The sequence below is a fragment of the Sporosarcina aquimarina genome (genome assembly GCF_019748715.1).
In the GTDB taxonomy this organism is placed as follows: domain Bacteria; phylum Bacillota; class Bacilli; order Bacillales_A; family Planococcaceae; genus Sporosarcina; species Sporosarcina newyorkensis.
Genome location: NZ_JACLBZ010000022.1, coordinates 1 through 57,671 on the forward strand (window position 1 = coordinate 1; position 57,671 = coordinate 57,671).

Below are 57,671 nucleotides of genomic sequence, written 5' to 3' on the forward strand. Positions count from 1 at the left end.
GGTAAGAAAGCGTCCCTGCCCGCAGCGGAAATTCCATAGGCAGCTCCAAGTCTACAATACCTTTGCAGTAGAAAAAACCGAACTATTTTACAAAACTTTGATTGAATGTTTTGTATTCGTTCGGTTTTTTTATCGTTATGAAACCTTCTGTCCTAGCCTCATTCTGTAGTATATCTAATTTTCAACTATCTATTACTTACGGAATTTTTCAATCAATGCCTTATTCACATGTGGCGGAACGAGAGAAGAGATATCACCGCCGTACTGAGCAACCTCTTTAACAATACTAGAACTCAAGAAAGAATACTGGCTCTTCGTCATAACGAAAAACGTCTCAATACTCTCATCAAGCACTCTATTCATAGACGTAATCTGCATTTCATATTCAAAATCTGAGATCGCCCGCAAGCCACGGACGATAACAGATGCATTGATTTTATGCGCGTAATCAATGAGTAGTCCTGAAGATGAATCGATGGTTATATTGTCGTACTGAGAAGTTACTTCATGGATTAGTGCAATCCGTTCTTCCACTGTAAAAAGCGGTTTCTTAGAAGAATTATTCATGACCGCCACATGCACTTGCGGGAATGTCCTGGCTGCTCTTTGTATAATATCTAAATGTCCATTCGTCACCGGATCAAAACTTCCCGGTACGATTGCGATTTTTGACATGCGATTATCCTCTTTTCTCATAAATTGTGATAGCTGTATTTCCATATATTTTAGAGCTTATTTGGGTATACGCTTCATACTGTTCAGGCAATGTCACTTCTTTCTCATGTTCACAAACCACCGTTGCATCTTCCGCTACCAGGCCCTGATCGATGAGTTCTTTTATACCATCATAATAATCCACTGCTGCGTAAGGCGGATCGACAAATAACAAATCAATCCGCACGTTCTTTTGCTTCAGGACCGCAGCAGCTTGTCTTGCATCTTTTCGTTCAATATGTACTTGCTGTTCCAATCGGCATTTTTCAGCATTGGCTTTAATGACTGCACAGGCTTTCGAATTTTTTTCAAAAACAATCGCTTGATCCATTCCCCGAGATAACGCCTCGATTGAAATAGAGCCACTGCCGCCGAAGAGTTCGACGACAGTCCCTCCATCGAAGTATGGTCCAATTTTATTGAATACTGATTCTTTTACTTTGTCGGATGTCGGACGCGTGGAAGTACCCGGCAAAGATTTTAGCGGCGTACCTCTTCTGGAACCAGAAATGACCCTCACTCTTTTTCCATCTCCTTTATTAGCTGTTCAATCTGTTCAATGGCGATTGACTCATCGGACTTCTCAATTAACACTAAAAATATCCGTCTTAACCAAACTTCATCGAAATATAACTTTCCGTTGATATACTTGTACGGTTCTTCTTGGTAGTCGTATTTCCGGTCATTCATGACGTAAAAAGGTTCGATCCTGGAAAAGCGGTAATTACGTTTTGGACTTTCAATATAGATGGATTGATCATTTGAAGTGATTTGATAACCCATCCGTGTTAATAATTCGTCTGCCGGATAAAAGCTTTTCTCATCTTGAACAACCGCTTTTAGATCTTTTATTTCTTCTCCATCCAACAACACATTTCGCGAGTCCAACAACAAAAATGGATAACTATATTGCTGTTCATGCATCGTTTTTTGGAAATACTGCGAATCAAAGTTCATTACATTCTGCAATTCCTCGTCTAACTGCGCAGCCGACAATTCTTGTCCAATTCGCCCACGTACTTTTTGACGGAACGCGCTGTATTTCTTTTCGTCCAATGATTCCTTCAGACGATTAAAAGCACCTTGTTCAGCTTTCGTCCCAATTGCCTGATCGCCAAGAATGGATGCCAGCATACTATTCATCGATGGCTCATTCGCCGGTATCATAAAACGCGACTGGACACTCATTCGAGCTACTTGCTTTACTACCTGGTCCATATTCATCGGTTTCTCTACTACAAAGCGCTGCGCATATAGAGTTTTATTGAGAGGCGACAATACCACGCTCACGTGATCACCGCCGATCTCCTCCAATATGCTCTCCATCTCTTTGATTTGCTTCTCTTTGATTCCTTCGCCGTATACAGACAACTTATTACCGGAATACGCAATCGGTACATCTTGCGGTTGCCAATACAACTCATTAACAAAGCCGACTCCACGATATAATCGATAGGAAATCCGCTCTTTATCCGCTTTGCCGACTCGTTCCAGACCATTCACCCACATGCCACCGATATTTTGTTCATCCGTCATATGAAAGACCGTTGTCAATGGTTTGGCATCTTGAAGCAACACAAAAGGTCGTTTGAATAACTTCCGATCTTTTAACGACTCTTTTTTCGGTATTTTATACGCAATGGACTGCTGATCTCCTTCTCCTTCATCGAAAGCGATACCCGCTTCATTCAATCGAGAGCAGGAAACAGATCCCTCAGTCAAACATTCTTGCTCTACACTCCCCTCAGGCCAAATTATTTCATATCGGCCTGTTGCTAAGTCATAAAAGTGATGACGGATGTATAATCCATCTGCCCGATTAATGACTTCTATTTCTTGGCGGTACGTATCCGGATGATCTTTCGCCCCATTTGCTGCAGCCGACTGACTATAATGCAAATAAAGAAGACCTGCATTTACTCCTAGTAAAAGAAGCAAAATTCTCAAGATGATTTTCAAAGTACAACACCTCATCACATGGTATGATGGATAAGATCCATTCACAAGACTATAACTACAACGGCAGTTGCATGAACCAATTGCATGAAAGGAAGAATTTTAAAATGATTCAACAACGTTTTATCGAATTGGGAGAAGGCTATAGTGACATTTACGAATTACTTGAGTTAATGTCTACGAATTCCCACAGGATCTATAAATCCTATATTTTTTCATCCGGAGACGGTCCGGCTGAACGTCTTTCATTTGCCGTATCATTTTCACCGGCACGTGCCGACAGCCATTATATGCCGATTTATATTTGCCGTGAAGGCATCACATATTCCGCAGATAAACCATCCAAACGGTATAATTTGTTTGTTGAGCATGCAGAAGCGATGAATGCATCACCTATTAGAGTAGAAGTTAAGCATTCATCTCAATTTGCTGAAAAAGATTTGTTTTACCAGTACATTATCGGCATTTTACGTTTGAATCATTTGTTGCCGCCACTTCAGTGAAAACATTATAGGCCAGTTTTATAATCATATTCTTTGGCTTTATCAGGTTTGGCATTTTCATATACGGTGCTTACGAACGGCCGCTGGGAAGGCAAAACCTTTTTCACAGCGGGCAAACGTTCCAATTTGCCCATCGTAGCTTCCACGTCGTCTTGATCACAGTATAGGACGACGTATTTCATTTTTTTAGAAATATAGTGAACATGCCCAAATTTACGCAATGATTTTGCTTGTTTTAAATGATGGAGATAGACAATTATTCCTTGCCGATCAATCATAATTCTCCCCCTCTTTCTTACTCCATACAATACCATAGGTGAGAAAAGTCCTGCAACCTTGCATGATTAATGTTTATATTATGTTGCATACCATGAGAGCGGACATCTTCATCGGCTAAATATCCATCAATCAATGATTGCGCACATTCCAATGAATGAGTTACACTAGGTAAGGTATATATTCAGTAAAAGCTGGGTGAGAAAAAAATACAGTGGAGAATGACTGACTACTGAGGAGGTTTTTGAGTGGGGAGGAAAACAAAAGTTGCTTTAACTGTAGGAGCCGCGAGTGTTGCTGCTTGGGCGGCTTCAAAAGTTGTTGTGAAACAAGAGCCGCGGGCAGAGAAGAAAGCGCTTCAATTTTCTGAAATAGCAGTATTAGCAAATGTCGATATTGCCGAAGACCCTTCCGTCCATTTGCTCACAGCATACACAAATGCAGCCGATTTGGGCGTACACGGATTTGCAGTGAATATCCGGCTTACAAAAGATGAAGAAATTATTTTAGCACCGAGCCATGATCTACAGCTTACCGGTGTTATTGCAGACTATACGTTAGCAGAATTACAGAATGAGAAACTTCCTGTTATTGATGATTCCGAATCGCTTGCAGATCAAGAGGCCTCATCCATTGTATCTCTGCGCGAACTGCTGGAAACGTTCCCGCAGCTTTTGCATGTCATTTCAATGAGTGATTCGCCTGATACATATGAAGGCAGCTTAATCCCTTCGAAGTTGTGGCGATTGCTGAAAGAGATGGATGCTGCGGATCGGGTCGTAGTGACAAGTTCATATGATGAACAAATCGATCGCTTTAATTTATATGCACAAAACTCTGTTGCGTTGGGTGCCGGCAACGAGGAAATTAAAAAAGCTTACGTGGCGTATTCGAGTAAATTTGGTCATTTATACAAACCAAACGCGGACTTATTTTGCCTGCCGGAGAAAATCGGAGTATTCCCTCTTGCATCGGATGGGTTCGTGCAATTTTTGCAGCAATTGAATATCACAGTGCTATATGAGTTAACCGACACAGTTGATATTCAAAAACTATCTAAACTGGAAATCGCCGGATTTATCACAACAGAACCTAAACAGGTCTTGAGCTATTTCAATGAAAACTAAAACCGTTGCATGGTTTTTGCAAGGGTTAAGCTTTTTAACAAAAGATTTGGCAAGTGGGTACGGCACCGTTGATCTACGTTCCAGGCGGACGCTTTCCGGGGGCGTGGCTTGAGCCTCCTCGTTCGCTTCGCTTCCTGCGGGGTCTCAAGGCGCACGCTGATCCCCCAGGAGTCGCCTTCCACTACGATCAACTAGCGTATCTTTCTAACGTTAATGAGTTGACCGTCTATTCTAAGAATGTTGTAAATACAAGAAGTAACGTCCAAGTGAAAGCACTGGTATTTTTCTTTTCTGTTTAGGTAGGCTCTAACTCGCACTTCACACTATCTACAGAGAGTTCACTATGTGTCACAATTCACTTTTAGAGATTGGTGCAGAGATGGGCGACTCCTGCGGGATTAGCGTGACAGGTGAGACCCTGGACTGAGCGAAGCGAGGAAAGCGGCTCACCGCACGCCCCGCGGAAAGCGTCCCATCTGGAGCGCAAATCTCCGGAACGCAAGCCTACTTCCTCTTGCTTTATTTTTCTCCGGCATTAATTCGACTTTATTACTCTAATGTTCGCCAACAAACTAAACCCTGCATTTTAAATGCAGGGTTTTCTCGTAGAAAGAAATTGTAGAAGTATTTACGCTGAGCAGGAGCAGCTGCCGCCTGAGCTGCATCCCCCGCCACAGGAGCTGTTTGTGAATGCTCCGTCTCCAGCAGGAACTTTCACAGCTTCTGACACGGAGTTTCCGATCAGAATACCGACTTCATCCAAAAGCGATTGGACATCGTTTTCTGCCAAACGTAGAGCCGCCACTTCTTCGCGCAAATCCAAGGCTCTTTTTTGAAGACGTATTTCCTTCATGATCACTTTATAATCAGGATGATATCGTCCAAAACGTTGAACCTCTTCATATTGTTCTTTCATTTTATTAAAATCAATGATCTTTTTCCGCAGATCAGAATTTGAATACACACGGGCGTACGCGTCTTGATAGGTTTTCACAACCTCAGAACGCAGCAGCATATCGGAAAGTTCTTCCGCCATATCGATGACACGCATCCATTCATCCGTCATCATCATAAATTGCCGCACCTCCTATCTCCACCATCATACCAAAAAAGAACCCGTTCGCCTATTCATTAAGAATTTCAATCCAAACGGTTTTTATCGAAAAAAGCATGCTTTACTTCTTCCATATCGCAAAAATGATAAACGTTATCGCCAATCTGCTGTGTCTGTTCATGACCTTTCCCAGCAATCAATACGACATCTCCAGCTTGAGCTATTCGTATCGCATACTGAATCGCATATTTTCGATTGAGCAGGACATCTATCGGCGTAGGAAAGCCTGTAGTACCTGCCAAGATGTCTAAGATGATCTGCGAAGGTTCCTCAGACCTCGGATTATCTGAAGTAAGTATGACATGCGTGCTGTACTGTGCGGCTATCGCCCCCATTTGAGGTCTCTTTTCATGATCCCGATCTCCGCCACAACCAAACACCGTGATTACCCTCTGGCTTGCATGCGCACACAAAGCCTCTAGTACGACTTGCAAAGCATCCGGTGTGTGCGCATAATCTACATAGATTTCTACCCCGTCTTGGCTATATCTCTCAAGTCGCCCTTTTGGCAAGCACAACGCAGACAATTTGGAATGGATTTCATTATATGAATACCCTAATGCCAATAATGCACAAATAGCTGCTCTTGCGTTCATTTCATTATGCTTTCCCAACACAGAAAAAGAAGACTCCTTAAGTTTGTCGGCAGGATAAGGCTTACCATTCAAATGCGCAGCACTGAAATACATCGGCTTGCTCGCTGAGTCCTTGCTCATCTCATAACAAATTGGGTCGTCTTCATTGGCAATCAGCTTTTCAGCTAACAGAATCAAACGCTTTTTCGCCTCTATATATTGCTGTTTTCCTCCGTGTTCAGCATAATGGTCAACCCCTATATTCAAGAGGATGCCAATTGAAATAGGACAATGCGCCAATCGATTAGAAGATAGGCCTAAAGAAGAAGCTTCAAGTACAACATGAGTGATTTGTCGATCTACACATTGTCTTAGAATAGGATGCAAACGTTCTGCCGGCATTGTAGTCATGGAATCTTGTATGGTCTCTGTCAGTTCTCCATTCATATAAACCCCCGTCGTACCAATTATAGCTGTCCGGCATCCTGCAGCCATTAATAATTGACCAATGAAATGACTGACAGTCGTCTTTCCATTCGTCCCTGTAACCGCAATGATCGTCAGTTCCTCACCTGGGGTCCCAGCCAATTTCGCGCTTCCATAAGAGATAAATAAGGAGCTATCCGGAACCAGTAGAACGGTGATCTCCGAAGGAATATTTGAAAGATCCAAATTGACTCGATCCACTACGATCGTATTCGCCCCTTTGATTAATGCTTCCTCAACAAAGTCCAATCCATCGCGTACAGTGCCTTTCCTTATTACAAACACATATCCCTCCTTAATACATTCTGAAGATTCAGTGATACCATTAATTTTTTGACGGATAGAACCTTTAAGCAACGTACATGGCCAATCCTTCATTAATTCAGATAAAAGCACGGAGTCTCGCCCCTTCCCGAACATTTTGTTCAAAGCAGAATATAATGAAACGAAACATAATTTCACTGTATCTTATGAGGGCTGTAAGAAGAATGTCACGAAGAAAGTTGGGATTCTATGATTATCCAAAAATTCGGTGGTGTCGCTATGCAGAATCAGCAACAACGGGCGAAGTGCATTCAACATATTAAAAAAGCTTTATTAAAGTATCGTTCAGTAGTCGTAGTTGTTTCTGCAATGGGGCGCGGGGATGATGCGTATTCAACGGATCGATTGCTGAACGTAACAGACGCTTTCGAAAAATCCAGCGAAGCAAAAGACTTAGCCGCTGCTTGCGGAGAACTCATCGCATCCGCCGTGATGTCCGCGGAATTAGTAAGTGAGGGAATAGACAACACGATCATCTATGGACAAAATACAGGCATTCGGACAAACGGTGATTTCAGTAACGCAGCAATTGAAAAAATTAATACATCCCATTTGTTGAAAACGCTGGAGACTCATTCTTGCTTAATTGTTCCGGGTTTTCAAGGGATGAATAAACAAGGGCAATTCATGACACTCGGAAGGGGTGGAAGTGATTTAACGGCTATCGCTCTCGCAGCCGCGCTCCAAGCAAGCCATGTAGAATTTTATAAGGATGTGCCGGCCGTCATGTCTGCAGATCCGCGCACAGTAACCCATTATGAACGTTTTGATAAACTAACCTTCGACGAATTTCTCCCATTATTAGATTGCAGCCGGCCCATTATTCAGAAGAAAGCCGCCATTCATGCAAAAAAAACAGCGACGCCTCTCCATATAAGAGGCATCGCGTCTAATGAGGAAGGTACTTGGATTCTTCCTTAGTCAGTTAATTCCTGTGTCTTTGCAATGGATGATTGGGTGTAGTATTTGTTATACACTCCGATACCTGTATGCGTGAAAGATGGATTGAGTAAAACTTCTCTGTGTTTCGGTGAATTCAGCCAGCCATGAACTGTTTCAATCGCATCAATATAATTAAAAGCAGTATTTTCTCCAGCTTTATTCGCTTGAATTTCCATCACTTTCAAACGCTCGGAAAAATTCTCCACTGGCTCTTCACTGTGTGAGCTGTACTTCTGGAAAATCATTTCTTGGCTATGCTCCCACGATAGCGTAGCCAATTTCGTGTCTTTCTCCAAAATGGGCAGATCATGTTTCTCTCTCAGTTGATTTGTTAGCTCAAATGTTTGCCGCTCCATCGACCGATCGACTTCTGTCTGAACAGCAGAGGAAGGCTTTGGAGCTTCAATTATTTCTCCTAAATACGTCATATCATAAGGCTGATGCTTCACTAGCGTACTTGGGCTGAGGAACCGGACCCCTTCTAACTCTTCATCCACTTGGTCGATATAAAGCTGTACATATAAGCCTTCATATGGGATCAAAATTCGGTTTTTAATATCTTCACTGTTCAATGAAAAAGTATATACATTCTCTTCTATCGCTACATCTATTTCTGACTCTATGGGTGTGAAACGATGGATCTCCTGTACATTTTGTCCAATCGTGAAAGGTGCAACGTCTGCAATTTCATCAGATGTATAGATCTGGTTCACTTTTCCATTTAGAACTCCCGCCAGAAAACTCGGCTCGCCCGTATATACCCACCATTCATATTGAAAGCTCGAAGGTTCGATCCGTGCGGGCTTGCCGAACTTTTCCTCCAGCTTTTCTGACTTTTGCCCGACAAGTAAAGATATTCCTTCCTCGGGTCTTGGCATATTTTGCCCTCCCATCGATTGGCCTTTTTCAGGTACAGCAATGGGAGAGCCATGCTGGACAGGTGATTCAAGCGGCTCGTTTTCACTAATCCTGTCACTCATCACATAAAAAATTCCCATAACGACAACTAAAATGAGAAGTATTTTCCAACCTACTCTCCACATGTAATCTCCCTTTCCTTTATTACTAGTATACTTAAACCGTTATCTCCCCTAGAACGTTTCTTTCCCTTATTGTACAGAATCCGACTGCTGTAGTCACCTATATAAGATGGTACAGAAAGCGTTGACACAATGTTGTCATTGCAAGTAAATTTAATTTGTTCTATGATATAATGGTATAAGTATTCGTTTGGACGAACATGAAAGGGGATTTACAGATGTATGTTGAAAATATAGGCATTGATGGCCTTGTAACGGATCTAAAGTTAATGGAAGAAGTTATGTTGAAGAATGGTCTTGTTCTTGAAGGACAATGGGATTATGAGCGTGTAACTTTTGACAAAAAGTATGTCATTCGAGAAGGTACATATTACTTACGCATTTTCGGCGAATTGGTCGAAGGCGATATTGACGGCAGAAAAGCAACGGTTCGCTTGAAGCAACCTGTCCTTGGTAAGTATTATTATCCTTTTGGCGTCGAATACGGCGAAGGTGAAGAATTTCCCGCAAGCTTAGTCAAAGATTGTGAACTAACTGCTAAAGCAGTGTATGACGAGCTAAAGCAATATAGTGTGTAACAATGAAAAAAGCCGACGAGCATAATGTTCTTCGGCTTTTTCCTATTATTACTCCACTTGTTTGGTTATAATAAACTCAGTACCTATGTGGAGGACGATGACTTTTGAAATTACTCACGAAACGAAATTTGATGATTGTTTTAACTACTGTTGTTTTATTAGTAATTGCGTTTTTTATTTTGCCTGTTTCAATACCTATCATTTTAGCATTTTTAACGGCTCTTTTTCTAGACCCTCTCGTGAAGTGGGTGGAGCGCAAGTTTAAATGGAAAAGAAAAGTATCCGTTATAGTGAATTTTATTGCTTTTGTGGGTGTCAGTATATTTTTCTTTTTCTATACCGTCAATACACTCATAGGGAAAATCGTCCATTTCACTAAAGAGATTCCTAATTACTTGAATTCCCTTTCTAGCGTTTGGATTAATACACAAAGTAAACTTTTTCAATACACAGTAGGAATGCCCGAAGATATTATTAAAATGCTTGAGAATGAGTTTAACGAGATTATTGAATCCTTCCGTGTTTCTTTGATTACACTTTTGAGCTATGATAAAATTTTGGGATTGATCTCCGAAATACCGAATTTCTTAGTCAGTTTCATCGTGTTTATGATTGCTTTATTCTTATTCATGCTTGAACTGCCAAATTTGAAGAATACTTTTTATCGGCATTTGACTGAGACGACAGCTCAAAAAGTTCACTATATGACGAATAAATTAAACAGCGTGATATTAGGTTTTGCTAAAGCACAATTGTTGGTAAGCCTGATCATTCTTGTTGTTTCATTTATTGGGTTATTGTTAATTGCCCCTAAGTATGCAGTCGTGATGTCCCTTGTCATTTGGATCATTGATATCATTCCCATACTAGGTTCCATCATTATTCTGGCTCCCTGGTCAATCTATCAGTACGTTTCAGGGGACATAGCATTGGGTACAAAACTCGCGATATTGGCGATTATTCTGCTGATCATCAGACGTACAGTCGAACCGAAAGTAATGGGTTCACAAATCGGATTGTCTCCATTGCCTACTTTAATTGCCATGTTCATTGGATTGAAGTTATTTGGAGTCCTGGGCTTTTTTATCGGACCTATGATCGTCATTCTCTTCAATACAGCGAGGGAAGCTGGCATCATCAAATTGAATTTCAAGATTTAATGCAAAAAGGGTATATCTCGGAATATGAGATATACCCTTTTATTATTCAATTAAATCCCCAAGATAGCTTTAAACATAGAAGTCGTTTCGCCGCCTTTATAGAAAACATAAAGAAGCAGATAGACAGCTACCCCAGTAATTGCTGTGACAAACCAAATCATACTTGTAATAGGACCTATTTTCCGATGCAACGCCAAGTTGTTCTTAAATCCGGCAATAATCGTTATAACCCCAAATACAGCCCCTACTGTAGCCAAGATGATATGGAAGACAAGAAATACAGTGTAATAAATCTTTAGATGATCAGGTCCGCCGAAAGAAGTATTACCGATAAATATGGTCCGTGAAATGTAAATGATAAAGAACAGTACAGCAGATACAGCTGCCGCAACCATAGTTTTTTGATGAGCCAGCTTTTTCTTCTGAAGAATTAAATACCAGCCAATTGCAACTAAAATTGCTGATAATACAATGAAAAATGTACTAATAGTCGGTAATAACGGAAGTTCCATCCCTATTAACCCCTTTTGTTCTCAGTCAGCCATGCATCGTTAATTTCTGACGCTTTAGCAAATCTTGACGTGTAATTTCGTCAGCATTCTCTCTTTCATATTTTGCCCAGCTCATGAAAATACGTCCGATTACTACAATGTATATAATCTCCTGAATGACTTTCATCAGAATACCGCCTAATTGCTGATCATAAAGTGTCGGCATGTCCGTAAAAAGCTCAGGACCTGACAAGCCGATGTTTGATAACCCGGCAAGTGTACTGCTTGGCACACACAATGCCATTGCTTTTAGCCACGCTTCTCCACTGCTATACGTCTCATAAACCGGGACGTCCACGAAAATGATCAATGAACAAGCAGGCGTGATCAGTAAAGCACTTAATATGACATAACCAATTTTCTTCAAACCATGCAATTGAGGTTGCCCTTTTACTGTATTAACGACTGGCCACCATAAAAAGATAGCAGAAATGAAAAGTGTCACTGTGAAGACGGTATGCAACGGTAAACTTAACTTCACTTGATCCAAAATAAGTGGATAATGGTACATCGAAAACATAAGGGTGAATAACAATAAGCTAATTATAGGTCTAGTTAGCAGCATAAAAAGCTTTTTAAAAATCGCAACAGTTAACAGTCTTTCCCATACCCAATTGGGGATACCAATTATGAAAAATGGTGCTACCACCAAAAGCAATAATGCCATTTGTGCCATATGAACAGAGAACAGAATATGACCTATTAAATCCATTGGCGATCCTTTAACTATATATAACAAAACCATCGAAGCTAGAAAGTAGCTGATCTGACGCTTAGTTACTGGTTCAGACCCTTCAAAACGATCTCTCCATTTAACGGTGATAAGATAATATAGGACTATGCCAAGTGCGATAGCTAATAAGAAATAAGGGCTCCACAACGCCCGAAAACCAAAAATACTTAATGGCAATACAGTCACTCTCCTTTTATAATCAAGCTGCTGGATCCGTGTTCCTAAGTATCAATCTAAGCTGTATATATTATGCAAAACAATACGTTCGAACAGCAAGGTTACCCGGATAACATCCCTCTTTCCATTATACGGGCAACTAAACCATAACTCAATGTACGAACTTTGACAATTTCACGATCAACAAAAAAAGAGCTTATGGAAGAATCCATAAGCTCTTTTTAGTACAATTACCACCAAACGATTGTTACAAACGTTAATGGAATTAAAAATCCTAGTACTGCGCCTGTAAACATAAACATTTGTGGAATGCCATGTCCTTTTTCACTCATATGCATGAAGTAGTAAAGTTGTAACCCAACTTGAACCGCTGCAAAAAGGAATAATGTTGGAATGACAAAGAATTTAGAAAAACCAACAACGTCAGATAGATGAGCAACTACCATCGAAAATGAAATGAGGGTTAAGAAGATCATCAAAGAAAACATTGCAACTTGATTACGCATCGCTTCTTTCGCACGACGTTGTGCCAATGACTGTTCAGCTGGAGATCTTTTAATAATTTGAATATCCGCCATCTTAACCAATCACTCCCATCAAGTAGACTACAGTGAAGATGAATACCCAAACTACGTCAATGAAGTGCCAGTATAGTGAGAATGTATAATACTTAGTTGCGTTATACAAATTCAGTCCTCGTTTGGAGTTACGGAAAATTAATAATGTAACCCAAACCAAACCAATTGCTACGTGAAAACCGTGTGTACCTACTAGTGTAAAGAAAGAGGAACTGAACGCACTATTATTAAACGTAAAGCCTTCTTGAACATAGTGAGAGAACTCATAGACTTCTAGCATCAAGAATCCAAGTCCTAAAAATGCAGTAAGGGCTAACCATAATTGCATCTTTTTGAAATTGAAACTCTTCAAATGATACATCGCATAAACACTTGTCAATGAAGATGTCAGAAGCAACATCGTCATAACAAATACTAATGGCAATGTGTACAGCTCTTGCGTAGTAAAACCAAAGCCGCTTGGCCCTTTATTTTTCAGCGCCATATACGTTGCAAACAAAGTAGCGAATAGAATTGTCTCTCCGCCAAGGAAAAGCCAAAAACCAACGAACTTGTTTTTTGCTTCCAGGGTAGCCTTCTCAGGATGAGCCGGCCATGTTTCAGGGGTGAATTTCTTGTTCAAATCCATTAGTTACGCCCCCCTTTTTCATTCTTCATATCTTCAAGGATTTGCTCTTTTGTTACATAGAATCCAAGATCATCTTTCAATGAACGTGCAGCCATCATAACAAATGTAAACGCTAGACCAAATATCAATACAGGAAGTCCCCAAGAAGTCTCTTGGTGGAACATCGCACCAAATCCTGCGATGAACAATCCTAATGTCATCAATAATGGAATGATTGAACCATTCGGCATATGAATATCCGTAACAGGTTCAGCCGGCGTAATCATTTCTTTACTGCCGTCCATCTTCTCAACCCATAATGTGTCCAAACCACGAATCAATGGAGTTTGAGCAAAGTTATAGAACACTGGAGGTGAAGGGATCGCCCACTCAAGTGTACGTCCATCGCCCCATGGATCATTTCCGACACGCTCGTTCTTAATAGTTGTCATAACGATATTGATGACCATTACAGTGAAACCAATCGCCATCAAGAGCGCACCGATCGTACTGATCATGTTCGCCATATTCCAGCCCTGTCCGTCCATAAATGTCCAAACACGACGTGGCATTCCCCAGAAACCTAACCAGTGTTGAATTAGGAATGTCATGTGGAAGCCGATAAAGAAGAATACAAACGTTATTTTTCCTAAGCCTTCATGCAACATCGTACCGAACATTTTCGGCCACCAGTAGTGAAGTGCCGCGAAAATTGCTAATACAACCCCACCAACGATAACGTAGTGGAAGTGAGCTACGATAAAGTACGTATCGTGCAATTGATAGTCAAGTGGTGCAGCACCTTGCATAACTCCAGTAACCCCACCCATTACGAATGAAGGGATAAATCCTAGAGCATACAACATTGGCGTTGTAACTTTAATGCTACCGCCCCAAATTGTGAGCAACCAGTTAAAGATCTTAACACCTGTCGGTACAGCAATCGCCATAGTTGCAACTGCGAAAATCGCGTTTGCTGTCGGTCCTAGACCAACTGTAAACATATGGTGAGCCCATACCATGAATCCTAAGAAACCGATTAATACTGTAGCGAATACCATCGCTGTATAACCAAAGAGACGTTTACGTGAGAATGTCGCAAAGATCTCAGAGAAAATACCGAATGCAGGCAAGATCAAGATATATACTTCAGGGTGACCGAATATCCAGAAAATATGCTCCCAAATAATCGTGTTACCACCCATTGTATGATCAAAGAAGTTACCACTGAACATACGGTCAAACGTCAAGAAGAACAATCCAATTGTTAATGGAGGGAAAGCGAATAAAATCATCGCTGATGCAACAAACGTAGTCCATGTAAACAATGGCATACGCATGTACGTCATCCCTGGTGCACGCATGTTGATAATTGTAACAAGGAAGTTAATCCCTGCCATTAATGTACCACCACCTGCGATTTGTAACCCAATTGCATAGAAATCAATGCCATGACCCGGTGAGTGAAGTGATAAGGACGCATACGATGTCCAACCAGCATCTGGAACTTCACCGAAAAGCCATGAAATGTTTAGGAATAATCCACCAAAGGCGAACATCCAAAAGCCTAATGAGTTGATGAATGGGAACGCTACGTCACGTGCCCCGATTTGAAGCGGAACAATGGCGTTCATAAAACCAAATAAAATCGGCATCGCTGCCAAGAATATCATGGTTGTTCCGTGCATTGTAATTAAGTCATTAAAAAGCCCTGCACTTACGAGATCGTTGTTTGGCGTCATCAATTGAAGACGAATGATCATCGCTTCTATACCACCAAGGACGAAGAAGAATAATCCCCCAAGGAGATAAAGAATTCCAATCTTCTTATGGTCGACTGTCGTCAGCCAATCCCAAAGTGTTGCGCCAAAGCCTCTTTTTTGAGCAACTGAACTCACTGTGTTACCTCCTATTCAATTTCCGTTTGAAAATTATTTTTCGACTTTTAAGCCCATTAAGTAATCCGCCAATGCATCTAGCTCCGCGTCAGAAATCTGATCTTCGCTAAATGAAGGCATTATATTGCCTGGTTTATGTTTCTGTGTATCACGAATCCAGTCTTTCAGATTCTCTTCATCGTGCTCTAGGAAACCAGCTACTCGGTTACGATCTCCAAATGTAGCTAAGTTCGGACCTTGGGCACCCGATTCCCCTACTCCTGAAACTGCGTGACATCCGATACAGCTTTGTGCGAATACTTCTTCACCATCAGCATTAGCAACGACAGGCTCATCAGCTGTTTTTTGCATTGAAGCAACCCAGTCATCAAACTGGTCTCTCGGTAAAGTTTTCACCTTGAAGTCCATCAAAGCATGCGAAGGTCCGCAAAGCTCCGCACATTTTCCGTAGAAAACGCCATCCTTCAAGCCTTCAGATTCTTTTTCGAATGATAGATAAAATTTATTCACGTTCTCAACGTTCGTATCTAGTTTACCTCCTACTGAAGGTATCCAGAATGAGTGCTTTACATCTGCAGCAATCAAGTTGAAATAAACTTTTTCGTGTGTAGGCACGACTAGCTCCTGAGCTGTAACAATTCCTAAGTCAGGATACTCGAACTCCCACCAATACAATTTCGCTGTAACATCTACAACTAGATTTTCAGCATTTCCATCTTCATCGACCGCTTCCATTGCTTTTACGTCACCAAGTTTGTACGTGTAGTAAACCGTTGGGACTGCAAGGATCAGAACCAATAGAATTGGAATGAATGTCCACACCATTTCTAGTGTATGACTCCCTTCCACTTGCTCAGGCATATGATCTTCACCCAATTTGGAACGTCTGAAGCGTACTAGTGCAATTAAAAAGATTGCTACTACTACGATAATGACTAGTAACATGATTCCTGAAGCTAACAGCAACAAGTTGAACTGATCTTTAGCGACTTGCCCAGCCGGTTGGAAAGTTGAGATTTCTTCTTGTCCACAACCTGCTAAGAACACTGCGAAAACCGCTAATAAAGAAAAGAGACGCCACTTTTTGAGTCCTTTAATCATCGCTAACTAATACCTCTCTTTCTAAAAAAATGTTTTTCTACTTATTGGAGGACTTGAGCCTCTCTATGATGAATTCCTGTTTTAAAGAAAGAATTCCGTATTTCAGATGAATAGTGAGAAAATAATCATGGATACAAACAAAATAGTCATGTAGTTCAATGAATACACAAACATAGATGTTGCCCATTTCAAATCTTCTTTTGCTTTAAATCCTTTAATAGCTAAATAAAGCCATCCAACATTCAACAAAGTTGCAAATACCACAAACCCCGTGCCGAGTCCTTGAAGTAAGAAAGGCAGTGGAAAAAGCAATAATACCCACATAAGCATGGATTTCTTGGTCCGTTCAAACCCTTTTACTACAGGTAGCATAGGAATGTTCGCTGCACGATATTCCTCAGTTCTGCGCATAGCCAACGCATAAAAATGGGGTGGCTGCCATATGAACATGATCAGGAACAATGCCCAGGCTCCCATCGGCAGTGTAGGATCGACCGCTGCCCATCCAATAAGGGGTGGAATTGCACCCGATAAACTTCCCACAACCGTATTGCTGACATGCTGACGTTTTGACCACATGGAATATAGAACGACGTAAGCTAATACGCCAGCGATTCCAAGCCAACCAGCCATCCCGGAAGCAGAGAACAATAGAACTTCTCCAGCTACTAGAAAAACAATCGCCAATGTCAATACAGCAGGCGTTTTAAATCTTCCAGTTACTGTCGGTCTAGACTTCGTTCTCGACATGATTGGATCAATATCCCGGTCAATCAAATTATTCAGAGCTCCAGAAGCTGCAATGATTAACCCAGTACCCAAAATTGCAAATACCAATAGATCGATGTTATGGAGAAAACTCTTCCCAGTGAATTGAAATGCCAAAAATAGACCGGTGAACGTAGTAATCAAATTTGAATTGACGATACCTATTTTGATAAGCGCCAAAAAGTCTTTCCATAATGTAATTGTCTCCACTTTGGGATTTGCAACCGTCGAAAGCGTTCGACCGTTTGACATAATAACCCTCCTTTCAAAGTTTTCAGCAAAGACCCTAACACTTACTATATCGAAATTCGTCGAAAATTTCTAGACCATTTCGCAATTTATAGCTGTTTAGTGCAACCTAAGCGTCTTTGTCCTTCACCTACTATATAGTAAAGCATTTCTACAGGGCATTTGTGAAGTTAAAGAGGCTTTTTTATGAACAATTTGTGAAAAGCCTTTCACCTTGCTGGTTTATTGACCTACGGCATTGTGTTTCATTGTTTTTTTAGATATCATAGTTTGGAACGTGTGCCCGAAACACAAGTTATTTCTATACTTTTGCGAAGTCATATACTTTACTAAGTTTTTTGCGTTTTTGGGCAAAACATCATTTAGATTGGCCTGATGCAAATGGTCAAATCATAGAAGAAGGTGTCTCATACTTGCAATACAATCGATTTTTAAAATGGTTCGGAGTCGCTTCAACAATTGGCATGCTTGCAATCTTGCTCGGAGGAGCGCTCGTTACAAAAACAGACAGCGGGATGGGTTGCGGCAGACACTGGCCCGGCTGTAACGGCCAGTTGATTCCGGATGAAATTACTGCTGAAGTACTCATTGAGTTTTCCCACCGTCTTGTAACAGGCGGCGTAGGAATTTTCATTGTAGTCTTGGCGGTATGGTCATGGAAATCTCTTGGTCATATACGTGAAACAAAATTTTTAGCCTTCATGGCCGTATTCTTTTTAATACTCCAAGCATTAATTGGAGCAGCTCAAGTTTTATGGGGTCAAGGTGATTTTATTCTTGCCTTGCACTTCGGGATTTCCCTTATTTCATTCGCAGCTGTCTTTTTGTTGACATTACTGATTTTCGAGGTCGACCAAAAATTTGACGCAGATAAAATCAGGATAGGTTCCTCATTACGATTTCATACAATCGGAGTAACCATTTATTCTTATTTCGTTATTTATACAGGGGCGCTCGTTCGTCACACCAATTCCGGTCTCGTCTGTTCGGATTGGCCGCTTTGTCGAAATAACGAATTCAGCCTACCTCTTAATATGTATGAATGGGTTCAAATGGGACACCGTTTGGCTGCGGCTCTCATTGTTGTGTGGATCGGTTTTATCGCGATTAAGGCTATTAAGCACTATAGCGATCAGCGCGTGATTTATTGGGGCTGGATTTCTGCATTTGCCTTAGTACTCGCACAAGCGACAACAGGGATGATCGTTGTTTTAACGAAATTAAACCTTTACATTGCCTTGTTGCATTCGCTTTTCATCACATTATTATTTGGTTTATTGACGTATTTAGTGCTCCTTGTTTCAAGAAGTCGTTCGAAGTAATCAATTAAACTTCACTATAAAGCGTACAAAAGTTGTTTAAACAGCTCTGTACGCTTTTTCATATGGATGTTTGACCATAGAACAGCTCCTGCAGCCACATAAGGCTGTAGGAGCTGTTTCTTAGTGTTCTATTTCAATTAGTAAGTCACCAGTCGAGATAGAGTCTCCTGGACCAGCGTAAATTGCTTTCACGACGCCATCAAATGGAGCTTGGATCGTTGTTTCCATCTTCATCGCTTCTGTAATCAGCAAATGTTCTCCACGTTTCACCTTAGCGCCTAATGACACAGCTACTTGAAGTACAGTTCCTGGCATTGTAGCCGCGATATGAGTCTCATTTGAAGGGTCTGCTTTTTGTTTCTTCACGTCCTTTGTCTCGATTTGGAAATCTTGAATGACGACCTCACGCGACTGACCATTCAACTCAAAGTAAAGTACTCGAGTTCCATTTGGCTGCGGCTCTCCAATCGATACAAGCTTAACAATCAAAGTCTTGCCGATTTCAATCTCAATCTCGATCTCCTCGCCTAAACGAAGACCATATAAGAATTCAGGCGTATTAATTACCGAAACATCGCCGAATTGTTTTCTCGTTTCGATAAATTCCTCAAACACTTTCGGATACAAGACGTAAGCTAGCGCATCATGCATCGTAGCAGGCTTCTCCATCTTTTCCGTCAGTTCGCTCAATACTTCTTCAAAATTAACAGGTTCTAACAGCTCACCAGGACGAACTGTAATCGCTTCTCGGCCCTTTAATATTACCTCTTGCAACTCTTTCGGGAAGCCGCCATAAGGTTGTCCGATCGAGCCTTCAAAGAATTCAATAACCGATTCCGGGAAATCAATTGACTGACCTTTAGAAATGACTGAGTGTTCATTCAAGTCGTTTTGAACCATGAAAAGTGCCATATCCCCTACTACCTTAGAAGATGGAGTTACCTTCACAATATCTCCGAACAGGAAGTTTACACGAGAATACATTTTCTTTACTTCTTCCCAGCGCTCACCAAGACCGACCGCTTTCGCTTGTTGCTGCAAGTTGGAATACTGGCCTCCCGGCATTTCATGAACATAGATTTCGGAGTGCGGGCTATTCATACCACTCTCAAATGGCTTGTAATACTTTCTTACGTCTTCCCAATAGTGAGAAAGTTTTTCTAAGGACTCTGTTTCCGCACGAACTTTCCTCTGGTTATCCTGCAGTGCATATGCCAGTGAGTTAGCAGAAGGCTGAGATGTCATGCCAGACATTGCGCCGATTGCCGTGTCAACGATATCCACACCTGCTTCAATCGCTTTGGCATACATATAAATTCCGTTTCCGCTTGTATCATGTGTATGCAAATGAATTGGAAGATCAGTAGTAGCTTTCAATTCGGATACTAGTCGATAGGCAGCTTCAGGCTTTAATAACCCCGCCATATCTTTAATTGCCAACATGTGAGCACCGACTGCTTCTAATTCTTTCGCCATTTCTTTGTAGTAATTGACCGTGTACTTGGCACGATTATCATCGAGAATATCACCTGTATAGCAAATTGCTGCTTCTGCAATTTTGCCTGACGCGCGCGTCTGATCTATGGCAACTTCCATTCCTTTGATCCAGTTCAAGCTATCGAATATTCTGAACACGTCAATTCCAGATGCCGCAGATTCCTTAATGAACTCCCGTATGACATTATCCGGATAATTCGTGTAACCGACTGCATTCGCACCTCTAAAGAGCATTTGGAACAATACGTTCGGAATTTGCTCACGAAGTCTTTCCAAACGATCCCACGGGCTTTCCTTCAAGAAACGATAAGCAACATCAAATGTGGCGCCTCCCCACATTTCAAAGGAAAATAAATCTGGCAGTAGATGCGCACTTTCCGTAGCGATTTTAGTCAATTCTGATGTTCTCATGCGTGTTGCTAACAAAGACTGATGTGCATCTCTGAAAGTCGTGTCCGTCAGTAACACATCTTCTTGCTTGCGAATCCAGTCGACCAACCCATCCGGACCTTGCTCGTCCAATATTTGCTTTGTCCCCTTCGGCAGCGGAGCATTCTTGTCAATCTCAGGAATCCTCACCGGGTGCAAAACAGGTCGTGTCGGGTCATCAATGCCTGGGAATCCATTAATGGTAACGTTTCCAAGATAGGATAGCATTTTCGTACCGCGGTCTTGTCTGTTATCAAAGACAAATAGCTCGGGTGTTTCATCAATAAAGCTCGTATTGTATTCGCCAGATAAAAAGTCTTCATGGCATACTACATTTTCAAGGAATGGAATATTAGTTTTAATCCCTCTAATTCTGAATTCCTTCAAATTTCTGAGCATTTTGCTTGCAGCATCGCCAAATGTCGGTCCCCACGTAGAAACTTTGACTAGCAATGAATCGTAGTATGGACTGATGACAGAGCCTTGATATGCGTTTCCTGTATCTAACCGAACCCCAAATCCGCCTCCGGAACGATACACGCTCATCTTTCCAGTGTCCGGCATGAAATCGTTTAGCGGATCTTCCGTCGTTACACGAGACTGAATCGCATAACCGAACAATGGAATGTCTTGTTGTTCAGGAATATTTACTTTGCCAGAATGAAGTTCTTCGCCCCCTGCAATATGAATTTGCGATTGGACAATGTCGATACCTGTAATCATTTCAGTTATAGTATGTTCCACTTGAATACGCGGATTGACTTCTATGAAATAAAATTCGTTGTCTGCTACTAAAAACTCAACGGTTCCAGCGTTTATATAGCCTACATTTTTAGCCAACTTGACAGCAGCTTCACAAATAGATTCTCTTAATTCATTTGTTAAAGAGATGGAAGGTGCAATTTCTACTACTTTCTGATGACGTCGCTGGATCGAACAATCACGCTCATACAGATGGACAATCTCCCCATATGTATCACCAAGTATTTGCACTTCGATATGTTTTGGCTGGTTAATATACTTTTCTACATATACTTCATCCGAACCAAAAGCTGATTTCGCTTCAGATTTCGCACGATTATACGCTTCTTGTACTTCATCTGCAGATTCCACGATACGCATGCCACGTCCGCCTCCGCCTAATGAAGCCTTTATAATAATTGGGTATTTATGCTGCGCACCGAAAGCCTCTACTTCCTCGACAGAAGTTACCGGTCCGTCCGTTCCTGGAATGACTGGAATTTCCGCTGCAATTGCTTGCTCGCGCGCCTTCACTTTATCTCCGAACATCTCCAAGTGTTTAGATGTTGGCCCGATAAAAATGATACCTTCCTCTTCCAACCGAGCCGCAAATTCTGCATTCTCTGCTAGGAATCCATAACCCGGGTGAATCGCATCGACATTTGCTTTCTTTGCAATGTCTATAATCCCTTCAATGTCCAGATAGGCATCGATCGGTTTTTTTCCTTCACCTACTAAAAACGATTGGTCGGATTTATATCGATGTAAAGATGCACGATCTTCTGCTGAATAAATACCAACTGTAGCAATACCTAATTCTGTACATGCTCGAAACACTCGGATCGCAATTTCCCCGCGGTTTGCGACCAGCACTTTCTTAATCTCTCTTCTCTCCACCAACAACACAATCCTCTCTACTTCGATTTCTCATACTTCACAAACATAGATACATTCATCAGTATACCAAGCGCAATCGACAAGAAGACAACAGACGTACCGCCATAGCTAATAAACGGCAGCGTGACACCTGTTAATGGAATTAATCCTGTTAAACCACCTAAGTTTACTAGTGTCTGAATGGAAATCAGACTACCGACACCGGCTGCCAACATTCTTGCATGTGCATCTTTCGTGCGCAAGGCGACAATAAACGCCCTCGATACAATGAAAAGCAAACCTCCTAGAACAGCCGTCGTACCCAACAAACCAGTTTCCTCGGAGATTACTGCCATTATGACATCTGTATGAGGTTCAGGTAAATAACCAAGTTTTTGTATAGAGTTTCCAAGCCCCACCCCTTTCAAGCCACCGGCACCTATTGCAATATAACCGTTGACAATTTGTAAACCCGACCCTTGAATATATTCAAACGGATCGGTGAATGCAAGAAAACGTCCGATACGGGAACCCGTCATGACGTCATCCCACTTTATCCATAAAAGGAGGCTCAACGCAACCCCTAATACAGCAAAAAACTTACTAATTTTCAAATAATTCCTCATATTCATTCCACTTGCTGCAATTACTGACACCGCAACAAGGAACAAAATCATAGTCGCTCCAAAGTCAGGCTCCAGGATGACTAGAACAAGTGAAGCGGTCAATACGGAGAATGTCGGAATGATGGTAGTCTTAATTTCATCAAGCGTACCTGCATAATATTTATTCGCAAATACACCTGAGAAATAAATGATAAATGCAATTTTAGCTACTTCTGTCGGCTGAAGATTTCCTAATCCCGGAATTGCTATCCAACTTTTCGCGCCTACCGTATCTCCGAAACCAATCATCTTGACAAGAATTAATAGAGCAAACATTACTCCAACTGTGAGATACAAGAATTTTTTATTTCGATAATGTCTGTAAGGTATGATGGCTGTTATAAGAAATGCAGGTATAGCAATAATCAGATTTATTAACTGCTTTCGATAAAAATGAGTTGGTTCAAAATTATAAATATTTACTGACCATACCATACTAGCGCTGTAAATCATAATTAATCCGAATAAACAGAGCATCAAATAGACTGCAAATAGCGGATAATCAAAGTTTCGTAGAATTCGGTTTACATAAGTCTTCATGTACTAGCTACCTCATCGTCCTAAATAAAAAACTCAAACCGTATGAGAAGTTTGAGTCTTTCATTTATTTTTTTGTATACAGTTCGTGCAAGACGTTCAACTCTTTTTCCAACAACGCGAGGATCTCACGGCCTTTTTCTTGCTCAACCAGACCGAGTTTTACAGCAAAATCAATTTCACGAGATAGCCCGTACATTTGCGTATCGAGCACTTCCTCGTAAAGCGGGCATTGCGGCATAGTTAAGTTGTCCATCTGAACCTTTATCAACTTAGCAATCTTCTCCGCATCTATATGCAGCTGCTTCATCGCTTTTTCTTTGTAAGTATCTTGAACTTCTATATCCATGGAGACGCCCCCATTATTCATTATTCCCGCAAGGTGTTGGTGTCTAAATTGTATCTTTTGCAATTAAAAATTGCAAGTATTACCCGATGAAAATATATAACCAAAATGAATTCCTTTTCACTTCTATGATGAAAAGGTATACTTAAAATAGTTTATTTGAATTCAGCAGAAAGCTTCCACTTCTAAAGGCAGTGAGAGAAATGCAATTTTGTTACTGTTCAGATGGTGTTCAAACGCTTGTTGAATTCAGATAAAGCTTCCGGCGAATGTCACAGAGATTTAGAGCAAGCTCGAAAAATCCGGATATAATTCTGCCGTGGCATAATGGATAATGATTGAGGGGGAAGAATTTTGGAATCAATTGTACCAATTAGAGGTAATGTGAAGCACGCTATCACATTGGACCCTACAGTTTGGATATTTGACGATCGGCGTATAGATCTAGATATTTTCTTTACAGAGGATTTTGTTGAAAGAGATGAAATGGAAGAGTATAAAGAAAAAATGGGCAAGCACTGGTCAAGAGAAATCATGGAAGGTGCTACATATCCGCCAACTTTAAAAAGTGAAAAAAGATATGAAAAAGATAAAATGTTGACAGGCAGCTTCGCTATGGTTCTAGAGCCTTTCATTCACAATGCAGTGCCGAATGCTAGCGCATCAACGTTTTCACTCATTACAAAAGACAATGAAAAATACACGTATCCACTTTCCGATGCTGCAAATATTCTTTTTAAATTCAGTCATGAAGGCAAACCTCTGAGAGAAGACGGGCCTGTACATGTACTATTTAAGGACGGCTCGAATCAACACTCCCCGATCCGTCATGTTCAAGCAATCGAAGTGGATTGAAGGAGATGACCGCATGCGTGTCAAATGCGTCCTATGCGACCAAATCGACCAGTTAGCAGATGATGATCCTCATGCTAAAAAGCTGCGAAATCGGCCCATTCACACATATATGTGTCCCACATGCAAGCTGCGAATCAGCGAATTAACCGAGTCGAGAATAGCAACAGGCAACTTCGTTTTCCATCGAAGTTCACACTTAACTGAAAAAGATTTTTGATTTTTAAAGCAAAAAACTCCGTTGTCATCACACAACGGAGTTTTTTGCTTTATAGATATTTTAAGTGCTGAGCAGTGGAGTTTAAAATCAATAAAAGAAAGCTGGGATTGCGGTTCAGGATTTGCGCTCCAAATGGAGACATTTTCCGTAGGGGGTGGCTAGAGCTAATCGAACAGCGAAGGGTCCGATTTGTAAAATTACTGTGTTTCTTTGCAGAATTTTTACAGCACATACTCCTAACGCTTTGCTCAGTCCAAGGCCACAAGAAGAACGCTGATCCTCCCGAAGTCGCCCCATCTTCCGCTCCAATCCTTACTTCGAATGTAGAAGCATATAGCAATCTCACTGGATTTTTTCTTAAAATCTAAGAAGAATAGCCTTACTCAGATTATAAAACGGGCATCTTTCCTTGATTATGTTCAAAGACATTAAGCGAAATGTGCCGCTAACACTTTGCTTTTGCTCCAATTTAGATAGTTAGCCCGGATACGTATTGAATTCTTCGTTTACAGCAAGTGTTTGCTTGCTCGTAATGAAAAGCCTTTAAGTCCCGAGATATTCTTCCTTGTTTTATAGCTTTCTTAGCGCGAAGATACACTCAATAACTTCAGTTAAATACGCAGTTGATCGGAGTGCAGGGTGGCGAAAGGCAAAGATATGCTCTCAACGCTAAGCTTTTGTTCGCAAAAGCAGTTCCACGTTACGGCTATTCCTGTGGGGGACAGCGCGACAGGTGAGAACCCGCAGAAGCGACGAGGAGGCTCACCGAGCGCCCCACGGAAAGCGTCGAAAGCGTCCACCCGGAACGCAATTCAACGGTGCCGTACCCTCTGTCGAATTCTTCTATTCACATAAAAAGACTCCGTTGTCATTGCACAACGGAGTCTTTTTTATGTTCATTTAAACGACGAACACGGTAAATAATAAGAATGGCAGCGGCTACGATCAATCCTTCTACGATTGGAAGGAAGAAGGCCAAGAAAGTCAAAACCAAGCACCCTATAAACAAAAATGCATAGATTACGACATTCTGCCAAAAATTGATTTTTTTCGCAAATCCAAGCTTATAAACAATAGCAGACATGATGAAAACGAGGGCGAACAGAATATAGCCCGCGATGTCGAAATTAGGAGCTAGTTCATAGACCATCCGTGCGATTCCCGACATCCGATTGTAGACCATTTCCGAATCCTCTACTCTCATTCCATACATTCCCTTCTATCTATATTATTCCCCAAGTTTTTTCCTTTTATTTGCGCGATCACGTTCACTCTTGTCGAGAATTTTCTTTCGTAAACGAATCGTTTGTGGGGTAATTTCACAATACTCGTCGTCCCCAATATACTGAAGAGCTTCTTCTAGTGACATAATACGCGGTTTTTTCGTCGTAACCGTTTGATCTTTCGTAGCAGAACGGACATTAGTCGCGTGCTTAACTTTTGTTAAGTTAATCGTCAAATCGCTGTCACGATTGCTCTCGCCCACTACCATACCTGCATAGATTTCAGCACCTGTTTCAACAAACATTGTACCACGGTCTTCTAGTTGCATAACTCCGTAGCCCGTCACAGTTCCATTTTCCATAGAAACTAGAACTCCGTGTCTTCTTCCACCAATTTTACCTGAAGTGACCGGTTTATAGCTATCAAATGTATGGTTTAAGATACCATAACCACGAGTCAATGTAAGGAATTCAGTTGTGTAACCGATCAACCCACGCGCAGGCACTAGGAAAATTAGACGAACTTGTCCATTCCCATTATTGATCATATCCAACATTTCACCTTTTCGCTCACCGATCGACTCGATGATCGAACCCGTATGATCTTCTGGAACGTCGATCTGAACACGCTCAAAAGGCTCGGAACGCACACCGTCAATCTCACGGATAATGACTTGCGGCTTCGATACTTGCAATTCATATCCTTCACGACGCATATTTTCAATTAGGATGGATAAATGAAGCTCACCGCGTCCTGAAACGATCCACTCGTCCGGGGAATCAGTAGGATCTACACGTAATGAAACGTCCGTCTCCAATTGTTGATCCAAACGCTCTTGAATCTTCCGGGCTGTAACCCATTTACCTTCCCGACCTGCGAATGGACTGTTGTTCACTAAAAATCTCATTTGAAGCGTCGGCTCATCAATATGAAGTTCTGGTAGAGCTTCCTGATGATCCGTCGGACATACAGTCTCTCCGACATCAATATTGCCCATTCCTGAAACCGCCACGAGATCTCCCGCAAAAGCTTCCTCAACTTCCACTCTCTTTAGACCCATGAATCCATATAATTTAGTCACGCGTAGATTTTTCACAGACCCGTCACGTTTCAATACGGAGACTTGCTCGCCTACTTTCATCGTTCCACGGAAAATTCGTCCGATTCCGATACGGCCAACATAATCATTATAGTCCAATAGAGACACTTGGAACTGTAAAGGCTCATCACGATTATCGATCGGCGCCGGGATATGTTCCAAAATCGCATCATATAGAACACGCAAAGTATCTTCCTGTGTTGCTGGATCCGGCGAAAGACTCGCAGTACCATTAAAGCCTGATGCATACACTACAGGGAATTCTAATTGCTCATCGTTCGCATCCAGCTCAATGAATAATTCCAGTACTTCATCAACCACTTCTTCAGGTCTTGCGAATTCACGGTCAATTTTATTTACTACAACGATTGGTTTCAAGTTCGTTTCCAATGCTTTCTTCAAAACGAAGCGAGTTTGAGGCATACACCCTTCAAACGAGTCGACAACTAGGATTACGCCGTCTACCATTCGTAAAATTCTTTCCACTTCTCCACCAAAGTCCGCGTGACCTGGTGTATCCATGATGTTAATTTTCGTATCTTTATATTCAATAGCTGTGTTTTTAGCTAATATCGTAATTCCGCGTTCACGTTCCAATTCATTAGAATCCATCGCCCGGTCGTCTACATGCTCATTTGATCGGAAAATACCTGACTGTTTTAACAACTGGTCAACTAATGTAGTTTTACCATGGTCAACGTGGGCTATAATTGCAATATTTCTAAGATCTGCTCGTTCGTTTGTCATTTTTTCACTCCGTTTATCTTTTTTCAGATGTTCAACTGTGTTATTATAGCACAAGATAGTTCATTTCAATAATATTTAATTTTATCTTTTTTCAGCAGAAGACTTCCACCTCTATAGGTGGTTGGGATGATTGCAGTTTTATTTCCTGTTCAGCGGGTGCTCAAATGCTTGCTGAACAAAGAGATAGCCTCCGGCGGATGTCACATATTTTGATGGTGTTAAAGGTTAACTGCCTGCGTCACGCAGGTCTAAGCACAATTCAAAATCTGGACACAATTACACCGAGGCGTAATTGATAAGGAGGGATTTTCTTGAAAGATATTAAGTGGATTTTTGTTCTTTATTCACTTGGGGCCGTTTTATCTATGTCTGCGATCGGCATTGGGATAGGCATGCGGAGCATTTTTGTCGTCGTTCTTGCCATCGTCGCCCTTATTCTAATCATGGGGAATGGCTTTAAAACAAAAGCTCGTATGCGCGAACAAGGTACATTGTAACTATATTTTACATACAGGTAAAGGGACTGTACATTAAACCAAACCGGTTTAACAAACAGCCCCTTTTTTATTTTAGTCGGATATATTTTGATAGTATTTCCTCATGCAAACCTGGTCGTGTTACAATAAATGTATCCGTCCCAAGTAAATGAGGCGCTTCGCCTTGCAAGCTTGTTGCTACAGCTCCTACTTCTTGGGCAATTACGATGCCGCCCGCTATGTCCCATGGCGCTAATCGCATCGAGATATAGGCATCGATCCTGCCTGATGAAACGTATGCTAACTCAATCGCCGCAGAGCCATAAGAGCGCGTTCCTCTACAACGAGTTACGAGTTGAATGATTTTATCATTATCTACCTTAGTGTTTGGCGCCACCCAACTTGCATTAATACCAATTAACGCTTCCTCAAGAGGCGTTATTTCAAGTTGTGGAAGTCGCTCATCATTGAAGTAAGCTCCCTCGCCTTTTGCAGCGTGATATAAATCATCACCCATTACATCATATATGTAGCCCAGCATCCCCACGCCGTCTACATAAATCCCCAAGGAAATAGCGAAATTCCTTCTTTGATGGATGAAATTCATCGTCCCATCTATTGGATCCAAGAACCATACAGTCCCGTCCAATGAAGTAATTTTATCTCCAAATCCCTCTTCAGAAACAATTTTATGTTCCGGAAAATCTTGTTTCACTCGATCCACAAAGAACCTTTCGATTTCCTTGTCGATATTTGTAACTAAATCATTTGCATCTGCTTTTGAATCGATGTCTATCGTATTAAAAAAAGACACACGTATTTTGTGGCCAGCCTCTTTGATTAACGATTTTGCATATCGATCGATCGCATTAAGATTCATCTTGCCACCTCTTCCCATTCCGACTAGTGTTAGTATAACATACAGTAGAAAGAACAGAAGAGAATACGGTTACAGCCTGTTAAGTAAAAAGGCATCCGTCACATTTTCTTCAAATCTGAAGGAAATGGGGATGCCTTTTACAATTCGACACTCACGCTGTGAAAACATTTAGCGTCTCCAACTCGCTGTGGATTTCAGCAAGCCGTTGTTTACTTTTTTCAACTTGTTTTGAATCCTCTTCTTGCAATGCATCATACAGAGTCGCCAATTCGTAATCAAGTTCTAAATTCAGCGTTCGGACATATTCTCTTTCCACATCTTCTTTGCGTATGAAATGAACAACTTGTTTCATGAGTAAGCACCCCTTTTAATTAATTAGCTTTCACTAACCGCCTTATATCATAGTATGTGAAAATTCCGACTTTAAGTGGTTAGAAGCCTTGTTATTTTAAATTATTCCCCGTTTATTGATAAGATAAACGTAGACATTTCAAACTGGAGGAGAATTTCATTGACTCAAAATTATTGGTCAGCAACAGATTTCAATGTTTTTACGATAGAAGGCCTTGATCAACGCATGGCTGCACTGCAACAAAAAATTCAACCGAAATTCAAAGAATTAGGAGACCATTTTTCACACACCCTTTCAACTCACGGTAAAGGAGAATTTTTCCCTCATGTTGCAAAACATGCTAGACGAACAGTAAATCCACCAAAAGATAGCTGGGTGGCATTCGCTCCCGCGAAAAGAGGATACAAAGCGTTACCTCACTTTCAGATTGGCTTGTGGGGCACTCATTTATTCATCGTGCTGGCAATTATTTATGAAAATCCTGATAAAAAAGGGATTGCAGAACGGTTAGAAAAAAACTTGGAAGTTTTGACGTCTTTGCCGAATGATTTCATTGTTTCGGGGGATCATATGAAGCCGGACGTCGACTTAATTAGCGAAGTACGTACAGAAGGCCTTAAAAAGCTGTTGGAGCGCTTGCAGACAGTGAAGAAAGCTGAATTTCTAGTCGGACGGCATCTATCTAAAAAGGATGCAGCAGAAATGACAGAGCAGCAATTTTACAGCTTTGCCACAGACACGTTCAATCACCTTCTGCCTGTCTATGATATTGTGATAAATTCTTATGATTGATATGTTGAACAAAAAAACACGGTATCAGTAATTTACTTCTGATACCGTGTTTTTCAGTATGTTTTTTTCAGTGCAAGCAGTGTTAGATTTATAAGTATTACACTTTTAACAACTCTCCAGCTTTGCGTTCTCTCGCTAACTTTACAACTCGATAAGCGACATAACCGCTGCTTTCCTCGAACTCTTTACACAACGTCTTTTCTTCCGCCATAGAGGGCACAACTTTCTTGAATGAACCATAATGGTTCATAAAATCTTCTCGCTCAACAGAAGACTCGTAGGCTTGTTCTACTTTAGTGAAAAAATCGATTACTGACACGATTTCCTCCGTAGACCAATCTGCTCGCAGCGGATATTGATATTCAGCCATTTAGCTCTCCCCTTATTGGATATACCATTTTTCTCGGATGTTTTCAGCTTCATTTTTCATTCGAGCAAATAACTCAGAAACACTCGGGACGTCGTCAATCATTCCAGCGATCTGACCGCCCCATCCAAAGCCTTCGCTTGCAGCTCCATCGTGGATGAGCTTACAGTTCGCTTCGCCGCTGATATACGATTTTAATCCCTCATAATCGGCGCCTTCAGCCTCTAACCGCAAAATCTGCTCCGTCCATTCATTCTTCAATGCACGCGCCGGTGCTCCTATTGTTCTTTTAATTATCGTAGTATCTTGCTCCGTGCTGTCCAGCAAGGACTGAACGTAAGCTTCAGATGCATGAACACATTCTTTTGTGGCGATAAATCTGGTACCCATCTCAATACCTTCCGCACCAAGAGCATGCGCAGCCATCCAGCCGCGGCCGTCTCCTATTCCACCTGAACCAATGACAGGGATACTCACAGCGTCTACAATTCGAGGAATCAGCACCATTGTTCCAATATCATCGCGCCCTAGATGACCTCCGCCTTCCTGTCCGACAGCAATAACTGCATCCGCACCAATTTCTTCTGCTTTTTGTGCCTGTCTCCTTGCAGCTACCAATACCATCTTTTTAACGCTCGTTCCTTTTAGCATATCAAATAAAGGCGCCGGATTTCCACCCGTCACCGAAAGAATCTCTACATCTTCTTCAAGGGCAGCTTCCACCATCGATTCATACGCTCTGCCGTGATTACCAATTGCGAAGTTCACTCCGAACGGCTTAGCTGTTTTCTTTCGTACACTGCGTATTTCCTGTTTCAATGCTTCCGGCGAAGGTAGGCTCATTGCGGTAATTTGCCCTAAACCTCCAGCTTCCGAAACTGCCGCAGCCAAATCTGCATAAGCTAAATACGCAAGACCTCCTTGTACAATTGGATATTCAATTCCAAACAACTCAGTCACCCTTGTTTTCCAAATCACAACTCCACCCCTTTTCTCAATTCAAAAACAACTCATGAGAAAGTAATCCCCATGAGTTGTTTAATTTCTAGTTGTTTTATTTCGTCATCATATGGATTGGCTTACCAAGAGCAACTTCAGCTGCTTCCATGGAAATCTCGCCAAGTGTAGGATGCGCATGGATCGTCATAGAAATATCTTCAAGAGTCATTCCCGCTTCAATGGCTAGTCCCATTTCAGCAATCATGTCAGAAGCATTTTCACCAACGATTTGTGCACCTAGAAGCAAACCGTCTTCCTTACGTGCAACAAGCTTCACGAAGCCGTCTGTTGCATCCAAAGAAAGTGCGCGGCCATTTGCAGCAAACGGGAACTTACCGCTTACTACGTCATAACCTTCATCTTTTGCTTGTTGTTCATTCAAACCAACAGTAGCAAGTTCAGGATCTGTAAAGCAGACAGCCGGAATAGCCAAGTAGTCTACTTCAGATTTCTCACCAGAAATTGCTTCAGCTGCAATTTTCGCTTCATAGGAAGCTTTATGAGCAAGTTGTGGACCTGGTACGATATCACCGATTGCATAGACATTCGGAACATTCGTACGGCACTGTTTATCCACTTCAATCAAGCCGCGGTCTGTCATGTTCAAGCCTAGTCCTTCAAGACCGATTTCGTCAGTGTTCGGACGGCGGCCAACTGTCACAAGAACATAGTCCGCTTCGACTTTTACTTCTTCACCGTTTGCTTCATACGTTACTACTACACCATCTTTTGTCTCTTCCACACCTTTAGCAGATGCTTTAACGACAACTTCAACGCCCTTTTTCTTCAGGCCTTTTTTAACGATTTGAGTCATTTGTTTTTCAAAGCCTGCAAGAATGTCATCTGCCCCTTCAATGATCGTCACTTCGGAACCTAAGTTCGCATAAGCCGAACCTAGCTCAGTGCCGATATATCCGCCACCAATAACGACAAGTTTTTTAGGCAATTCCTTCAGATTCAAAGCTCCTGTTGAATTAATTACACGGTCAGTAAATTTGAACGATGGGATTTCGACAGGGCGTGCACCTGTTGCAATGATCACATTATTGAATTTATATGTTTGTGCAGAGTTATCTGTCATCACACGTACTGTATTAGCATCCACAAAGTATGCTTCACCATTAACAGTTTCAACTTTATTGCCTTTTAAGAGTCCTTCCACGCCGCCTGTCAATTTAGAAACTACTCCGTCTTTAAATTTCTGAGCTTTTGAGAAGTCTAATTTGACAGATTCAGTAGTGATCCCCATAGAATCAGAATCTTGAGCTGCTGCATACCGATGTCCGACAGAGATCAGCGCCTTGGATGGAATACATCCTACGTTCAAACAAACGCCGCCTATCGTCTCTTTTTCTACGATTGTTACTTTCTGTCCCAGTTGAGCTGCACGAATTGCTGCTACATACCCTCCTGGGCCTGACCCGACTACGAGTGTGTCTACTTCGATTGGAAAATCTCCTACTACCATGTGCTTTACGCCTCCATTAATAAAAGTGATGGGTTACCTAGTAATTCCTTAAGATAGTTTAACGCTAATTGCCCCGTTACGCCATCAATTACTCGGTGATCGAACACTAAAGATAATGCTAACATAGGTGCTGCTACAATTTCACCATTTTTTACTACAGGTTTTTCAGAAATTCTTCCGACACCTAAAATAGCTACTTCTGGATGGTTAATAATTGGTGTAAACCATTGGCCGCCTGCTGAGCCGATATTCGTGATCGTACATGACGCGCCTCTCATTTCTGAAGCTTGCAATTTACCTGAACGAGCTTTTTCAGCCAATTCATTTACTTCATTCGAAATAGAGAACATGGATTTACGATCTGCATTCTTCACGACAGGTACCAAAAGGCCACGATCTGTATCTGCCGCAATCCCAATATTGTAATAATGTTTCTGAATCAATTCTTCCGTCGCATCGTCCAGTGATGTATTCAGTTGCGGGAATTCACGCAGAGTCGCTACCAAAGCTTTGACAACATACGGCAAGTACGTCAGCTTAATGTCTCTTTCCGCTGCAATCGCTTTGAATTCTTTTCGGTGTGCAACAAGTGCTGTGACATCTACTTCATCGAGCAATGTAACATGCGCTGCTGTATGCTTGGAATTCGACATAGCCTTCGATATCGCTTTACGTATAGGAGACAATTTTTCACGTGTTTCAGGGAATTCACCTTCAAATACAGGTTTCTGTTTTTCTGAAACAGTTTCATCCACCGCAGGCTCTTCTGTTTGAGGAGCTTCTGCGCTTGGCTGTTGCTGACCGCCTGCTTTAAATGCATCGATATCTTCTTTAAGTACCCGGCCGTTTTTCCCGCTGCCTGTAACGCTTGAAATCGTTACATCTTGCTCTCTTGCATACTTACGGACAGAAGGCATAGCGATTACTCTGCGATGTTCATCAGCAGATTGTGAAGAACCCTCTTGTTTTGTTCCGACAGGTTGCTGATCATCAGCAGGCTGCTCCGGCTTTTTCGCTTCGGCTGCGCCAAACGCCTCTTCCACTTGTTCATGTGATTTTTCAGCGCTCGCTTCTTCGGATGAAGAATCTTGACCAGCGCCCTCATCATGATCTGGAATATCATGATCCGGTGCGTCAAAACGAACTAACTTATCGCCAACAACTGCCACTGTGCCTTCATTGACATAGATTTCTTCAACTGTACCTGATACAGGTGATGGGATTTCCACCACGGCTTTATCATTTTGTACTTCTAGCAATGTATCATCTTCCTGGATCGAGTCGCCTGGTTTCACAAACCATTTTACGATCTCTCCTTCATGTATACCTTCCCCAATGTCCGGTAAACGAAATTCATAGGTCACGTAATTCACCCTTTCTGGATTGTCTTACAATTGGTCTGATTAAAATGTCAGTACTTCTTTTGCTTTTGCTGCTATATCTTTCGCATTCGGAAGCCATGTATTTTCACCAGCTGCAAACGGATAAACAGTATCTGGCGCTGTTACACGCAATACAGGCGCTTCCAAACTCAAAATTGCTCGTTCAGTGATTTCCGCTACGACATTCGCTGCGATCCCTGCTTGACGCTGCGCTTCTTGAACAACGATCACGCGATTGGTTTTTTCGACAGAGTTAATAATTGTTTCGATGTCGAGTGGCTGAATCGTCCGCAAGTCGATTACTTCCACAGAATACTCTTCTTTTTCCAACGCTTCCGCAGCTTTCAGGCTTTCTTGAACCATCGCACCGTAGGCAATGATCGTCAAATCTGTTCCTTCACGCTTAACATCTGCTTTCCCTAACGGAATTGTATACTCCTCTTCAGGTACTTCCTGTCTGAATGAACGATATAATTTCATATGCTCTAAGAATATTACAGGATTATCATCCCGAATCGCAGAGATCAACAAGCCTTTTGCATCGTAAGGTGTAGAAGGAATGACGACTGTTAAACCAGGCTGCGCTGCCACAAGGCCTTCTAAACTATCTGCGTGCATTTCCGGAGTAGCTACCCCGCCGCCAAACGGCGCACGAATCGTTACAGGTGCATTGAAGTGGCCACCCGTTCTAAAGCTCATTCTAGCCAATTGTCCGCTAACGGAATCCATTACTTCAAATAAAAAGCCAAAGAATTGAATTTCCATGATGGGACGGAAGCCGGTCAACGCCAGCCCGATTGCCAATCCGCCAATTCCTGATTCGGCAAGCGGCGTATCGAATACACGCTCTTCCCCGAACTCTTTATGAAGGCCTTCCGTCGCCCGGAAGACACCTCCGTTTGCACCTACATCTTCCCCGAACAACAAAACATTTTCATCCGCTTTTAGTTCAGTGCGAAGTGCTTCTGTAATTGCTTGAATCATTGTCAACTGTGCCATCGATCAATTCGACTCCTTTCCAACATACACATCCAATTGTTCTTGTAAATTAAATGGCAGATCGCCTTTATACATGATTTTCATAAAATCGCTTGCTTTTTGTTTTGGAGCCGCATCTGCTTTCTTAATTGCTTCTTTAATTTCTTCTTTCGCCCGTTCAATAACTTTTTCTTCCTGTTCTTTAGACCAGATGCCTTTGCCCTCTAAGTAAGTTCTGAAACGAACGATCGGGTCACGTTTTTCCCATTCGCTGTCAATATCAGATGTACGATAGCGTGTTGGGTCGTCCCCAGCCATTGTATGCGGTCCGTAACGGTAACACATCGTCTCGATCAATGTTGGACCGTCGCCATTGATTGCACGCTCTCTTGCGTCACGAGTCGCTACATATACCGCCAACGGATCCATGCCGTCAACCAGAACACTTGGCACGCCTGCAGCCACGCCTTTTTGAGCTAGTGTCTTTGCAGCCGTCTGCACATCCCGATGAGTAGAAATTGCATATTGGTTATTTTGGATAATGAAGATTGCCGGTACTTTGTAAGCTCCCGCGAAGTTCAACCCTTCATAGAAGTCACCTTGAGAAGTACCACCGTCACCTGTATATGTTATAACAACTGCTTTCTTTCCTTTTTTCTTATAACCCAGACCGACTCCCGCTGCCTGTATATATTGAGCGCCAATGATGATCTGAGGAGGGAAAATATTTAAACCATCCGGAATAACGCTGCCTTCATAATGGCCTCTTGACCATAAAAACGCCATATCTAACGGCCAGCCGTGGAAAAGCAATTGAGGCACATCACGGTAACCTGGAAGAATGAAATCTTCTTTTTCCAAAACATACTGAGAAGCAAGCTGAGAAGCTTCTTGACCTGCCGTAGGAGCATAGAAACCTAATCTCCCCTGTCTGTTTAAAGAAATGGAACGTTGATCCAAAATTCGTGTATAAACCATGCGAGTCATCAATTCAACTAATTCTTCGTCAGGAAGTTTCGGATCTAGGTCCTTATCTACGATTTTTCCTTCTTCATTGAGAATTTGCACCATATCAAATTGGCTTTCAATCAGTTGAAGCGCTTTCACCGGATCATACTGATTTCCTTTTTTAGCTACCATATCTTGATCTCTCCTTCGTATCTGTATTATATTGTTTTCGAATAAAATTAATACAACTAACTATATTTCCAAGTATACTCAAAACTGAGCGCTTGGTCAAACATTGTATTTAAAGAGTTTCCGCTCATTACCTGTCTTTTCAAAAAACACTCTGTACTAAAACAATATGACTTCTGTATTGGTACAGATGCTGCAATTCCACTGTTTGACTAGTCAATATTCCTCCCGAAATTAGACTCTCCAAAAAAGCAGGGTATATTCTCCCTGCTTTTCTCTTTCCTTATTTCGCTTTCTCTAAACTTCCAAACGCACGTGTTTGTAATCGATTGACCTCATTTGTGGATTTATTGAATTCGTCTATTTTCTGTTGAAGACCAGAAGTTAAGATATTCACTTCCTTAACTTGTTTTTGTAATTGGCTGGAGCGAATTTCTCGGTCTTCCAATTGAGTATACAGCTGAGTTTGTGCATCAATGAGGTTTTTGTAATCCGAAATCAATTGCTCATGTTTTTCAAAACGTTCTTCTAAAGCTTGAATTAGTTTTTCCAACGTCTCTTTTTCTGCTTTGTCCACTATGTCAATCAACGCAGACAACTTGTCTGCCGCTTCTCTAGCCTCGCTTAAAGCTTTCTCTTCTTTTTCTATTATGATCGTTCGTTCTCTTGCTGATTTTTTCAAAGAAGCAACTTGCTTTTTCACTTCTGGATATTGTTCTTGGGTTAGTTCCATCGTATCGGTGAAGCGTTTTTGTTCTTTTAATTCTTGCTGGTTCAGCTTTTTCACGTAGCTTATTCCTTGTTTCTCCTTTTCATTTACGTCGGCCAGCGTGTCTGTAAGCTGCTGTTCCACTGTCTGGTCTTCAGAGCATGCACTCAACACTGAGACCATTGCAATTATCAATATTATTTTCTTCATAGAAGAAGCCTCCTAAACTATTCTCCGTACTTTTCTCTTTCACCATTTTTCAGGTTCGTTTATACTAGTAACAACCATATCCGAAAGGAAGAGTAGAAATGATTTTAATGAAAGATATTATTCGTGAGGGGCATCCAACCTTGCGCGCGAAAGCAAAAGAGATGACTTTCCCATTAAGTGTTGAAGATCAACAATTATGTGATGACCTATTAGAATATATAGTAAACAGTCAAGATGAAGAGCTCTGTGAAAAATATAACTTACGTTCAGGAATCGGTCTAGCAGCACCTCAAGTGAATGCTTCAAAAAGAGTATTTGCTTTGCATATACCTGACGATGAAAAACCTTTGACGAACTTCATTGCCATTAATCCGAAAATCGTAAGCCACTCTGTAGAAAAAACGTATATTTCTTCTGGAGAAGGCTGCTTATCTGTAGACCGTGACGTACCAGGATATGTCCCACGTTATTCGCGCATCACAATTAAAGCATATGATAAAGAAGGCAATGAAATAAAGAAACGTTTAAAAGGGTTACCTGCCATCGCTTTTCAGCATGAGCTGGATCATCTAAACGGCATTATGTTTTATGACCATATTGATGAGAATGCTCCTTATAAAGATATCCCAGGTGCTATCCCGTTCGAAAGAGAGTAAAGGAATAAAACTTGACAGAGAGTTCAGATTATGGTATAGTCTTGTCAAGGAGTGATGAAGCCATGTACAAACGTCTTAAACGCAAATTGCTTAGACGACTGAATGGCCTGCTCGGTAAAAAGACTATTGCCTAGACTTTTACGCCCGCCAAGCAATTGGTGGGCTTTTCTTTATTTTAAAGAAATTAAGTGCTATTATGAAGAATATGTTTTATATCGAACGTAAAAAAGGAGAGTTCATTATGATTTTTAAAGTTTATTACCATGAAAACGTACACCAAGTTCCAGTCCGCGAAAACACACAGAGCTTATACGTTGAAGCCGAAACAGAGAAGGCCGTCCGCGATCAGTTGCAAGACCGCCAGATTATGATCGAATACATTCAAAAGCTGGAAGGCGAACATTTAGAGTACGAACAAGCTTCCCCTCACTTCCAGGTCGAGCAGGTCTAAATAAATGAAGTCGATTAAAAATAACGAAACGGCCGTATTTGCCCTAGGCGGACTAGGTGAAATCGGTAAAAATACGTATTGTGTGCAATTCCAAGATGAAATTATCATCATTGACGCTGGGATTAAATTTCCTGAAGATGACTTGTTAGGCATTGACTATGTAATTCCTGATTACACATATCTTGAACGTAATGTCGACAAAATCAAAGGACTTTTTATCACGCACGGACATGAAGACCATATCGGCGGAATCCCTTATCTATTGCGCAAAGTAAATATCCCAGTCTATGGAGGAAAACTTGCGATTGGTTTATTACGTAATAAATTAGAAGAACACGGATTGCTTCGTACTACGAAGCTACATGAAATCGAAGAAGATGATTTTATTAAATTCCGTAAAACAGCCGTATCTTTCTTCAGAACAACGCACAGTATACCAGACGCTTTTGGTGTTGTAATCAAAACACCATCCGGCAATATCGTGCACACAGGAGATTTCAAGTTCGATTTCACGCCTGTAGGAGAACCTGCGAACTTGCACAAGATGGCAAAAATAGGAAGCGAAGGCGTGCTATGTCTTCTATCAGATAGTACAAATGCCGAAGTGCCGAACTTTACAATGTCCGAAAGAAAAGTCGGAGAAAGCTTGAATGATATCTTCCGTACTGTAGATGGACGAATCATTTTCGCTACTTTCGCTTCGAATATCCACCGTTTGCAACAAGTGATCGAAGCCGCTCAAAACTTCAACAGGAAGATTGCTGTTTTCGGACGCAGTATGGACAATGCCATCACGATCGGACGAGAACTAGGTTATATCGATGCACCAAAAGATTTATTCGTCGATTCCCAATCACTCAATCGCCTGCCTGCAAATGAAGTGATGATTCTTTGTACGGGCAGCCAAGGGGAACCAATGGCGGCACTATCACGTATTGCAAATGGTACGCATAGACAAGTACAAATTCAGCCGGGTGACACGGTGATTTTCTCATCTTCTCCGATTCCAGGCAACACGCTCAGCGTCAACAAGACGATAAATTCGTTATTCCGCGCAGGAGCAGAAGTCATCCACGGTCCGTTAAATAATATTCATACATCCGGTCACGGATCACAAGAAGAACAGAAGTTGATGCTGCGTCTGATCAAGCCGAAGTACTTCATGCCGATTCACGGTGAATACCGTATGATGACGATGCATGAACAACTCGCTGTAGATTGCGATGTAGAGCGTGAAAATGTATTCATCATGGCGAACGGTGATGTGCTTGCACTTACTGATCAAACAGCCAGACTTGCCGGCCGAGTTCCTTCTGGGGATGTCTACATTGACGGAAGCGGCATCGGCGATATCGGCAATGTAGTATTGCGCGACCGCCGAATTTTATCAGAAGACGGTTTAGTCATCGTTGTCGCAACGATCGATACGAAGAAAAACCGCCTTGTATCCGGTCCTGATTTGATTTCCCGCGGATTTGTTTACATGCGTGAATCAGGCGCCATGATCAACGAAGCCCAATATATGCTATCCAAAACATTGAAACGGAAATTGGAAACTAAGCCAGATTCCGTTAATCAATTGAAAAGCGATATTATCGACACACTCGTTCCGTATCTCTACGAAAAAACAAAACGTAAGCCGATGATTCTTCCGGTTATTATGGAACTATAAAATGGTATACAAAAAGCAAGCGCATCTAATCTGCACTTGCTTTTTTGTTAAGTATTAGTGTAGCGCCTTTCGTTCAAAACGATGAATATCTAAATCCGAACCGATGACAATCAATATATCATTGACTTCGATTTGTTCTATCGCTTGAGGGGACACCAGAATGTGCGTACCTCTTTTGATCGCGACGATATTTACTCCAAACTTAGCACGGATATCCAAATCAATCAGGGAAGATCCGGCAAGATGATCGTTTGCTTGTATCTCCACGATGGAATATTCATCCGACAGTTCCAAGTAGTCCAGTATGTTATTGGAAACTAAATTATTTGCAATACGCTTCCCCATATCACGTTCAGGATGGACGACTTGATCTGCCCCTATCTTCCGCAGCACTTTCTCATGATAATCATTCTGCGCTTTGACTGTGATCCGAGAGACACCAATTTCTTTGAGAATCAACGTGGTTAAAATGCTAGCTTGAATGTTTTCACCAATCGCGATGACAACATGCTCGAAATTTCGAATACCTAAAGATCTCAAAGCCGCTTCATCTGTCGTATCGACCGCTACTGCTTGTGTAGCAATGTTCGCAAACTCATCCACTCGTTCCTGTGATTTATCAATCGCCATAACATCCGCTTCAAGTTCGATCAGTTCTTTGACAATACTGCCGCCAAAACGCCCTAAACCGATGACCACAAATTCTTTTTTCATATCCATGCTCCTCACATTACGTAGAAACCATCCGGCTCCCTTGCCTTATCGTAATCCCATTTTGAATTTCAGGAATAACTCATTATACACTCCGAGCGTCTCCAGTCCCAAATTCTTATACACTTCCAAATGTTCTCTCGCCTCTTCATCCGGATAGAATCTTTCATCTTCCGTGATTTCCTCATCCATGAAGGATAACGCTTTAACATTCGGCGTAGAGTAACCTACGTATTCCGCATTTTGCGCTGCAACTTCAGGGTCCAACATGAAGTTGATAAATTTATAGGCACCTTCAATGTTTGTAGCAGTGCGAGGGATAACAATATTATCAAACCACAGATTCGATCCTTCTTCAGGCACGATATAATCAATGTCTTCGTTTTCTGAGATCATATCTGCCGCTTGACCCGACCATGTAAGTGCGACAGAAGCTTCGTTGTTAATCATCAACTGGGTAACTTCATCACCAATTACAGCTTTTACATTGGGGCCCATTGTTTCAAGTTTATCCGTAGCCTCTTTCAACTCCTGCAAGCTAGTCGAATTCAATGAATAACCAAATGAATTCAATGCGACACCAAGTACTTCCCTTGCACTGTCGACTAGAATCACCTTCTGACGCAATGATGCGTCCCATAAACTTTCCCAACTCTCGAAAGTCTGTCCGTCCAAAAGAGATGGATTATAGGCAATGCCCAGCGTCCCCCAAAAGTAAGGAATCGAATATTTATTTTGCGGATCAAACGCGAGATTCATAAAGTACGGGTCAATATTCTTGATATTCGGGATTTTATCAAAATCCAAAGGCAGTAATAAATCCTTTTGCTCCATCATTTGAACAGCGTATTCTGAAGGCACCGAAATATCATAAGAAGTACCGCCCTGCTCAATTTTCCCCATCATTCCTTCATTTGAATCAAACGTTTCATATATTACTTTAATACCTTCCTGTTCTTCAAATTGCTTCAACAGTTCCGGGTCGATATATTCTCCCCAATTATAGACGGTTATCGTATCTTTCCCTACTCGCCCATGTTTATTTTCAAGCTGGAGGTTGATGAACAATAAGACAAAAGAAACGAGCAAAATGGTTGCCGCACTGCTTACAAGCCCTTTCATCTCTTCACCCCCTGGTTAGGTGATTTCGTTTTATTGCCGATGATATAATAACCCAGCACCAATACCATGGTAATAACGAAAATCAAGCCGGACAGCGCATTGATCGTCAATGTAATACCTGTTCGAGCCATTGAATAGATTTCAACCGACAACGTCGAGAAACCATTCCCTGTCACGAAAAAGGTCACCGCAAAGTCGTCCAATGAATACGTCAACGCAAGAAAGAATCCAGCGAAAATCCCCGGCTTAATATACGGCAGTACTACACGTGTCAGAACGTCTCTGCGAGAAGCCCCGAGATCGAGTGCAGCATCCACTAGAGAAGTGCTCATCTCAAGCAGCTTAGGCAGCACCATAATCACCACAATCGGTATACTGAACGCAATGTGTGAGATTAAGACGGAAGCAAATCCCAGTTTGACACCGATCAGTGTAAATAATATTAAAAATGATGCACCGATGATTACATCCGGGCTGACAATTAAGATATTATTCAATGACAATACAGTTTGCCGCATGGATTTATTTTTCATGAAATAAATTGCTAACGCTCCAATTACCCCGATGGTTGTAGATAACAAGGCAGACAGCAAAGCAATAATTATCGTATTCATGACGATGATCAAAAGGCGTGTGTCCTGGAACACCGCTTGATAATATTCCAAAGTAAAGGATTCAAAATTAGACATCCCGCCACCGGAATTAAAGGAATAATAAATGAGATAGAAAATAGGAGCATATAAAACTACAAAAACTAGGGCCAAATAGATCCTTGGCAGACTACTTAGTTTTCCCATTAGCGGAGGCTCCTTTCTCTTTTCCTGATGTCAGCAACATGATCAAAAACATGAAGATAATGAGGAACACTGCTATCGTCGATCCCATTCCCCAGTTTTGTGTTACTAGGAATTGCTGCTCAATTGCGGTCCCTAACGTAATCACTTTGTTGCCCGCGATCAACCTGGTGATCATGAACAAAGAAAGCGCAGGAATGAAGACGACCTGCACACCCGACTTCACACCATCGATCGTCATTGGCCATACGACCCGCTTAAACGTTACCCAACTGCTCGCACCCAGATCTTTCGAAGCGTCAAGCAAAGTCGGGTTGATTTTATCAAGCGAATTGAAGATCGGTAAAATCATAAATGGTATAAAAATATAGACCGATACGAATACAAAGCTGAAATCTGTAAATAAGATCTGCTGACTGCCGATTCCGATCGTTTCCAAAAAACCATTGATCGGCCCATACAGCCCCATCAAACCAATGAATGCGTAAGTCTTCAATAGAAGATTAATCCAAGACGGAATGATGATCAACAGCAACCACAATCGCTTATGCTTTGTTTTTGTAAGGAAATAAGCCGTCGGATAGGAGATCAGCAAAGAAAAAAAAGTAATTAGAAATGCATACCAAAAAGAACTCATCGTCAACTTAAAATAGATTGAACTGAAGAAGTTACGATAATTACCTAGCGTTAAATTCCCCGACAAATCAAAAAATGAATAATAGACTATGACCGCTATCGGAGCCAAGACAAATAACAGCATCCACACAGCATACGGCACGGCATAAACAAAGCGCAGCGGATTATTCTTCATCTTCCGCCACTCCAAACGACTCCAGACGTGCATCAAAGTCTTCTTCCGATTCATTCAATCGCATGACATGAATATCCGCCGGAGCAAAATCCAATCCAATCATCGTGCCTACGTCTGCAGGCTTCGTCGAATGGACCAACCACTCATTACCGTCCGTGTCGTAAGTAGATAATTCATAATGAACTCCGCGGAATAGCTGTGTATCTACTGTGACACTCAGCTTCCCTTTTTCAATCGTGGTCATCTCCAGATCTTCGGGACGAATGACAATGTCTACTTTCTCATTCGGATAAAATCCACCGTCCACACAGTCGAATTGCTTACCTGTAAACTCCACTAAATAATCTTTGATAATCCTTCCAGATACAATATTTGATTCACCGATAAAATCTGCAACAAAACGGTTGATCGGTTCATCGTAAATATCGATTGGGGTGCCGGATTGCTGGATCTCTCCATTGTTCATTACGAAAATTTCATCCGACATCGCAAGCGCCTCTTCTTGATCGTGTGTTACAAAGACGAATGTTTTTCCAAGTCTCTGCTGCAGTTCCCGCAATTCATACTGCATTTCTGACCGCAACTTTAAATCGAGCGCCGATAAAGGTTCATCCAGCAAAATCACTTCAGGGTCATTGATAATTGCTCGTGCAATAGCAACACGCTGACGCTGGCCACCTGACATTTCTGTGATTTCTCGAGATTCATAGCCCGCCAAATTGACAAATTTCAACGCTTCTTTCACTCTGCGGTCAATTTCATTCTTTTTTACTTTTTTAATGCGTAATCCAAATGCTACATTTTCATATACATTTAAATGGGGAAAAAGTGCATAATCTTGAAATACAGTGTTCACTTGTCGTTCGTTTGCCGGAACAGAATTAATCTTCTTTCCATTGAAAAGAATTGTGCCATCCGTAGCTTCTGTAAATCCAGCAATCAAACGTAAGATTGTAGTCTTCCCACAACCAGAAGGGCCAAGCAATGTATAAAATTTCCCCCGCTCCATTTCAAATGAAACGCGATTGAGTACAGTCGTCGACTCGTCATATCGCTTCGTGACATTTTCAAAGCGGATAATCGGTTGATTTGTCAATATGTTTCCTCCTTACACTACTCTACTTATTACATATACTACATGAAAACTTATAAACCTAATCATTATACACAAAACAATCCCGAAAGCAAATATTCTCGTGGTTTCAAGCGAAAATATAACATACAGGAAAATAGTCATGAAAATTGTTTTTTTGCAACGGGCATAGTAAAATAAAGCCATTGATTAAGGAGGGATTCAGTTGGAAGACCATTTGTTTTTTTATTTGGATTCTGATGCCAAGCGGAATCGGAAAACAGAACCAGCAACGAGAGAAAATCAACTAGAGGGAATCTTTCTTGTAAACAAGGAGAAAATCCGATCTTGGAAAGAAATGGCCTCTCATTGTATTGAGTGTATGGAACCTCTGCATTATAGCGATGAGTTTGATGCACGCTACTGCAAAGACTGCGATGAATGGCGTGAAATGATCTGTGATCCCAATTGCCAAACCTGCCAATCGCGACCATTGAAGCCCTCTGACTGCCAACAAGATTTTGAGTAAGCTTACACTTAGCTTGCCCAATTTCTTCGCATATACTATCTTCACTAACATTTACTAATTGTTATAATTTTCAAGTCAATCTAATTGTATTTGGATTCACTATTTGATAGTCTATATAAGAATTGTGCAATACAGACTAGGTTTTGCATACAAGATTAATTGGAGGGGTTTATAAATGGCTGAGCGCATGGTAGGTAAACAAGCTCCAGATTTCACAATGGAGGCAGTATTAGCTGACAAATCTTTTGGGAAAGTTAGTTTACAAGAAAACATTAAAAACGACAAATGGACAGTTCTTTTCTTCTATCCAATGGACTTCACTTTTGTTTGTCCAACAGAAATCACTGCGATGTCTGATCGCTATGATGAATTCGAAGACTTGGATGCTGAAGTAATCGGCGTATCCACTGATACCATCCATACACATCTTGCATGGATTAATACAGATCGCAAAGATAATGGCCTTGAACAACTTAACTACCCACTTGCAGCAGATACGAACCATGCAGTATCACGTGATTACGGCGTATTGATAGAGGAAGAAGGAATCGCATTACGCGGTCTTTACATCATCAATCCTGAAGGAGAACTTCAATACCAAACAGTTTTCCATAATAACATTGGTCGTGATGTGGATGAAACTCTTCGTGTACTGCAAGCATTGCAAACTGGCGGCCTTTGCCCTGCAAACTGGCGCCCGGGTCAAGAAACACTTTAATTTACTCCGATTTCAAGATGGATAAGCACCCCCACGCATGACACCAATCGTGGGGATTTTTTTATAAAATTTATTCTTTTACACTTAGCTAGGAGGAACTTTGGATGAAATTACGTACACAAATGCCTGAACTCCAAGGTGCGACAACTTGGTTAAACGGTGAAACTACTAAATCTGAACTAGTTGGAGAAAAACCGACACTGATTCACTTTTGGTCTATTAGTTGCCACCTTTGTAAAGAAGCAATGCCAGATGTAAACAACTTCAGAGATCAATATAAAGATGAACTCAACGTAGTAGCTGTGCATATGCCGCGTTCAGAAGACGATACCAATCTAGAAGAAATCAAAAAAGTAGCAGCCGAGCATGATATAACTCAACCCATTTTCGTAGATAGTGAACTAAAGTTAAGCGACGCATTCGAAAACCAATATGTGCCTGCTTATTATGTCTTTGATAAAGATGGACAGCTTCGCCATTTCCAAGCAGGCGGCAGCGGTATGAAGATGCTCGAAAAGCGTGTCAATCGAGTATTGGATGAAATGAAAAAAGAAGATTGATCACGCAACCGGTTCCTTAGACTAGGAACCGGTTTTTTCTGTTTCGATCAAACCAAAGAAAATTACAAGCACAGCAAGTGTCATCCTCTTTGCTTTATGATACGATAGACAAAAAGTTCCTAGAAAGCGAGCAGTCGAATGGCCATACAATCAAAAAACTTTGCCCTCTACATCTTAATGTTCAACATGTTTATCGCGATGGCAGGAGTCGGACTTATTATTCCAATCATGCCCGAATACTTAGGAACATTTGGAGTAGCAGGACAAGCACTTGGACTCTTAATTGCAATATTTTCATTTGCTCAATTTATTTTCTCTCCTTTTTCTGGAAACCTTTCAGACAAACACGGCAGAAAACGTATTATCATTATCGGTTTAATTATTTACGGATCATCTCAGTTAGCTTTCAGCTTATCAACTGATCTTTGGATGTTGTATATTGCCCGCTTCTTTTCCGGCTTCGGCGCTGCTTTTATCATCCCTCCGACAATGGCTTTTGTTGCGGACATTACATCTCTCGAAAACCGTGGTCGCGGCATGGGACTTCTCGGCGCATCCATGTCATTAGGCTTTATGATTGGTCCTGGAATCGGCGGATTTCTATCGAAAATTAGTCTGGTCTTTCCATTCTATGCGGCAACGGGTGCATCCTTCTTCGCTGCGATTTTCTCACTAATTTTCTTGCCCAACCCTAAACCTGTTTTACAGGGTGCAACGACTGCTGAAAACCTATTACAGCAAATGTGGCGTTCTACAAAAACCCCATATTTTGTGATGCTCATTGTTATGTTCGTCTTTTCTTTCGGATTAGCGAACTTCCAATCTACCATTTCACTCTATGTCGATCACAAATACGGTTATACACCTTCTCAAATCGCAGTTATTATCACAGTCGGTGGATTTGTCGGTGTTATTATTCAGACTTTCGTCATCGATCGACTCTTCAGGCGCTTTGGTGAGATGCGTATAATATTGATTAATTTAATCGTCGCTGCATTCGCCATGCTCGGCATCTTGTTCGTCAATACATTTTTCACAATCTTGTTGGTGGCAACGATCTTTTCTACCGCCACTTCCTTATTGCGACCAGCAGTCAATACACTCGTTTCAAAATTAGCCGGAAAAGAGCAAGGGTATGCCGCCGGGATGATGAATGCCTATATGAGCTTAGGCAATATGGTCGGTCCCGCTACGGCCGGCTACATTTTCGACATCAATATGAGTTCTCCATACGTAGTCGGTATGTTCATCCTGTTACTATGCTTTTCTCTCGCAGCCTATTGGGCAAAGAGCAACAAAGAGCTTCTGCAGTCTTCAAGGACTACCTAATCCACAGCAAAAAGGCCTTCCTCTATGGAAAGGCCTTTTTATTAATGTTTTCCATCCAGACGCCAGAAGAATGGGCGAATGGTAAAAGAACCGTTGACCTACGTTCCAAATGGATGCTTTCTAAACTTCAATTAAGCTTTTTATCAAACTAAACGCAAAAAAGTAGAATATCAATAGTGTGTATATCGGGATTTGCATTCCAGACGGTACGCTTCACGGAGGGCACCCCTTCTCTAGCTCAAACTCCCGAACCAATGCCGCTATTTATCTTAAAGCTGAAATCCCAAAGTGCTGTGAATACAGTATTTGTGCTTTTTATGATTGCTTCGTTAATATCTCGGCATGCTTTTGAACGATTTCCACGAATGCCTTTACTTGCTTCAGTTCAAAAGTGGAGTTGTAGCCGATTAGCCATGTATCTCGCGTCAGCTCAAATTCCTCTTCACTATTCAACAAAGGAATACGATTCACACGTTCGTCGCCCGAGAGCGTGATGGAAGGTAAGATCGCATAACCAATCCCATTCAAAGCCAATTGCTTACACGTCTCAATTTGATCCACGATAATTTGGCGGCTTGGGTGTTGATTGAAATGCTTGTTCCACCAACGCTGTATTTCCATATAATAATTCGAATCACTTTTAAACTGGATAAAATGCCGATTCGTATCTTTCAACTCGTCGATTGTCGAGATTTCTCGATCGACCAAATACAGCTGATCGCGGAATAAATACTTGCGATTACTTTTCCAGTCCGTCTGCCCCCTGACAATTCCAATATGCGCTTCTCCTTCATACAGCGCATTGGATATTTCAGAACTCCAGCCGGTCATCAATGAAATTTTGGCATCCGGATACAAAGCCACATAATCTTTCAATACTTGTGGTAGCCATGTCTGGCCAATGATTGATGCACAGGCAATCTTCAGCGTTCCATGGACTTTATCCTCAAGTGATGCAATCAACTCCAACGTTTCATCCCGTTTTGCTAAAGACTCTTTCGCATAGGCGATCACATGCTCACCGGCAGGCGTAGGTTCAAGCCCTTTCTGGGAACGAATGAACAACTGCATTCCCCATTCCTTTTCAATTGTTTGCAGTCGTTGAGAAAGCGCAGGCTGGGATAAATGTAATCGCTCCGATGCTTTTCGCATATTTCCTTCTTCCGCCAACGCTTTTATAATATCTAACTCAGTTGTCGACATGTTCATACACCTTTCCTCGAGGTATTCGTAAAATCAGCAGTAAACTAATCCATGCAAAAAAGGCAATTGCAATATAGACCCAATGCAACGAGTTTTCTAAACCGGTTTGCAAGCTTACAAGCTCTTTAATCGGTATCAACGATCGACTTTCTTCCGTCAGCAAGCTATTTACATTATCTACGGAATACGTTAACTTTTCTGCCGCAAAATACGTAAGCAGCGTACCATTCAAAATAGCACCGAAGACGGAAGCACCTATCGTATTCCCAAAGTTTTTCATGAACATATTTGCAGCTGTGGCAGAACCTCTTTGCGTTCGCGATACAGCACCTTGAATCGTCACGATAAACGATGTGTTCGTCAGCCCCATCCCAACCCCAATGAAGAAGCTCGAACACGCTGCCCAAATCGGACCTAAACCTGCATTCATGAAGACGAACATCATCGAGCCGACCACAAGGGATATACCGCCGGCAAACGATACGAGAAACGGTCCAAAACGAATGAGCAGATGCCCGGCTAAAGATGAGGCTAATGGCCAGCCGATAGACATCGCGGTCAATGCAAATCCAGCTATAATCGCCTTCTGTTCCATTACACCAGATACATACGTAGGTAAGTAGGATGAAATACCGATTAAAATAACGCCAGTTGTTAAGGAGACTAAATTCGCATACAAAATGATGGGATTCTTCCAGATACTAAACGATATGAGTGGATCCTTTGCCAACTGTTCTTGTCTAAAAAATAAAAAGAAAATGACAGCAGATACTGCTAACAACAGCAGACCGATTAAAGAGAACCGTCCAAAGGCTTGTCCACCTTCCACAAGCCAAACTAAAATTGATAACAAGGCGATCGTCAGCAAAACCGCTCCTCTATAATCAACCGATGCGTTGTGCGTCTCTTTTGGCTCATGCAAGAAAAAGAAAATGCCTGCCATGGCGAGAATTCCGAGCGGAACATTTACCCAAAAGACAAACTGCCAGTTCACGTATTGAACAAGCAAACCACCAATGACGGGACCGGAAACCGCAGAAATCCCCCAGACGCTTGATAAGTATCCTTGAATCTTTGCTCTCTCCTCGGTTGAGTATATATCTCCAACAATCGTCGTGGCAATAGGCATGACAGCCCCTGCTCCTATTCCTTGTACAAGGCGGTAAATGATCAATTGTTCCATCGAACCCGCAAAACCGCATAATATGGAGCCTATCAAAAAAATCGTCAATCCTACAAAGAATATAGGTTTCCTTCCAAAGACATCTGCTAATTTCCCATAAATCAATACGGTGACGGTACTCATTAATAAATACGAGGAAAATATCCAGCTATAACGTGAAAAACCGCCTAGCTCAGATGCGATAGTCGGCATGGCAGTTGTAACGATCGTCGCCTCAACAGCTCCGACAAACATTGCCAGCATCACTGCCGCAAGCACGAGCGGACGCTTTGTTTCCTTTTGCACTGAGCGCTCAACTCCATTCTAGATAGAAAAAGACTCCATAAGAGGAGCCTTGTTGTCATCTAACTATACAAACTATCAATTTATGCTTGAACATTATAAAGATATTTCTTAAACTCTTTCATAACTACTCGTCTAGTTAAAATACCTGCAAACGTCCCATCCTCTTCTGTCACGCATAAAAATGGATGATTAATCAACAGGTCCATCGCTCGTTGAAAACGTTCATTTACTCGAATCGTCGGAAGCGATGTTTCCATAATCTCATCTACCTTAATATTCTCTAATCGTTCATATTCAATACGTTCTAAACCTAAAATGGCATCTGTAATCATACCTATCCCGAGTAAGCCTTTTAAATGATACTGGTGATCAAGTACAGGGATGGCAGAATAACCTGTCTTCGTTAAAACGAGAAGAGCGTGTTCTGCGTTATTACCGATTTGCACATGAGCAACTTTTTCTGAAGAAATTATTTGGTCAGCAATCGGCGCAAAGAGAAACTCTTTATTATTTATAGAAACCATACGTAATCGCTCCTTCTGTTCGTCAAATCGTTAAACTATCAATGAAAAAGTAAAAGTATCCGCTTCCATTCCATCATACCACAAATAGCCTTTTTTCACCTCAAAAGATGAATTGTTTCCAAAAACAAAAACCTCTTCCTTCATTAGGAAGAGGCCCAATAATAAAAAATTACAAACAAGGCAAAGAAAGTGGCGATAAGTATGATCCAGAGTATCGGATTAATCGTATAAGGATGCTCTGCTACCGTCTCAGGAATTTGATCTTTTTCATTCAATTGCAGCGAACGACTCGATTTTCTGACTGCAGCCAAACAAATCCACAGCATAATAGCACTCACAAAAATCATGGGCCATAGCCATATATCCCACATAATCCATCACTCCTTTTGCACATCCATTACAATAAAGTTTGTGCAGAAGGCAGAAATTTATGTGTCTCTTTACACATTACTGATGAATTTCTAAATAGTCTCGTTCAATGACTTCTGATGGCACAGCCTTACTGTATAGAAATCCTTGCGCAATCCGGCATTTGGATTCCTTCAAAATTTCAGCCTGTGAAACGGTTTCAATTCCTTCAGCAATCACATTCATACCTAAGCTATGTGCTAAATTAATGATCGTTTTGGCAATTGCTTCATTTTTGGCATCCATTTCGATATCTTGTATAAAAGAACGGTCTATTTTAATTATATCGATCGGATATTTTTTTAAGTAACTCAATGAAGAATAACCCGTTCCAAAGTCATCAACGGAAATAGTAAAGCCCATCTCTTTAAGTTGTCGTAAAGACTTTAACGTTTCATCCGGCCTCATGAGCGCACTCTCTGTTATTTCAATTTCAATACAATTCGTCTGTAATTCGTATTTACGTACGGTATCAAACAGTTTAACGCAAAAATTTTCTGATCTGAACTGACTTGGTGAAATATTGATCGCAACTTTCACAGGTTTATACTGTTTTTTCTGCCACTCTTTCAAATGCTGGCACACTTGATCGATAACCCAGTCCCCAATTACATGAATAATACCGGAAGCTTCAGCAAGTGGAATGAAGTCGGCTGGAGAAACCTCACCAAACTTGCGATTATTCCAACGCAGTAAGGCTTCAAAGCTTGTGGACGTCCCCGTTTCTAATTCCACTTGCGGCTGAAAACAAACTTTCAATTCATCAAACTCAATTGCCCGCCGTAAGTGAGATTCCATCAACGCTTCATTTGTAAACGTTGCCTTCATATCCTCTTCAAAATATCGAAAATGAGCACGGCCTCGTTGTTTTGTGACGGACAAAGCTTGCTTGGACTTTTCCGTCAGCTCATCAATGGTATTTCCGTGTTCAGGAAACGTAGAAATCCCTATAGAAATAGATAAATAATATTCTTGGCCGTTAAACAGAAAAGGCTTTTTAAAAGAACATAACACTTCATTACAAATTCGCTCCGTTTGGGCGAAGCTGTATTCCTGAACGAGAAAAATAAACTCATCTCCACTATTACGATAAACTTTCTCACCCGCTGTACAAATCTTTCTTAAACGCTCAGCAACCATCCTTAAGATTTGGTTGCCTGCCATATAGCCTAGTGACTCCACTACCACTTTAAAACGATCAATACCTAAATGAATAATGCGGAGTTTCCCCTTTTCATTCACAGCCTGAAGTGAATCTTGGGCGAAATGAATTTTCAACATTCGGCGGTTCCACAGTCCTGTCAAGTGATCATGGTATGAAAGATAATACCTTTTAGAATTACTGATCAAATAGTTCGGTAATTCCTTTAAGATGACTTGTGTCTCCAGATGCTCTCCCTTCACTACAACAGGTAGTGCTTTTAGCGAAACCAGCAATTCATGGCCTTTTTGATGCATTAGCTCGATGTGCGGCAATTCAAATGTCTTTCCAAGTTTCACGTAAGACCATAACTGCCTGAAACTTAGCTGATCTACTTCACTTACAAGCTGATGAAACGGCTTGCCGATCAATTGTTTCGGCTTATAATTAAGTAGTTTTTTTATCATAGGGTTGCAAAATGTAATTTGTCCTTGTCCATTTAATGTAAGCAGTGCGTCTGAATTGGAAAATAGAAGGGATTGATATTTTTCTTTCCATAGCTGATTGGCATTCCGGGAGACAGAATTCTGAAATTCCAAGAGAAGTAAAAAACCTTTAGAGGAATCAGCTAACTCCTTCATAGTCATTTTCAATGGCTCTTGTCCGATAATAGAAATCTGGCATGAACCTAGAGTAGCAGCTTTTTCTACTATAGCTTCTCGGATTGCTGACCAATATAGACCAAAAAACTGCTCAGGCGAATGTTTACTCGATGAAAAGAATGATGTAGAACTTTCATTTGTATACAAAATCTTCATATGTTGATTGGAGCTTACATCTAAGATGACGACCATAGTAGAGTGAGCTTGCGGCTCTTCCTTTTGAAGAAAATGATCAAATGGTTCTTCATTGTTCATTTTGAGACGCTTCCTTTCGTTTACAAATTCTATTGTGCACTTTTAATTATTTTTAATACTTAAGATACAGTTAGATTCACCTTTATCAATAAGTATACAGCTATTTAATCTGCTATAAAAGACTAGATACCTAGATTATACTTCCCTTTGTGACTATTCACGTAACGTTTCCTAAAGACAAGTTAATTGAATAGAAAAAGAAGCAAAGGGACTAGAACGCCCCTATGCTTCATTACTTAATCGATATATTGTTTAATCAGGACTTGAGTACCTTTTTCTCCGTATCCTTGATCCAGCAATTCTATATACATTTTGCGCGCAAGCTTCAGGCCCGGTAACTCTAAATTCAATCTTTCCGTCTCCTGTAACGCAATATTTAAATCTTTCACAAAGTGCTTCACAAAAAAACCAGGCTCGTAGTCTTCTTCAATGATTCGCGGACCGAGAGCCGATAAACTCCACGAACCGGCGGCACCAGAAGCTACCGACTGCAGCATAGTATCTGGATCCAGTCCTGATTTCATAGCATAAGCGAGTGCTTCACACGCACCAATCATATTTCCTGCCACTGTAATTTGATTGCACATTTTGGCATGTTGCCCCGCTCCTGCATCGCCTTGATAGACAATTTGCTTTCCAAAAACAGAAAGTATCGGCAACAAACGATCATATAGCGCTTTTTTACCGCCACACATAATAGAGAGAGTGCCATTTTGTGCGCCTATATCGCCGCCGGAAACGGGTGCATCGAGAGAGTGCATCTGCAGCGACTCTGCTTTTCGAGCTATAGCAATAGCCAACTCCGGGCTCGATGTTGTCATATCGACTACCGTTTGAGAAGGACGACCATTCGCAAAGATGCCGTTCTCTGACAGATAAACCTCTTCCACATCTGCCGGCATGCCAATCATCGTAAAGATAATATCTGCTTCACGCACAGCTTCTCCTACAGAGTCTGCCCACCGCACGCCAAGCTCAACCAAAGGATCCGCTTTAGACTTCGTCCTTGTATACACCGTTACATCGTAGGATGCGTTTACTAAATGTTTTACAATACTCGCACCCATCACACCGGTCCCAATAAATGCTATCTTTTCATTTTTCATTTAATCACTCCTTACAATACATTTATATATTCCATCGTATAGGAGTCAGAATTTATTTACAATAAAGGATACAAAAAAAGAGGACCAATCTTATAAATAAGATTGATCCACAAAAGGGGGAAATGAGAATGTTGCTGTGTTCAATTATATTATGCCCCCTTTTCGTATATATAAACATAAATTACAAATTTTTTTCAAAACTTTTTTCTTTTTGTCTTTCATATTCATTTATCAGTAAGTCCAGCTCACGACTCAGAATAATTGTACGCTCAGAATGCATCCCCTCATGTTGAGCGACTTCTATTAACTGGTTTCTAAGACATTCGATTTGAATTTCAAAGTTACAGTTCAAACACTACACCTTCCATCATAATAGGCTACTTTTTATATTATACTAAAAGCATGAATAATTAGCTCTATGAAGTTGTCGACACTTTCCGACAACTTTATCTTTATTCAGCGGAAGACTCTACCTGTATAGATGATGAAATTAATGCCGTTTTATTTCCTGTTCATTGGTTGTTCAAATGCTCGCTGAACAACAGAAGTACGCAGGCTAAGATCGCCCAATGCCCGCATGATCTACTTCCTGTAGACTTAAGCACAAATCAAAATCTGGACGCAATTACGCCGAGACGTAATTGAACTTTCTTTTTATCGACTTCTTAGAAGATAACCCTTTACCTTTTGTAAGTTTTCAGGCAAACTAGAAAGTAATTCTCAGGAATAGATTTGTACCACTCTACCATAACTAGAGTAATTCATGAAGATAGAAAGGAAGTTGTATGATGACGATTGCAGAAGTCGGGGATATTATTGAATTCAAAGATGGTTTACAAGGGATTGTGGAGAAAGTCAATGAAAACTCTGTTATTGTGGATTTGACATATATGGAGGATTTCGATGAGTTGGAGATGGAGGAAAAAACCGTTATCAACCATAAACGCTACAAAATTATCCATAGTGCGGCAGAATGAAACCTTCTTCTCGCCTATCCGTCCAATTAGTAGAATCGTAAATAGAGGAGTGAATCGATATGAACAACAAATGGCGCATTATTTTCGCTTCATTTGCAGCATCCTTACTGCTCGCAGCTTGCGGAACATCTGATTCAGATGACAATCCTTCATCAACTGACGGCACGAATGGAAGTGCAGTGGAAACACCTGCTGACGAGCCTGAAACGGACATTGAGGAAGACGTTGACAGTGCAACTGCAGAGGGAGATGAAGCAGACAGCACAGAAGAAGAAGACTTGCTTAAAGACGCAGTCGAAACAAAAAGTGATGCTCAAGACTATTCGGTTATGGTGATGCCAGGATATACATTAACAAGTGAAGAGCCTGGAAGAGATAGCTTATATGTAGACGAAGACAGCGAAACGTTTATGCGAATTGAAACGACAGCGAAAGACGAAGAAGCTTTCAGTTTCGATGAATGGTATGAAAACATGGAAGAATTATTAGCTGCGTCAACAGATGGGGCTGAGCCGACTGAATTAACAGACGAAGCAGAACTTCCTCAAGGTGAAGGCATTACGAACGTAAAAGGAGCCGAAGCTAAATCCGATGAAGGATACTTCAAAGGCTTTGTGATGGAACGTGAGGACAAGTTAGTACGCGTGACAATTTATGCTACAGAAGACAATGAGCATATTAAAGAATTCACAGAAATGGCTTCAACGATCAAGTAATCTCTATCTATATAGAAGGCCGACCCGCTATATACAGCAGATCGGCCTTCTTTTTGTTTAAAATTTAAAGTCCTGTTCAGGTGCCAACGACAGACACTCGCGGAAATGTCAATTTAAAGACAGACCCTACGCCTTCCTCACTGCTAACGGCTATGCTACCACCATATTCAGTGACCGTTTTCTTGACAAATGGAAGACCAAGTCCCGTGCCGCCTGCTTTACCAGAAACAAACGGCAAGAAAATCTTTTCCATCATCTCTTCGCTCATACCAGTGCCTGTATCTGAAATTAGAATGTCTACATTTTGCTGTTCTCCTTCACAAACATGAACAGTCAGCGTCCCTTTTGGCCCCATTGCTTCCATCGCGTTTTTAAGAAGATTTACCAAAATCTGCTTGACGCGATTCGGATTTGCTTTAATTAAAATGGGTTCCGTGATAAAATTTTCATTAAATAAGTTTATTTGGTCAAGTAAGGCTTTCGGCTGTAATAATAACAATACTTCTTCCATTAGGACAGTAAGTGAAAATACTGTAACTTCATCGACACGAGGTTTGGAAAGAGCGAGCATTTCATTTAAAATTTCGTTCATCCGCTTTACTTCGCCTTGAATCACAGTTACATACTTATGGGCACTTCCTGTTACCTCATGTTCCAATAACTGAAGAAAACCGTGTAATGTAGTCATGGGGTTTCGGACTTCATGTGCTATACTAGCCGCAATTTCACCTGTCGTGGACAGTTGGTCGGAGTGTGCAAGCAATTGAAGCATATGTTCCTGTTCTGTCATATCTAGGACTCGCAAAATAAACATCTCGGTAGCTGAGTCGACTTCCAAGAGAAGGTTGAAGTATTGTATATCACCATTTTTCTGGTAGGACAATTTCCTTTGAGCAACACCTTCATTTTTCGCCTGAACTACGTATTCCGTATAACAAAATTCTTCATCGTGGTGGAAGTTTTCTAGGAAGCTCTTGAGGTGTATAGAAGTCCCGCGAGTTGGATCGAAGAAGGTCTTATTGAA

Annotated in this window: 59 protein-coding genes and 1 pseudogene (1 of these 60 running past the window's edge); 19 read left to right on the top strand and 41 right to left on the bottom strand. The window is 41.3% G+C overall.

Annotated features, from left to right (window positions below; translation table 11 throughout):
- Positions 1 to 192: 192 nt before the first annotated feature.
- Genes coaD through H7J92_RS11090 form a run of 3 tightly spaced genes read right to left on the bottom strand, consistent with a single transcriptional unit; the run spans position 193 to position 2,673 of the window.
- Positions 193 to 675: a pantetheine-phosphate adenylyltransferase gene (gene coaD, locus H7J92_RS11080; RefSeq protein ID WP_040758278.1), complete on the bottom strand. Its 483-nt coding sequence runs from the start codon at positions 673 to 675 to the stop codon at positions 193 to 195.
- 4 nt (positions 676 to 679) lie between these two features.
- Entirely contained in the window at positions 680 to 1,234 is a 555-nt protein-coding gene (gene rsmD / locus H7J92_RS11085) for a 16S rRNA (guanine(966)-N(2))-methyltransferase RsmD (RefSeq protein WP_009765618.1), read from the bottom strand.
- Positions 1,231 to 2,673, bottom strand: coding sequence for a hypothetical protein (locus tag H7J92_RS11090; protein ID WP_040758279.1), 1,443 nt, complete (start codon positions 2,671 to 2,673; stop codon positions 1,231 to 1,233). Before H7J92_RS11090 ends, rsmD begins: the two co-directional genes overlap by 4 nt.
- A gap of 104 nt (positions 2,674 to 2,777) precedes the next feature.
- On the opposite strand from H7J92_RS11090, the gene H7J92_RS11095 reads away from it, so the two are divergent.
- On the top strand, positions 2,778 to 3,173 hold the full coding sequence (locus H7J92_RS11095) for a DUF7147 family protein (protein WP_040758280.1): 396 nt from the start codon (positions 2,778 to 2,780) through the stop codon (positions 3,171 to 3,173).
- Between the two features lie 5 nt (positions 3,174 to 3,178).
- Here the strand turns inward: H7J92_RS11095 and H7J92_RS11100 are convergent, their stop codons facing one another.
- Positions 3,179 to 3,451 carry a YlbG family protein gene (locus tag H7J92_RS11100; protein ID WP_040758281.1) on the bottom strand — a complete coding sequence of 91 codons (273 nt, stop codon included), beginning with the start codon at positions 3,449 to 3,451 and terminating at the stop codon, positions 3,179 to 3,181.
- Positions 3,452 to 3,697: 246 nt separating this feature from the next.
- Between H7J92_RS11100 and H7J92_RS11105 the strand changes: the two genes are divergently transcribed.
- Positions 3,698 to 4,576 (top strand): glycerophosphodiester phosphodiesterase, encoded by an 879-nt coding sequence (locus tag H7J92_RS11105; protein ID WP_221836990.1) that lies wholly within the window; start codon positions 3,698 to 3,700, stop codon positions 4,574 to 4,576.
- A 628-nt stretch (positions 4,577 to 5,204) separates the two neighbouring features.
- Here H7J92_RS11105 and H7J92_RS11110 read toward each other — a convergent pair.
- Together H7J92_RS11110 and H7J92_RS11115 are read right to left on the bottom strand one after the other, a co-directional pair.
- On the bottom strand, positions 5,205 to 5,648 hold the full coding sequence (locus tag H7J92_RS11110; RefSeq protein ID WP_009765623.1) for a YlbF/YmcA family competence regulator: 444 nt from the start codon (positions 5,646 to 5,648) through the stop codon (positions 5,205 to 5,207).
- A gap of 68 nt (positions 5,649 to 5,716) precedes the next feature.
- On the bottom strand, positions 5,717 to 7,171 hold the full coding sequence (locus H7J92_RS11115) for a UDP-N-acetylmuramoyl-L-alanyl-D-glutamate--2,6-diaminopimelate ligase (RefSeq protein WP_343228089.1): 1,455 nt from the start codon (positions 7,169 to 7,171) through the stop codon (positions 5,717 to 5,719).
- A 93-nt stretch (positions 7,172 to 7,264) separates the two neighbouring features.
- On the opposite strand from H7J92_RS11115, the gene H7J92_RS11120 reads away from it, so the two are divergent.
- A complete protein-coding gene (locus tag H7J92_RS11120) occupies positions 7,265 to 7,996 on the top strand; it encodes an amino acid kinase family protein (RefSeq protein WP_009765625.1) in 732 nt (243 codons plus the stop codon).
- Here H7J92_RS11120 and H7J92_RS11125 read toward each other — a convergent pair.
- Positions 7,993 to 9,060 carry a CAP domain-containing protein gene (locus tag H7J92_RS11125; protein ID WP_221836996.1) on the bottom strand — a complete coding sequence of 356 codons (1,068 nt, stop codon included), beginning with the start codon at positions 9,058 to 9,060 and terminating at the stop codon, positions 7,993 to 7,995. The two genes, H7J92_RS11120 and H7J92_RS11125, sit on opposite strands and share 4 nt — an antisense overlap.
- A gap of 215 nt (positions 9,061 to 9,275) precedes the next feature.
- Here H7J92_RS11125 and H7J92_RS11130 point away from each other — a divergent pair, with 215 nt between their 5' ends.
- On the top strand, positions 9,276 to 9,635 hold the full coding sequence (locus H7J92_RS11130) for a YugN family protein (protein WP_176132551.1): 360 nt from the start codon (positions 9,276 to 9,278) through the stop codon (positions 9,633 to 9,635).
- A 104-nt stretch (positions 9,636 to 9,739) separates the two neighbouring features.
- Positions 9,740 to 10,795: a sporulation integral membrane protein YtvI gene (gene ytvI, locus H7J92_RS11135; RefSeq protein WP_078817830.1), complete on the top strand. Its 1,056-nt coding sequence runs from the start codon at positions 9,740 to 9,742 to the stop codon at positions 10,793 to 10,795.
- A 50-nt stretch (positions 10,796 to 10,845) separates the two neighbouring features.
- Here the strand turns inward: ytvI and H7J92_RS11140 are convergent, their stop codons facing one another.
- The 7 genes from H7J92_RS11140 to cyoE form a co-directional block, all read right to left on the bottom strand.
- Complete coding sequence (locus tag H7J92_RS11140; protein WP_078817831.1) at positions 10,846 to 11,307, bottom strand: DUF420 domain-containing protein; 462 nt, start codon at positions 11,305 to 11,307, stop codon at positions 10,846 to 10,848.
- Positions 11,308 to 11,332: 25 nt separating this feature from the next.
- Complete coding sequence (ctaG, locus tag H7J92_RS11145) at positions 11,333 to 12,256, bottom strand: cytochrome c oxidase assembly factor CtaG (protein WP_246602845.1); 924 nt, start codon at positions 12,254 to 12,256, stop codon at positions 11,333 to 11,335.
- Between the two features lie 230 nt (positions 12,257 to 12,486).
- Complete coding sequence (locus H7J92_RS11150; protein WP_078817833.1) at positions 12,487 to 12,834, bottom strand: cytochrome C oxidase subunit IV family protein; 348 nt, start codon at positions 12,832 to 12,834, stop codon at positions 12,487 to 12,489.
- Position 12,835: 1 nt separating this feature from the next.
- Positions 12,836 to 13,462, bottom strand: coding sequence for a cytochrome (ubi)quinol oxidase subunit III (locus H7J92_RS11155; RefSeq protein WP_009765632.1), 627 nt, complete (start codon positions 13,460 to 13,462; stop codon positions 12,836 to 12,838).
- Positions 13,462 to 15,339, bottom strand: coding sequence for a cytochrome c oxidase subunit I (locus tag H7J92_RS11160; protein WP_078817834.1), 1,878 nt, complete (start codon positions 15,337 to 15,339; stop codon positions 13,462 to 13,464). The genes H7J92_RS11155 and H7J92_RS11160 overlap by 1 nt, the downstream gene beginning before the upstream one ends.
- A gap of 33 nt (positions 15,340 to 15,372) precedes the next feature.
- Positions 15,373 to 16,440 carry a cytochrome c oxidase subunit II gene (gene coxB, locus H7J92_RS11165; protein ID WP_078817835.1) on the bottom strand — a complete coding sequence of 356 codons (1,068 nt, stop codon included), beginning with the start codon at positions 16,438 to 16,440 and terminating at the stop codon, positions 15,373 to 15,375.
- A 102-nt stretch (positions 16,441 to 16,542) separates the two neighbouring features.
- Positions 16,543 to 17,460 (bottom strand): heme o synthase, encoded by a 918-nt coding sequence (gene cyoE, locus H7J92_RS11170; protein WP_078817836.1) that lies wholly within the window; start codon positions 17,458 to 17,460, stop codon positions 16,543 to 16,545.
- A gap of 410 nt (positions 17,461 to 17,870) precedes the next feature.
- Here cyoE and H7J92_RS11175 point away from each other — a divergent pair, with 410 nt between their 5' ends.
- Positions 17,871 to 18,779: a COX15/CtaA family protein gene (locus tag H7J92_RS11175; protein ID WP_040758288.1), complete on the top strand. Its 909-nt coding sequence runs from the start codon at positions 17,871 to 17,873 to the stop codon at positions 18,777 to 18,779.
- Positions 18,780 to 18,899: 120 nt separating this feature from the next.
- On the opposite strand, the gene pyc is transcribed toward H7J92_RS11175, so the two are convergent.
- The 3 genes from pyc to H7J92_RS11190 all read right to left on the bottom strand — a co-directional run bounded on the left by pyc (position 18,900) and on the right by H7J92_RS11190 (position 23,873).
- Positions 18,900 to 22,346, bottom strand: a complete 3,447-nt coding sequence (gene pyc / locus H7J92_RS11180) for a pyruvate carboxylase (RefSeq protein WP_078817837.1) — start codon at positions 22,344 to 22,346, stop codon at positions 18,900 to 18,902.
- A gap of 14 nt (positions 22,347 to 22,360) precedes the next feature.
- Entirely contained in the window at positions 22,361 to 23,527 is a 1,167-nt protein-coding gene (locus tag H7J92_RS11185) for an FtsW/RodA/SpoVE family cell cycle protein (protein WP_009765638.1), read from the bottom strand.
- Between the two features lie 64 nt (positions 23,528 to 23,591).
- Positions 23,592 to 23,873 carry an Fpa/YlaN family protein gene (locus H7J92_RS11190; RefSeq protein WP_040758289.1) on the bottom strand — a complete coding sequence of 94 codons (282 nt, stop codon included), beginning with the start codon at positions 23,871 to 23,873 and terminating at the stop codon, positions 23,592 to 23,594.
- A 351-nt stretch (positions 23,874 to 24,224) separates the two neighbouring features.
- Here H7J92_RS11190 and H7J92_RS11195 point away from each other — a divergent pair, with 351 nt between their 5' ends.
- On the top strand, positions 24,225 to 24,725 hold the full coding sequence (locus H7J92_RS11195; protein ID WP_040758291.1) for a hypothetical protein: 501 nt from the start codon (positions 24,225 to 24,227) through the stop codon (positions 24,723 to 24,725).
- Between the two features lie 13 nt (positions 24,726 to 24,738).
- Positions 24,739 to 24,942, top strand: a complete 204-nt coding sequence (locus H7J92_RS11200) for a YlaI family protein (RefSeq protein ID WP_078817839.1) — start codon at positions 24,739 to 24,741, stop codon at positions 24,940 to 24,942.
- Positions 24,943 to 25,810: 868 nt separating this feature from the next.
- On the opposite strand, the gene H7J92_RS11205 is transcribed toward H7J92_RS11200, so the two are convergent.
- Both H7J92_RS11205 and typA read right to left on the bottom strand, forming a co-directional pair.
- On the bottom strand, positions 25,811 to 26,146 hold the full coding sequence (locus H7J92_RS11205) for a YlaH-like family protein (protein ID WP_245799498.1): 336 nt from the start codon (positions 26,144 to 26,146) through the stop codon (positions 25,811 to 25,813).
- A 24-nt stretch (positions 26,147 to 26,170) separates the two neighbouring features.
- Positions 26,171 to 28,012: a translational GTPase TypA gene (gene typA / locus H7J92_RS11210; protein ID WP_009765644.1), complete on the bottom strand. Its 1,842-nt coding sequence runs from the start codon at positions 28,010 to 28,012 to the stop codon at positions 26,171 to 26,173.
- A 311-nt stretch (positions 28,013 to 28,323) separates the two neighbouring features.
- Here typA and H7J92_RS11215 point away from each other — a divergent pair, with 311 nt between their 5' ends.
- Positions 28,324 to 28,509, top strand: a complete 186-nt coding sequence (locus H7J92_RS11215; RefSeq protein ID WP_009765645.1) for a YlaF family protein — start codon at positions 28,324 to 28,326, stop codon at positions 28,507 to 28,509.
- A gap of 67 nt (positions 28,510 to 28,576) precedes the next feature.
- Here H7J92_RS11215 and H7J92_RS11220 read toward each other — a convergent pair whose 3' ends face one another.
- Positions 28,577 to 29,368, bottom strand: coding sequence for an inositol monophosphatase family protein (locus H7J92_RS11220; protein WP_040758293.1), 792 nt, complete (start codon positions 29,366 to 29,368; stop codon positions 28,577 to 28,579).
- Between the two features lie 151 nt (positions 29,369 to 29,519).
- Positions 29,520 to 29,720, bottom strand: coding sequence for a hypothetical protein (locus H7J92_RS11225; protein ID WP_009765647.1), 201 nt, complete (start codon positions 29,718 to 29,720; stop codon positions 29,520 to 29,522).
- Between the two features lie 159 nt (positions 29,721 to 29,879).
- Here H7J92_RS11225 and H7J92_RS11230 point away from each other — a divergent pair, with 159 nt between their 5' ends.
- Complete coding sequence (locus tag H7J92_RS11230) at positions 29,880 to 30,512, top strand: YktB family protein (protein ID WP_171805905.1); 633 nt, start codon at positions 29,880 to 29,882, stop codon at positions 30,510 to 30,512.
- A 97-nt stretch (positions 30,513 to 30,609) separates the two neighbouring features.
- Here the strand turns inward: H7J92_RS11230 and H7J92_RS11235 are convergent, their stop codons facing one another.
- From H7J92_RS11235 to H7J92_RS11265, 7 genes are all read right to left on the bottom strand, one after another.
- Complete coding sequence (locus tag H7J92_RS11235; RefSeq protein WP_221836999.1) at positions 30,610 to 30,882, bottom strand: UPF0223 family protein; 273 nt, start codon at positions 30,880 to 30,882, stop codon at positions 30,610 to 30,612.
- 12 nt (positions 30,883 to 30,894) lie between these two features.
- Positions 30,895 to 31,857, bottom strand: a complete 963-nt coding sequence (locus H7J92_RS11240) for an NAD(P)H-dependent flavin oxidoreductase (protein ID WP_221837002.1) — start codon at positions 31,855 to 31,857, stop codon at positions 30,895 to 30,897.
- Between the two features lie 76 nt (positions 31,858 to 31,933).
- On the bottom strand, positions 31,934 to 33,346 hold the full coding sequence (gene lpdA / locus H7J92_RS11245; RefSeq protein ID WP_078817843.1) for a dihydrolipoyl dehydrogenase: 1,413 nt from the start codon (positions 33,344 to 33,346) through the stop codon (positions 31,934 to 31,936).
- Between the two features lie 5 nt (positions 33,347 to 33,351).
- Positions 33,352 to 34,710 (bottom strand): dihydrolipoamide acetyltransferase family protein, encoded by a 1,359-nt coding sequence (locus H7J92_RS11250; RefSeq protein ID WP_078817844.1) that lies wholly within the window; start codon positions 34,708 to 34,710, stop codon positions 33,352 to 33,354.
- A gap of 39 nt (positions 34,711 to 34,749) precedes the next feature.
- Positions 34,750 to 35,727: an alpha-ketoacid dehydrogenase subunit beta gene (locus H7J92_RS11255; RefSeq protein WP_009765653.1), complete on the bottom strand. Its 978-nt coding sequence runs from the start codon at positions 35,725 to 35,727 to the stop codon at positions 34,750 to 34,752.
- A 3-nt stretch (positions 35,728 to 35,730) separates the two neighbouring features.
- The gene (gene pdhA / locus H7J92_RS11260; RefSeq protein WP_009765654.1) at positions 35,731 to 36,846 is read right to left on the bottom strand and encodes a pyruvate dehydrogenase (acetyl-transferring) E1 component subunit alpha; all 1,116 of its coding nucleotides are present in this window, start codon (positions 36,844 to 36,846) and stop codon (positions 35,731 to 35,733) included.
- A gap of 280 nt (positions 36,847 to 37,126) precedes the next feature.
- Positions 37,127 to 37,762 carry a YkyA family protein gene (locus tag H7J92_RS11265; RefSeq protein ID WP_078817845.1) on the bottom strand — a complete coding sequence of 212 codons (636 nt, stop codon included), beginning with the start codon at positions 37,760 to 37,762 and terminating at the stop codon, positions 37,127 to 37,129.
- Positions 37,763 to 37,860: 98 nt separating this feature from the next.
- Here H7J92_RS11265 and def point away from each other — a divergent pair, with 98 nt between their 5' ends.
- From def to rnjA, 3 genes are all read left to right on the top strand, one after another.
- Positions 37,861 to 38,418 carry a peptide deformylase gene (gene def, locus H7J92_RS11270; RefSeq protein WP_009765656.1) on the top strand — a complete coding sequence of 186 codons (558 nt, stop codon included), beginning with the start codon at positions 37,861 to 37,863 and terminating at the stop codon, positions 38,416 to 38,418.
- 241 nt (positions 38,419 to 38,659) lie between these two features.
- A complete protein-coding gene (locus tag H7J92_RS11275) occupies positions 38,660 to 38,869 on the top strand; it encodes a DNA-dependent RNA polymerase subunit epsilon (protein ID WP_040758295.1) in 210 nt (69 codons plus the stop codon).
- A 4-nt stretch (positions 38,870 to 38,873) separates the two neighbouring features.
- A complete protein-coding gene (gene rnjA / locus H7J92_RS11280; RefSeq protein WP_009765658.1) occupies positions 38,874 to 40,541 on the top strand; it encodes a ribonuclease J1 in 1,668 nt (555 codons plus the stop codon).
- Positions 40,542 to 40,595: 54 nt separating this feature from the next.
- Here rnjA and H7J92_RS11285 read toward each other — a convergent pair whose 3' ends face one another.
- Genes H7J92_RS11285 through H7J92_RS11305 form a run of 5 tightly spaced genes read right to left on the bottom strand, consistent with a single transcriptional unit; the run spans position 40,596 to position 45,075 of the window.
- Positions 40,596 to 41,255: a potassium channel family protein gene (locus H7J92_RS11285; RefSeq protein WP_078817846.1), complete on the bottom strand. Its 660-nt coding sequence runs from the start codon at positions 41,253 to 41,255 to the stop codon at positions 40,596 to 40,598.
- A gap of 45 nt (positions 41,256 to 41,300) precedes the next feature.
- Positions 41,301 to 42,374 (bottom strand): ABC transporter substrate-binding protein, encoded by a 1,074-nt coding sequence (locus H7J92_RS11290; RefSeq protein WP_078817847.1) that lies wholly within the window; start codon positions 42,372 to 42,374, stop codon positions 41,301 to 41,303.
- On the bottom strand, positions 42,371 to 43,171 hold the full coding sequence (locus tag H7J92_RS11295) for an ABC transporter permease (protein ID WP_078817848.1): 801 nt from the start codon (positions 43,169 to 43,171) through the stop codon (positions 42,371 to 42,373). The genes H7J92_RS11290 and H7J92_RS11295 overlap by 4 nt, the downstream gene beginning before the upstream one ends.
- Positions 43,155 to 43,979 (bottom strand): ABC transporter permease, encoded by an 825-nt coding sequence (locus H7J92_RS11300; RefSeq protein WP_078817849.1) that lies wholly within the window; start codon positions 43,977 to 43,979, stop codon positions 43,155 to 43,157. The genes H7J92_RS11295 and H7J92_RS11300 overlap by 17 nt, the downstream gene beginning before the upstream one ends.
- Complete coding sequence (locus tag H7J92_RS11305; RefSeq protein ID WP_009765664.1) at positions 43,969 to 45,075, bottom strand: ABC transporter ATP-binding protein; 1,107 nt, start codon at positions 45,073 to 45,075, stop codon at positions 43,969 to 43,971. The genes H7J92_RS11300 and H7J92_RS11305 overlap by 11 nt, the downstream gene beginning before the upstream one ends.
- Positions 45,076 to 45,277: 202 nt before the next feature.
- On the opposite strand from H7J92_RS11305, the gene H7J92_RS11310 reads away from it, so the two are divergent.
- The 4 genes from H7J92_RS11310 to H7J92_RS11325 all read left to right on the top strand — a co-directional run bounded on the left by H7J92_RS11310 (position 45,278) and on the right by H7J92_RS11325 (position 48,187).
- On the top strand, positions 45,278 to 45,580 hold the full coding sequence (locus H7J92_RS11310; RefSeq protein WP_078817850.1) for a hypothetical protein: 303 nt from the start codon (positions 45,278 to 45,280) through the stop codon (positions 45,578 to 45,580).
- A 175-nt stretch (positions 45,581 to 45,755) separates the two neighbouring features.
- Positions 45,756 to 46,298, top strand: a complete 543-nt coding sequence (locus tag H7J92_RS11315; RefSeq protein ID WP_078817851.1) for a peroxiredoxin — start codon at positions 45,756 to 45,758, stop codon at positions 46,296 to 46,298.
- Between the two features lie 104 nt (positions 46,299 to 46,402).
- Positions 46,403 to 46,858 (top strand): TlpA family protein disulfide reductase, encoded by a 456-nt coding sequence (locus tag H7J92_RS11320; protein ID WP_078817852.1) that lies wholly within the window; start codon positions 46,403 to 46,405, stop codon positions 46,856 to 46,858.
- Between the two features lie 138 nt (positions 46,859 to 46,996).
- Positions 46,997 to 48,187 (top strand): MFS transporter, encoded by a 1,191-nt coding sequence (locus H7J92_RS11325; RefSeq protein WP_221837003.1) that lies wholly within the window; start codon positions 46,997 to 46,999, stop codon positions 48,185 to 48,187.
- Positions 48,188 to 48,502: 315 nt separating this feature from the next.
- Here H7J92_RS11325 and ccpC read toward each other — a convergent pair whose 3' ends face one another.
- The 7 genes from ccpC to H7J92_RS17860 form a co-directional block, all read right to left on the bottom strand.
- Complete coding sequence (gene ccpC / locus H7J92_RS11330) at positions 48,503 to 49,390, bottom strand: transcriptional regulator CcpC (protein WP_078817853.1); 888 nt, start codon at positions 49,388 to 49,390, stop codon at positions 48,503 to 48,505.
- Positions 49,377 to 50,816: an MDR family MFS transporter gene (locus H7J92_RS11335; protein ID WP_246602860.1), complete on the bottom strand. Its 1,440-nt coding sequence runs from the start codon at positions 50,814 to 50,816 to the stop codon at positions 49,377 to 49,379. Before H7J92_RS11335 ends, ccpC begins: the two co-directional genes overlap by 14 nt.
- Before the next feature lie 122 nt (positions 50,817 to 50,938).
- The gene (gene cbpB / locus H7J92_RS11340) at positions 50,939 to 51,382 is read right to left on the bottom strand and encodes a cyclic-di-AMP-binding protein CbpB (RefSeq protein ID WP_009765673.1); all 444 of its coding nucleotides are present in this window, start codon (positions 51,380 to 51,382) and stop codon (positions 50,939 to 50,941) included.
- Between the two features lie 143 nt (positions 51,383 to 51,525).
- Positions 51,526 to 51,753: a hypothetical protein gene (locus tag H7J92_RS11345; RefSeq protein WP_009765674.1), complete on the bottom strand. Its 228-nt coding sequence runs from the start codon at positions 51,751 to 51,753 to the stop codon at positions 51,526 to 51,528.
- 76 nt (positions 51,754 to 51,829) lie between these two features.
- The gene (locus H7J92_RS11350) at positions 51,830 to 53,848 is read right to left on the bottom strand and encodes a sensor domain-containing protein (protein ID WP_221837007.1); all 2,019 of its coding nucleotides are present in this window, start codon (positions 53,846 to 53,848) and stop codon (positions 51,830 to 51,832) included.
- A 236-nt stretch (positions 53,849 to 54,084) separates the two neighbouring features.
- Positions 54,085 to 54,954 (bottom strand): NAD(P)-dependent oxidoreductase, encoded by an 870-nt coding sequence (locus tag H7J92_RS11355; RefSeq protein WP_078817855.1) that lies wholly within the window; start codon positions 54,952 to 54,954, stop codon positions 54,085 to 54,087.
- Between the two features lie 181 nt (positions 54,955 to 55,135).
- Complete coding sequence (locus tag H7J92_RS17860) at positions 55,136 to 55,306, bottom strand: Spo0E family sporulation regulatory protein-aspartic acid phosphatase (RefSeq protein WP_078817856.1); 171 nt, start codon at positions 55,304 to 55,306, stop codon at positions 55,136 to 55,138.
- 442 nt (positions 55,307 to 55,748) lie between these two features.
- On the opposite strand from H7J92_RS17860, the pseudogene H7J92_RS11365 reads away from it, so the two are divergent.
- Positions 55,749 to 55,931: pseudogene (locus H7J92_RS11365) on the top strand (YkvS family protein); the annotation flags it as partial.
- A gap of 59 nt (positions 55,932 to 55,990) precedes the next feature.
- Positions 55,991 to 56,647 (top strand): midas domain-containing protein, encoded by a 657-nt coding sequence (locus H7J92_RS11370; RefSeq protein ID WP_078817857.1) that lies wholly within the window; start codon positions 55,991 to 55,993, stop codon positions 56,645 to 56,647.
- A gap of 76 nt (positions 56,648 to 56,723) precedes the next feature.
- Here H7J92_RS11370 and H7J92_RS11375 read toward each other — a convergent pair whose 3' ends face one another.
- On the bottom strand, positions 56,724 to 57,671 hold the 3' portion of the coding sequence (locus H7J92_RS11375; RefSeq protein WP_040758304.1) for an ATP-binding protein. It continues 435 nt past the right edge of the window; only the last 948 of its 1,383 coding nucleotides appear in the window; its start codon lies off the right edge, out of view; its stop codon occupies positions 56,724 to 56,726.

What these genes read in the sequence shown, in the direction of transcription:
- coaD (WP_040758278.1), bottom strand. Translation starts at nt 675, where the DNA reads ATGTCAAAAATCGCAATCGTACCGGGAAGTTTTGATCCGGTGACGAAT.
- H7J92_RS11095 (WP_040758280.1), top strand. Translation starts at nt 2,778, where the DNA reads ATGATTCAACAACGTTTTATCGAATTGGGAGAAGGCTATAGTGACATT.
- H7J92_RS11100 (WP_040758281.1), bottom strand. Translation starts at nt 3,451, where the DNA reads ATGATTGATCGGCAAGGAATAATTGTCTATCTCCATCATTTAAAACAA.
- H7J92_RS11110 (WP_009765623.1), bottom strand. Translation starts at nt 5,648, where the DNA reads ATGATGATGACGGATGAATGGATGCGTGTCATCGATATGGCGGAAGAA.
- H7J92_RS11115 (WP_343228089.1), bottom strand. Translation starts at nt 7,171, where the DNA reads ATGTTCGGGAAGGGGCGAGACTCCGTGCTTTTATCTGAATTAATGAAG.
- H7J92_RS11120 (WP_009765625.1), top strand. Translation starts at nt 7,265, where the DNA reads ATGATTATCCAAAAATTCGGTGGTGTCGCTATGCAGAATCAGCAACAA.
- H7J92_RS11125 (WP_221836996.1), bottom strand. Translation starts at nt 9,060, where the DNA reads ATGTGGAGAGTAGGTTGGAAAATACTTCTCATTTTAGTTGTCGTTATG.
- H7J92_RS11130 (WP_176132551.1), top strand. Translation starts at nt 9,276, where the DNA reads ATGTATGTTGAAAATATAGGCATTGATGGCCTTGTAACGGATCTAAAG.
- H7J92_RS11140 (WP_078817831.1), bottom strand. Translation starts at nt 11,307, where the DNA reads ATGGAACTTCCGTTATTACCGACTATTAGTACATTTTTCATTGTATTA.
- H7J92_RS11150 (WP_078817833.1), bottom strand. Translation starts at nt 12,834, where the DNA reads ATGGCGGATATTCAAATTATTAAAAGATCTCCAGCTGAACAGTCATTG.
- H7J92_RS11155 (WP_009765632.1), bottom strand. Translation starts at nt 13,462, where the DNA reads ATGGATTTGAACAAGAAATTCACCCCTGAAACATGGCCGGCTCATCCT.
- coxB (WP_078817835.1), bottom strand. Translation starts at nt 16,440, where the DNA reads ATGATTAAAGGACTCAAAAAGTGGCGTCTCTTTTCTTTATTAGCGGTT.
- cyoE (WP_078817836.1), bottom strand. Translation starts at nt 17,460, where the DNA reads ATGTCAAACGGTCGAACGCTTTCGACGGTTGCAAATCCCAAAGTGGAG.
- H7J92_RS11185 (WP_009765638.1), bottom strand. Translation starts at nt 23,527, where the DNA reads ATGAAGACTTATGTAAACCGAATTCTACGAAACTTTGATTATCCGCTA.
- H7J92_RS11190 (WP_040758289.1), bottom strand. Translation starts at nt 23,873, where the DNA reads ATGGATATAGAAGTTCAAGATACTTACAAAGAAAAAGCGATGAAGCAG.
- H7J92_RS11200 (WP_078817839.1), top strand. Translation starts at nt 24,739, where the DNA reads ATGCGTGTCAAATGCGTCCTATGCGACCAAATCGACCAGTTAGCAGAT.
- H7J92_RS11205 (WP_245799498.1), bottom strand. Translation starts at nt 26,146, where the DNA reads ATGAGAGTAGAGGATTCGGAAATGGTCTACAATCGGATGTCGGGAATC.
- typA (WP_009765644.1), bottom strand. Translation starts at nt 28,012, where the DNA reads ATGACAAACGAACGAGCAGATCTTAGAAATATTGCAATTATAGCCCAC.
- H7J92_RS11220 (WP_040758293.1), bottom strand. Translation starts at nt 29,368, where the DNA reads ATGAATCTTAATGCGATCGATCGATATGCAAAATCGTTAATCAAAGAG.
- H7J92_RS11225 (WP_009765647.1), bottom strand. Translation starts at nt 29,720, where the DNA reads ATGAAACAAGTTGTTCATTTCATACGCAAAGAAGATGTGGAAAGAGAA.
- H7J92_RS11235 (WP_221836999.1), bottom strand. Translation starts at nt 30,882, where the DNA reads ATGGCTGAATATCAATATCCGCTGCGAGCAGATTGGTCTACGGAGGAA.
- lpdA (WP_078817843.1), bottom strand. Translation starts at nt 33,346, where the DNA reads ATGGTAGTAGGAGATTTTCCAATCGAAGTAGACACACTCGTAGTCGGG.
- H7J92_RS11255 (WP_009765653.1), bottom strand. Translation starts at nt 35,727, where the DNA reads ATGGCACAGTTGACAATGATTCAAGCAATTACAGAAGCACTTCGCACT.
- pdhA (WP_009765654.1), bottom strand. Translation starts at nt 36,846, where the DNA reads ATGGTAGCTAAAAAAGGAAATCAGTATGATCCGGTGAAAGCGCTTCAA.
- H7J92_RS11265 (WP_078817845.1), bottom strand. Translation starts at nt 37,762, where the DNA reads ATGAAGAAAATAATATTGATAATTGCAATGGTCTCAGTGTTGAGTGCA.
- def (WP_009765656.1), top strand. Translation starts at nt 37,861, where the DNA reads ATGATTTTAATGAAAGATATTATTCGTGAGGGGCATCCAACCTTGCGC.
- H7J92_RS11275 (WP_040758295.1), top strand. Translation starts at nt 38,660, where the DNA reads ATGATTTTTAAAGTTTATTACCATGAAAACGTACACCAAGTTCCAGTC.
- rnjA (WP_009765658.1), top strand. Translation starts at nt 38,874, where the DNA reads ATGAAGTCGATTAAAAATAACGAAACGGCCGTATTTGCCCTAGGCGGA.
- H7J92_RS11285 (WP_078817846.1), bottom strand. Translation starts at nt 41,255, where the DNA reads ATGAAAAAAGAATTTGTGGTCATCGGTTTAGGGCGTTTTGGCGGCAGT.
- H7J92_RS11290 (WP_078817847.1), bottom strand. Translation starts at nt 42,374, where the DNA reads ATGAAAGGGCTTGTAAGCAGTGCGGCAACCATTTTGCTCGTTTCTTTT.
- H7J92_RS11295 (WP_078817848.1), bottom strand. Translation starts at nt 43,171, where the DNA reads ATGGGAAAACTAAGTAGTCTGCCAAGGATCTATTTGGCCCTAGTTTTT.
- H7J92_RS11300 (WP_078817849.1), bottom strand. Translation starts at nt 43,979, where the DNA reads ATGAAGAATAATCCGCTGCGCTTTGTTTATGCCGTGCCGTATGCTGTG.
- H7J92_RS11315 (WP_078817851.1), top strand. Translation starts at nt 45,756, where the DNA reads ATGGCTGAGCGCATGGTAGGTAAACAAGCTCCAGATTTCACAATGGAG.
- H7J92_RS11320 (WP_078817852.1), top strand. Translation starts at nt 46,403, where the DNA reads ATGAAATTACGTACACAAATGCCTGAACTCCAAGGTGCGACAACTTGG.
- H7J92_RS11325 (WP_221837003.1), top strand. Translation starts at nt 46,997, where the DNA reads ATGGCCATACAATCAAAAAACTTTGCCCTCTACATCTTAATGTTCAAC.
- ccpC (WP_078817853.1), bottom strand. Translation starts at nt 49,390, where the DNA reads ATGTCGACAACTGAGTTAGATATTATAAAAGCGTTGGCGGAAGAAGGA.
- H7J92_RS11335 (WP_246602860.1), bottom strand. Translation starts at nt 50,816, where the DNA reads ATGCTGGCAATGTTTGTCGGAGCTGTTGAGGCGACGATCGTTACAACT.
- cbpB (WP_009765673.1), bottom strand. Translation starts at nt 51,382, where the DNA reads ATGGTTTCTATAAATAATAAAGAGTTTCTCTTTGCGCCGATTGCTGAC.
- H7J92_RS11345 (WP_009765674.1), bottom strand. Translation starts at nt 51,753, where the DNA reads ATGTGGGATATATGGCTATGGCCCATGATTTTTGTGAGTGCTATTATG.
- H7J92_RS11350 (WP_221837007.1), bottom strand. Translation starts at nt 53,848, where the DNA reads ATGAACAATGAAGAACCATTTGATCATTTTCTTCAAAAGGAAGAGCCG.
- H7J92_RS11355 (WP_078817855.1), bottom strand. Translation starts at nt 54,954, where the DNA reads ATGAAAAATGAAAAGATAGCATTTATTGGGACCGGTGTGATGGGTGCG.
- H7J92_RS11370 (WP_078817857.1), top strand. Translation starts at nt 55,991, where the DNA reads ATGAACAACAAATGGCGCATTATTTTCGCTTCATTTGCAGCATCCTTA.